The 57,671-nt window shown below is 40.2% G+C and carries 46 protein-coding genes and 1 riboswitch (2 of these 47 cut by a window edge); of the genes, 1 reads left to right on the top strand and 45 read right to left on the bottom strand.

Going from position 1 to position 57,671, the window contains the following annotated elements; all coding sequences use genetic code 11:
• The 13 genes from fliD to AB432_RS27660 all read right to left on the bottom strand — a co-directional run.
• A protein-coding gene (fliD, locus tag AB432_RS27600; RefSeq protein WP_048035017.1) for a flagellar filament capping protein FliD crosses the window boundary here: on the bottom strand, nt 1–1,457 show its 5' portion. 40 nt of this gene lie to the left of the window's left edge; the window shows 1,457 of its 1,497 coding nt (coding positions 1–1,457); the start codon lies at nt 1,455–1,457; its stop codon lies off the left edge, out of view.
• Between the two features lie 11 nt (nt 1,458–1,468).
• On the bottom strand, nt 1,469–1,816 hold the full coding sequence (flaG, locus tag AB432_RS27605; RefSeq protein ID WP_048035018.1) for a flagellar protein FlaG: 348 nt from the start codon (nt 1,814–1,816) through the stop codon (nt 1,469–1,471).
• Between the two features lie 97 nt (nt 1,817–1,913).
• On the bottom strand, nt 1,914–2,990 hold the full coding sequence (locus tag AB432_RS27610; protein WP_048035019.1) for a glycosyltransferase: 1,077 nt from the start codon (nt 2,988–2,990) through the stop codon (nt 1,914–1,916).
• A gap of 10 nt (nt 2,991–3,000) precedes the next feature.
• Complete coding sequence (locus AB432_RS27615; RefSeq protein WP_048035020.1) at nt 3,001–4,092, bottom strand: DegT/DnrJ/EryC1/StrS family aminotransferase; 1,092 nt, start codon at nt 4,090–4,092, stop codon at nt 3,001–3,003.
• Nucleotides 4,070–4,741, bottom strand: a complete 672-nt coding sequence (locus tag AB432_RS27620) for an HAD family hydrolase (RefSeq protein ID WP_048035021.1) — start codon at nt 4,739–4,741, stop codon at nt 4,070–4,072. The genes AB432_RS27615 and AB432_RS27620 overlap by 23 nt, the downstream gene beginning before the upstream one ends.
• A 16-nt stretch (nt 4,742–4,757) precedes the next feature.
• On the bottom strand, nt 4,758–5,699 hold the full coding sequence (locus AB432_RS27625) for an ATP-grasp domain-containing protein (protein WP_048035022.1): 942 nt from the start codon (nt 5,697–5,699) through the stop codon (nt 4,758–4,760).
• A gap of 13 nt (nt 5,700–5,712) precedes the next feature.
• Nucleotides 5,713–6,423, bottom strand: a complete 711-nt coding sequence (locus AB432_RS27630) for a class I SAM-dependent methyltransferase (protein ID WP_235617567.1) — start codon at nt 6,421–6,423, stop codon at nt 5,713–5,715.
• Nucleotides 6,413–6,838, bottom strand: coding sequence for a sugar 3,4-ketoisomerase (locus tag AB432_RS27635; RefSeq protein ID WP_048035023.1), 426 nt, complete (start codon nt 6,836–6,838; stop codon nt 6,413–6,415). Before AB432_RS27635 ends, AB432_RS27630 begins: the two co-directional genes overlap by 11 nt.
• A gap of 50 nt (nt 6,839–6,888) precedes the next feature.
• Entirely contained in the window at nt 6,889–8,361 is a 1,473-nt protein-coding gene (locus AB432_RS27640; protein WP_048035024.1) for a glycosyltransferase family protein, read from the bottom strand.
• A gap of 13 nt (nt 8,362–8,374) precedes the next feature.
• Nucleotides 8,375–10,813, bottom strand: coding sequence for a glycosyltransferase (locus tag AB432_RS27645; RefSeq protein ID WP_053079643.1), 2,439 nt, complete (start codon nt 10,811–10,813; stop codon nt 8,375–8,377).
• A 3-nt stretch (nt 10,814–10,816) separates the two neighbouring features.
• Nucleotides 10,817–12,931 carry a glycosyltransferase gene (locus tag AB432_RS27650; RefSeq protein WP_082196013.1) on the bottom strand — a complete coding sequence of 705 codons (2,115 nt, stop codon included), beginning with the start codon at nt 12,929–12,931 and terminating at the stop codon, nt 10,817–10,819.
• 67 nt (nt 12,932–12,998) lie between these two features.
• The gene (locus AB432_RS27655) at nt 12,999–14,951 is read right to left on the bottom strand and encodes a glycosyltransferase family 2 protein (protein WP_048035025.1); all 1,953 of its coding nucleotides are present in this window, start codon (nt 14,949–14,951) and stop codon (nt 12,999–13,001) included.
• Nucleotides 14,952–15,029: 78 nt separating this feature from the next.
• A complete protein-coding gene (locus AB432_RS27660) occupies nt 15,030–15,854 on the bottom strand; it encodes a flagellin N-terminal helical domain-containing protein (protein WP_048035026.1) in 825 nt (274 codons plus the stop codon).
• A 240-nt stretch (nt 15,855–16,094) separates the two neighbouring features.
• Here AB432_RS27660 and fliB point away from each other — a divergent pair, with 240 nt between their 5' ends.
• The gene (gene fliB / locus AB432_RS27665) at nt 16,095–17,333 is read left to right on the top strand and encodes a flagellin lysine-N-methylase (protein WP_048035027.1); all 1,239 of its coding nucleotides are present in this window, start codon (nt 16,095–16,097) and stop codon (nt 17,331–17,333) included.
• Between the two features lie 76 nt (nt 17,334–17,409).
• On the opposite strand, the gene csrA is transcribed toward fliB, so the two are convergent.
• The 32 genes from csrA to AB432_RS27855 all read right to left on the bottom strand — a co-directional run.
• The gene (gene csrA, locus AB432_RS27670; RefSeq protein ID WP_048035028.1) at nt 17,410–17,658 is read right to left on the bottom strand and encodes a carbon storage regulator CsrA; all 249 of its coding nucleotides are present in this window, start codon (nt 17,656–17,658) and stop codon (nt 17,410–17,412) included.
• Nucleotides 17,659–17,671: 13 nt separating this feature from the next.
• The gene (locus AB432_RS27675) at nt 17,672–18,088 is read right to left on the bottom strand and encodes a flagellar assembly protein FliW (RefSeq protein WP_048035029.1); all 417 of its coding nucleotides are present in this window, start codon (nt 18,086–18,088) and stop codon (nt 17,672–17,674) included.
• Between the two features lie 13 nt (nt 18,089–18,101).
• Nucleotides 18,102–18,680 (bottom strand): DUF6470 family protein, encoded by a 579-nt coding sequence (locus AB432_RS27680; protein ID WP_048035030.1) that lies wholly within the window; start codon nt 18,678–18,680, stop codon nt 18,102–18,104.
• 20 nt (nt 18,681–18,700) lie between these two features.
• Nucleotides 18,701–19,603 carry a flagellar hook-associated protein FlgL gene (gene flgL / locus AB432_RS27685; RefSeq protein WP_048035031.1) on the bottom strand — a complete coding sequence of 301 codons (903 nt, stop codon included), beginning with the start codon at nt 19,601–19,603 and terminating at the stop codon, nt 18,701–18,703.
• A gap of 17 nt (nt 19,604–19,620) precedes the next feature.
• Entirely contained in the window at nt 19,621–21,108 is a 1,488-nt protein-coding gene (flgK, locus tag AB432_RS27690) for a flagellar hook-associated protein FlgK (RefSeq protein WP_048035032.1), read from the bottom strand.
• A 12-nt stretch (nt 21,109–21,120) separates the two neighbouring features.
• Nucleotides 21,121–21,612: a flagellar protein FlgN gene (locus AB432_RS27695; RefSeq protein WP_026134183.1), complete on the bottom strand. Its 492-nt coding sequence runs from the start codon at nt 21,610–21,612 to the stop codon at nt 21,121–21,123.
• Nucleotides 21,613–21,684: 72 nt separating this feature from the next.
• Nucleotides 21,685–21,960 (bottom strand): flagellar biosynthesis anti-sigma factor FlgM, encoded by a 276-nt coding sequence (flgM, locus tag AB432_RS27700; RefSeq protein WP_016742371.1) that lies wholly within the window; start codon nt 21,958–21,960, stop codon nt 21,685–21,687.
• Between the two features lie 110 nt (nt 21,961–22,070).
• On the bottom strand, nt 22,071–22,499 hold the full coding sequence (locus tag AB432_RS27705) for a TIGR03826 family flagellar region protein (RefSeq protein ID WP_048035033.1): 429 nt from the start codon (nt 22,497–22,499) through the stop codon (nt 22,071–22,073).
• 87 nt (nt 22,500–22,586) lie between these two features.
• Nucleotides 22,587–23,366: a ComF family protein gene (locus AB432_RS27710; RefSeq protein WP_048035034.1), complete on the bottom strand. Its 780-nt coding sequence runs from the start codon at nt 23,364–23,366 to the stop codon at nt 22,587–22,589.
• Nucleotides 23,363–25,351 carry an ATP-dependent helicase ComFA gene (locus tag AB432_RS27715; RefSeq protein ID WP_048035035.1) on the bottom strand — a complete coding sequence of 663 codons (1,989 nt, stop codon included), beginning with the start codon at nt 25,349–25,351 and terminating at the stop codon, nt 23,363–23,365. Before AB432_RS27715 ends, AB432_RS27710 begins: the two co-directional genes overlap by 4 nt.
• A 149-nt stretch (nt 25,352–25,500) precedes the next feature.
• Nucleotides 25,501–25,866 (bottom strand): glycosyltransferase family A protein, encoded by a 366-nt coding sequence (locus tag AB432_RS27720; RefSeq protein ID WP_048035036.1) that lies wholly within the window; start codon nt 25,864–25,866, stop codon nt 25,501–25,503.
• A gap of 70 nt (nt 25,867–25,936) precedes the next feature.
• Nucleotides 25,937–26,644, bottom strand: coding sequence for a response regulator (locus tag AB432_RS27725; protein ID WP_017252297.1), 708 nt, complete (start codon nt 26,642–26,644; stop codon nt 25,937–25,939).
• A gap of 33 nt (nt 26,645–26,677) precedes the next feature.
• On the bottom strand, nt 26,678–27,820 hold the full coding sequence (locus AB432_RS27730) for a sensor histidine kinase (RefSeq protein ID WP_048035037.1): 1,143 nt from the start codon (nt 27,818–27,820) through the stop codon (nt 26,678–26,680).
• Complete coding sequence (locus AB432_RS27735; protein ID WP_048035038.1) at nt 27,817–28,833, bottom strand: polysaccharide deacetylase family protein; 1,017 nt, start codon at nt 28,831–28,833, stop codon at nt 27,817–27,819. The genes AB432_RS27730 and AB432_RS27735 overlap by 4 nt, the downstream gene beginning before the upstream one ends.
• Nucleotides 28,834–28,984: 151 nt before the next feature.
• Nucleotides 28,985–30,190 carry a methionine adenosyltransferase gene (gene metK, locus AB432_RS27740; RefSeq protein ID WP_048035039.1) on the bottom strand — a complete coding sequence of 402 codons (1,206 nt, stop codon included), beginning with the start codon at nt 30,188–30,190 and terminating at the stop codon, nt 28,985–28,987.
• 132 nt (nt 30,191–30,322) lie between these two features.
• Nucleotides 30,323–30,424: riboswitch (SAM riboswitch) on the bottom strand.
• Between the two features lie 61 nt (nt 30,425–30,485).
• Nucleotides 30,486–33,062, bottom strand: a complete 2,577-nt coding sequence (locus AB432_RS27745; protein WP_048035040.1) for a S8 family peptidase — start codon at nt 33,060–33,062, stop codon at nt 30,486–30,488.
• Between the two features lie 181 nt (nt 33,063–33,243).
• Entirely contained in the window at nt 33,244–34,239 is a 996-nt protein-coding gene (locus AB432_RS27750; protein WP_048035041.1) for an SLAP domain-containing protein, read from the bottom strand.
• Nucleotides 34,240–34,279: 40 nt separating this feature from the next.
• Nucleotides 34,280–35,242: an SLAP domain-containing protein gene (locus tag AB432_RS27755; RefSeq protein ID WP_048035042.1), complete on the bottom strand. Its 963-nt coding sequence runs from the start codon at nt 35,240–35,242 to the stop codon at nt 34,280–34,282.
• A 93-nt stretch (nt 35,243–35,335) separates the two neighbouring features.
• A complete protein-coding gene (locus tag AB432_RS27760) occupies nt 35,336–36,283 on the bottom strand; it encodes an accessory Sec system S-layer assembly protein (RefSeq protein ID WP_048035043.1) in 948 nt (315 codons plus the stop codon).
• Between the two features lie 405 nt (nt 36,284–36,688).
• Nucleotides 36,689–37,975, bottom strand: coding sequence for a glucose-6-phosphate isomerase (locus AB432_RS27765; protein ID WP_048035044.1), 1,287 nt, complete (start codon nt 37,973–37,975; stop codon nt 36,689–36,691).
• A 168-nt stretch (nt 37,976–38,143) separates the two neighbouring features.
• The gene (locus AB432_RS27770; protein WP_048035045.1) at nt 38,144–39,886 is read right to left on the bottom strand and encodes a phospho-sugar mutase; all 1,743 of its coding nucleotides are present in this window, start codon (nt 39,884–39,886) and stop codon (nt 38,144–38,146) included.
• Complete coding sequence (galE, locus tag AB432_RS27775; RefSeq protein WP_048035046.1) at nt 39,883–40,881, bottom strand: UDP-glucose 4-epimerase GalE; 999 nt, start codon at nt 40,879–40,881, stop codon at nt 39,883–39,885. The genes AB432_RS27770 and galE overlap by 4 nt, the downstream gene beginning before the upstream one ends.
• Nucleotides 40,878–41,777, bottom strand: a complete 900-nt coding sequence (gene galU, locus AB432_RS27780; RefSeq protein WP_048035047.1) for a UTP--glucose-1-phosphate uridylyltransferase GalU — start codon at nt 41,775–41,777, stop codon at nt 40,878–40,880. The genes galE and galU overlap by 4 nt, the downstream gene beginning before the upstream one ends.
• A gap of 18 nt (nt 41,778–41,795) precedes the next feature.
• Nucleotides 41,796–43,199 (bottom strand): undecaprenyl-phosphate glucose phosphotransferase, encoded by a 1,404-nt coding sequence (locus tag AB432_RS27785; protein WP_048035990.1) that lies wholly within the window; start codon nt 43,197–43,199, stop codon nt 41,796–41,798.
• Nucleotides 43,200–43,204: 5 nt separating this feature from the next.
• Nucleotides 43,205–44,071 carry a glycosyltransferase family 2 protein gene (locus AB432_RS27790; RefSeq protein WP_048035048.1) on the bottom strand — a complete coding sequence of 289 codons (867 nt, stop codon included), beginning with the start codon at nt 44,069–44,071 and terminating at the stop codon, nt 43,205–43,207.
• A gap of 638 nt (nt 44,072–44,709) precedes the next feature.
• Entirely contained in the window at nt 44,710–45,756 is a 1,047-nt protein-coding gene (locus AB432_RS27795; RefSeq protein ID WP_048035049.1) for a polysaccharide pyruvyl transferase family protein, read from the bottom strand.
• A gap of 51 nt (nt 45,757–45,807) precedes the next feature.
• Nucleotides 45,808–47,820 (bottom strand): HAD-IA family hydrolase, encoded by a 2,013-nt coding sequence (locus AB432_RS27800; RefSeq protein WP_113732291.1) that lies wholly within the window; start codon nt 47,818–47,820, stop codon nt 45,808–45,810.
• Between the two features lie 2,691 nt (nt 47,821–50,511).
• Nucleotides 50,512–50,664 (bottom strand): HAD-IA family hydrolase, encoded by a 153-nt coding sequence (locus AB432_RS31580; RefSeq protein WP_113732308.1) that lies wholly within the window; start codon nt 50,662–50,664, stop codon nt 50,512–50,514.
• Between the two features lie 2,699 nt (nt 50,665–53,363).
• On the bottom strand, nt 53,364–53,783 hold the full coding sequence (locus AB432_RS27840; RefSeq protein WP_162630274.1) for a glycosyltransferase family 2 protein: 420 nt from the start codon (nt 53,781–53,783) through the stop codon (nt 53,364–53,366).
• A gap of 243 nt (nt 53,784–54,026) precedes the next feature.
• Complete coding sequence (locus AB432_RS27845) at nt 54,027–56,321, bottom strand: O-antigen ligase family protein (RefSeq protein ID WP_048035055.1); 2,295 nt, start codon at nt 56,319–56,321, stop codon at nt 54,027–54,029.
• Between the two features lie 32 nt (nt 56,322–56,353).
• Nucleotides 56,354–57,079, bottom strand: a complete 726-nt coding sequence (locus tag AB432_RS27850) for a tetratricopeptide repeat protein (RefSeq protein WP_048035056.1) — start codon at nt 57,077–57,079, stop codon at nt 56,354–56,356.
• Between the two features lie 177 nt (nt 57,080–57,256).
• Nucleotides 57,257–57,671, bottom strand: partial view of a hypothetical protein gene (locus AB432_RS27855; RefSeq protein ID WP_048035057.1) — the 3' end only. It continues 1,880 nt past the right edge of the window; only the last 415 of its 2,295 coding nucleotides appear in the window; its start codon lies beyond the right edge, outside the window; its stop codon occupies nt 57,257–57,259.

A 57,671-nucleotide genomic window follows, 5' to 3' on the forward strand; every position in this document is an offset into this window, starting at 1 on the left:
TGTGACTGTGCTTTGGACATCATCTTCTCCATTGCAGTAAATTGCTTGTAATAGCGATTTTCAATCATTGTCAAGCGATCTTTCCATTGTCTGATCTCGTCTTCTTCGCCTTTCATTTTCCTGCCAAGAAAACTGTCATCAGTAACAGAGGTAGAACTGCCCGCTTCTTTCGTTACTCTATCGATCACTCTCGTTAAATCTTTGTATAATCGTTCTGCAACCCCGCTCTTTTGATACTTCGTACCTTCATTATCAGCCGGATCGTTGCTGAAGCTGGTAAACAGCTTAGTTACCTCTTCCCCATTGTTACGGATCGCCGCACGGAGTTTGTTCTCATCGATGTAAAGCTTTCCGTTTTCTTGATACGCATACTTTCCATTAGGAGGTCCACCAATCCCAATCTCAGAAAGTGTATCGAACGCAGTATTTACTCCTGTTCCACCGAGTGGTATGCTGAGCGCTCTGCGCATACTATCCAGACCGTTTTGTAAAATGGAATCACGCAGGAGCATCCCGCTCTTGGCCATCGCTTCCATCTTTTCCGCTGTTTTTTCTGGAAGTGATTCCCTTTCCTCATCTAACAAAGGTTGATAACCCTTGTTCTTTTTCTCCGAAACTTTTTCATTAATTTTTGCAATTGTTTCGTTGTACTTGGTGACGAAACCCTTGATGGTGTTGAATAAACTGTCCTCGTCAATCTGATTGTTAACACTAATTGCGGCGCCAGGCTGTTTCAGGGTAAATTCTACTCCGTCAACCGTGATTTTGTTAGTTTTTGATGTATAAGTAACACCATTGATAACCACTTCTGCTTCTTTTCCGGTTCTATCTGAAGAAATTGCAGAGGCTGGCGCCTTCAGCTTGCTAGTATCTCCACTTGCCGTAAAAGAAAAGGCCTTGTCACCATTGCTATTCAATGCCATCCCCGGAGTAGAGGTAATCCATAACTTACCCCCAGAGAAGGTAGCTTCCATTCCTGTTTCTTTTTTGATATTTGCAATGACTTGGTCAAGCGTTTCTGACCCATTGACAGTTACTGCCTTGCCATTAATAGTAAGATTTAAAGTACCTCCGCCAATTGCTGTCGTTGTATCTTTAATACTCGCATCAAGTTCGATAGCCATCGAAGCAGGCATTTCAGCCTCTGCCAATCCCACAACTTTCACAGAATAAGATGCTTGTGTCGGGTTACCTACTACATTGGCTGCCACAGCCCCATCATTTTCAGACACAGCTTTCTTTTTATTAAAGCTGGCTGAAAAACGAAGTGAATCTACCGATGTACGCAGATCCATGAGCAAGCTGTTCATTTCGCGGTACGCATCGCGTTTCCACTCTGTAACCTGCTTTTCGCGAATCAATCGATTCATTGGTTCCTTCCGGGCATTCATTAATTCTTTTACCATTTTCTCAGTGTCTAAACCTGAAGCCATCCCACTAAAACGTATCGCTGGCATAATCTCAACCCCTATCTTTTTTCATCCACTAGTAAACCGACCATTTCATGGATTTTGGCGACCATATCCATCATTTTTTTGGAAGGGATTTCGCGGATAACTTCTTGTGTTTGATCGTTGATGACCTGTACATAATACTCATTCAATTTTTCATGCAATGTAAACTTAACATGGGTGTTTGTCGTCTGGAGCCATTTGTTTATACCGTCAATCTCTTTGCTTAGCTCTTCCTTGGAAACAGCTTTTTCCCCTACGACTTCTGTCTGTCGCATCGGCTTTACTGTAGCCTCTGCCTGAGCTTGACCTCCGTCCGTTTTAGCAGATGTTCTGCCCAGTGAAGAGGTTACTCCGATATCCATTTTTCCTACCTCCAATAAGAAAGTATTCTTACTACAGATATCGGAAAAAAAGATAGATTCATTTACGATCTTGCGAAAAAAATTCCATTATAAGGCTTTACCCGTTTATCAGTGAGCTCAAACGCTCTTTTGCCTTTTGGTAATCATGTTCCGCCGAAAAATGATAGTATTCAACTGCTTTCTTGTGATCTCCAATTACCTCATAGAAAACCCCAAGATTGTATGCTGCTAGAAAGGACCCGGCGCCAATAATTCCGCCGAACTCTTTTCTGTCTCCCAGTTCCAAGCATTTGTGGAACGAGGCTTCAATCCTGGGTAACTTATCAATGTGAGCAGCAGTATTGCTTAGAACGTAATCCATATAAAACATCCCTAGCGCAAAGTGAAAATCCGGGAAATTAGACAATTGATCCTGATTCTGTTCCGCTTGAATTACTGTATAACCAGTATCTAGCTTGCCGATTTTCATCAAGTTATAGAGATATTCCACAACCAGTTTGGGATAATAACCTTCCAGCTTGGTTGCATATAAATAAGCTTGAGAGAAGAAATAGTCTGCTTGTACATAATCCTGTTTGTTTTTATGTTCTCTTGCCAATTGCATGAGCAGGTAGGGGTTATTCCCGTCTTTCTGAAGTTCTTTTTCCAGCAACGGGATATTCCTACCTGTCTTATCTGTTTCGAAGTAACCATCGTGATAAACGGTTACCGAAGTCATTCGATGAGGCAAATCGGAGACAACTTGCTCGTGGATACTCCCCGTGTAATAGACACCCTTTGGAAATAATCTAGATATTGGTACGCTCTCATAGCGAATTTCTCCGTTATCCAAATAATTGCTTAGTTGGCTGATACGTCCGATAGCTGGAGGTCCTGAAATGAATTCTTTAATTGCATCTGCAGAACCCGGCGCCAGGTACTCATCTGCATCCAATACCAGAATCCAATCTCCTGTTGCTTGCTCAAGGGAGTAATTGCGTGCGTCAGCAAAGCTACCTGTCCAAGGGAAATCGTAGACTTTTGCACCACATTCAATGGCGATTTGCTTAGTGTTGTCGGTGGAACCCGTGTCTACGAGGATGATTTCGTCTACGATTACATTGGCGCTATCGAGGCATCTTTTAATTTTTGCTTCTTCATTTTTGGTTATAATTGACAAAGTAATTCGAAGCATACGTACCTCCCTAAACGAAATGATTGACGAGATATATTACCTTCTCTATATCCTCTTTATTCATTATTGGACTGATAGGTAGACTTAGTATTTCTTTATGAATTTCTTCAGTTATTGTCAATTCCATATGATTAAGATCGGAATAGGCTAATTGTTTATGTGGTGGAATCGGATAATGAATTAACGTTTCAACCCCATTCTCCATTAAATACGATCTAAGTTGGTCTCTCCGTTTTGAACGAACAACAAAAAGATGCCAAACATGAGAACGATCATCTCGGACTATATTTGGAAGAATAACCTGAGGGTTATGAATGTTATCTAGGTAACATTTTGCAACATTCTTTCTTAATTCATTGTCACTATCTAAATTTCGTAATTTAATCCGAAGAATAGCAGCTTGTATTTCGTCTAGTCTGCTATTTACGCCTTTTTCTATATTTTCATATTTCTTAATAGAACCGTAGTTCCTAAGAATTCTAATTTTCTCAGCTAATGAATCATCACTTGTAGTTATGGCTCCGCCATCACCAAGCGCGCCTAAATTTTTACCCGGATAAAAACTAAACGCACCTGCATCTCCAAAAGAACCTGCCCTAATTTCCTTTATTTTCGCTCCATGAGCCTGTGCTGCATCCTCAATTACTTTTAAACCATATGTTTTCGCAATCTGTAAAATCTGTTCCATCTCTGCTAATTGGCCATAAAGATGTACAGGAATAATAGCCTTGGTTTGAGGTGTAATGTTATTTACTATTTGATCTGGATCTATGTTATAACTCTTAGGATCTGGCTCTACTAATATTGGTTTTGCTCCTACTGCCGAAACTGCTAGAACTGTAGCAATAAATGTATTTGCGGGAACAATAACTTCATCTCCGTAACCAATTCCATATGCCCTTAGAATTAAAGTCAGTGCATCAAGCCCGTTTGCTACTCCAATACAATACTTTGAACCGCAAAAATCAGCGAATTCTCTTTCAAAAAGACGTACCTCCTCACCTAACACATACCATCCAGAGGATATTACTTTTTTAATTTCTCTTTCTATTTCCATCTCGTATTGAGCGTTAATTGCCTTAAGATCCAGAAATGGAATCATACTCTTCCCCTTCTTGCGTACATAGTTTTATTATTTTTTCCAATTCAACATCAAACAATTCTTCGGCATAGTAATCAGCTATCAAATACTTTTTATCTCTAATCCCATTCGTTACTGCTATAGTTTTAAGTCCAAGCATTTTTGCAGGAACCATATCTTCCTCACTATCGCCAATAAAAATACCAGTAGAAAAGGAATACTCACTTAGAATATTGTATTTTCCGTGTTTGATAAAAGGAGAGCAACTTCGTATCTCATCAAAGGACTCGTACAAACTTTCTTTTTTAGTCTGCCATACTAGATTTTCAAGTGAACTTCTCATACTAACTAAAATAATCTTGTGACATAACTTTCGCCACTCGATAAGAGTTTCTTTAACTTTTGGCTTTAGTTGCGCATATTTCAAGTACTTCTTTGTTTCAATACGCTTTACCCATTCTTGATAAAAAATAGTTTCTTCTTCGGTGAAATTTGATTTTTTCAAAATATCTCTCAGACTTCGCTTATTTCTCTTTAAATTCCAATACACATCTAAATCTAATGGTTTGCAACGGAAATTTTCCATTATTTGAGAATAACATTCGTAATGCCTAAATTTATCCTCCATTACCGTGCCATCAAAATCCAAAAAAAGGACATCAAGTTTCATAAATATCTCCTTCCCCTTAAATAAGTAAATCTTCGTACACACGAAGGACATATTTAGGTGAATCTTGATATTTTAAAAAGCCTAACGGATCATAGGGTAAGTTTCCATGAATACTTAAAAAAGCTGAGGCAAGAGACCATCCATAGGTGGTACTCATAGATGTACCCGCTCCAAGTCGTGGATTTATGTCAATAACTACCCACTGATTGTTCTCATTTTTCATAACCTGATAACAAAACGCTTTTGGTAAGGAGATTACTCCACATATCTTTTTTGTTAACTCATGAAGCTCCCTATCAAACCAAATTTTCGCTTTTGTACATACCCCTGATTTAATTTCCACTCTCTCTCTACATAAACTTCTTATAATCCCATCATTTTGAAAAACCTCTACTGTTATTTCTGGTCCATTACAAATTTCCTGTACTAAATATCTTTCATCGTTCTTATAAAAATCCACTTCATCTTTTGCCACTTTTCTTACATCGCGGCTTCCAAACCCTAATACGGGTTTAACTATGTACAATGAATTCTGCTCGACAATGTTTTTTGTATATGTTTTCGGTACAGATATTCCTTGTTCTTTCAAAAATGCTGTCCATACTGCTTTATTCTTTAATAGTGTACTGGTACCTTTTGTTATACCTGTAGAAAGCACTTTTATCTTTAAAAGATCTTGATCGTCAGTATTAAAGATGTGAATATCGTGGTCAATTAAAGGGACAATAATATCAATATTATTATCATTTAAGAAATCTATCATATATTCTCTATAACCTGTTGACATAACAGAAGGAACCTGCTTAAAATAATCGGCTAATTGAGCCGAAGGAACTAAATGTCTAGGGTTAGTATCGCATATATATAGTTTAAAATTCTCTTTAAACCTTGATTTGATTAATGTAGAGAGGTGCCAAGCTGTTGCTGTCCCTCCAGCAGTTATTAATATTTTTTTCATTGTTCCATCCCCACTACTTCACAGTTGCAATAATATATATTTCTGCGGCAATATCTGGGTACAACTCACCCAGTTGAAAAAATGCTTCTAACATTTCTTGTGTCCAAGTTTGTTCAATTTGTTTATCAGACACTGGTTTTAACCAGTACCCACCAAATTGTTCTATTTGATAGCCTGCTGTTAAAAAATGCTCCCTAAACATTGCTGGATTATATACTCTTCTATGACCGTGGTGAATATCTGTAGGATTCAAAGAACTTTCTTTCTCCAGTAATCCCATAAGAACAGCTGCTTGTCTGTGTACACTGTGGGAGTTTGGGACAACTGCGATAATTTTTCCATCTGGTTTTAAAAACTTTTTAATATGCATAAGTATAGCTATTGGATTCTCAACATGTTCTAATACATGACCTAGCAGAACATAGTCATATTTTTCTTCCAACTCCAGTTCCTCGAAAAGAGAACATATAACTTTAGCATGTGGGTACTTTCGGCGAAGAACATCACAAAAAACAGAAGATCCATCAACAAGCGTTAATGAATATGCATACTTATCAATGTAACTTGTCATTAAGCCCTCTGCTGGTCCTAACTCTAGAATATCCCCTTTTCTCAAAAACCTTGATATAATTTTCGCTGAATACTTTATTGTCTCAGCATTAGCGCCTTTTGCGTACCAACTATCTTCGGCAATTTGATCCAGCTTTTGTTTTTCATTTATCACAACTACCACTCCCGTTAATCAAGTTCGATAAATTGATAAACGCTGAGTAATCTCGAATATATTCTTCTTCATCATAGAAATCATCAGCTAAAACTACTACAATGCAATCCTCGCTAAAATTATAAAGTTCACGCCAAATTAAGCCACTGAGATACAATCCTTTTGAAGGATCATCCAAAACTAAATGTTGTGTTTTTATTCCATCATCCAAACTAATATTGCACGAACCCGACATGCATATTAAAACTTGCTGTAATTTTCGGTGAGCATGACAACCACGTCGCATCTCTATTTTTGTTCCAAACATATAATAAATACGCTTTATATCAAAAGGTATATTTCTATTATTTTCAATTGCGATTAATGAGCCGCGGTAATCGCCTAATTTTTGGAAATCCAGCAATTCTATTCTCATATTTTTCTCCTCTTATACCATCTTCAATTTCATTTAATCAGACTAATTTATTAAAATAATATTTGAGGAAAATAATGTTTTATATATGCATCTTGTAACAACCTTTGTTTGTGTTGATTTAATATTGATAGTACTGCATCATGGTCGCCAACGAAATTATCACTTTCTTTCAAATTGTTACCGAAGCCGACAATATGAGATTTTGGAACATTACTCATTACTTTCTCAAGTTTATTGTTCCAACTAGCTCCTACATGGTTCTTTTCTACATCCTGCTTTTGTGTTATCCCGCATGAAACCCTGTATTCTGAATTATTGATATATTCTTCAATTTGAAGAAAATAGTCTTCAAAGTTACTGGCATGTTCTTTCATACCGTCATAGTTGCTCATTGAAAATAGTGGTGAAAGTGGACTAGGCGATTTAACAACTGGAATCCCATATAGGCAAGCATCAAGTGCTGCGGTAGCCGATCCAACAGGAAAACTTTCAAGGTAGATATCAGCCACTGAGTAAAACGGAACTAAGTCATTTTGAGTACCTGTGGCAATAATTTTTCCTTCTGATTCGTTGTAAGCATTTTGCCATAAAGGGTGTTGAGCGCTCGGCCCAACTACAAGAAGAATTATATCTGGATTCCTTTTTAGTAACTCGATACTACTTTTTATAAAATTATACTCTCCAATGGGTTCATATTTATATGATGACGCAATAGAGAGGAGTACAGTCTGATCTTTATGAATACCTAGCCTTTCACGAAAGTATTTTTTATCTTTTATTTTTACTTCGTCTAATGGAAGTGGTAATACTGTGGCATTTCGAGCAAATCTCTTTGAATGTGTTAAAAGATTCCCCGACTCCCTAATATCTAAAACAACATCAGCGACACCACTCCCAAGCCAAAAAACATGGTCCGCATGATTGAGAAATAATACTGGTGGACCTCCTGGTACTCCAAACGCTATTAAAGGAATCGGATCATTAGGGTGAATATGTAATACAATTAGATCTGCCCACTCATATGCAATTGATCTAAGAGCCGCTGCTCGATCTACCATAGAATAACTATCTTCAATTTCAATACATACACCTCCAGCCTCTTCTGTAGCTTGAATTAGCCAAGCAGGTACTGGGTATGAATTACCTAATTCTTTTTGATTTGTAATAACAATCGCGTGACGTTCATTCCTTAGTTTGTTTTTCATCCATCTCTCCGCGACCTTTGTGTGTCCCCCTACCGCGTATGTTGTACTGAAAACATGGAGAATTCTACGACTGTCTTCTATAGATGAAGGAATGTAGTATTTAAAATCCTTTGTATGGTACTGTATCTTTCGTGCAATTTGGTACAGTATTTCTTCCATTTCAGGGTGGCAATAAAAACCCGGGAATGACTGCCATGCACTGGTTGAAGCAATAATTGAAGAGAGAATAATTTTGTTATCATTATCCCTTTCAAGAGGAGCAAATACGTGCGTCGCTAGTTTTTCAAACATAATTCTATTTTCTTTGATGATGGACATACATATCGCCCCTTTAGATTACACTAACCACTCGTCTAATTAACTCTCTCAAATGTTTCTCATAAGGTATTAAACTTGCTATAAATTCTTCACGGAAATTATTTGCATACATGATATTCATTATTTTATTATGGCATTCAATAACTACCTCAATGAATTCTTGATTTTCTAGTTTTATCCCCCACGCTTCTCCAAAAATTATCATTTTCGCCTGCTCGATGACTTGTCCGATCTCATCTTTCTGGGGATTACTATTATCAATTCCTGAGAACCCGTTATTTTGTGTGACAATAATATTTTCGAGACTGCATAGCTTCAATAAAGCTAAAACATAACTTTTGTTGATAAAACAATCTTCTAGTAAACCTTGAGTAGCAAAAAGCTTCTTATCAAATAATCCGTCGAACAAACTTTCGTCCTTTTTCACATCATGTAAAATGATTCTTCCTGCTATTGTATAATTTTCCCCATATTGATTTACATTCACTTCTTTTCTTATTGACAACACACCATTTATGTTTTCTTTTTTACTATTTAATAGCGTAGTTACTTTATGCTTTATGTTTTCACTACATAATTCTATGCCCTCTTGAAAAATATACACGTACTGACCAGAAGCAGCTTCAATAAGTTCATTTACTCTAGACACCATATCTATACTATTTGTTTGAATATATTTAATTGGGATTGAAGTATCGATCTGTATATGATCGTTACTGTCATAATAGCCATCCGCGATGATCTCTATATGTTTATATGATTGTCTTAATAAACTTCGGATTCCTAACTCCAGATCATGAGACAAATGGTAACTAGGAATAATAACACTTACTAATGGGGGGTCAATAAGCGTTTTCTCTTCTAAATGTTCAAGTGAGTCAATTGATTCGATTAGAATCCTATAAAATCTTCTAAATTCATCGTTGCTTTTAGCTTCTTCTTTGTTGCCCTCTTGACTTATTACTTTATCTGCGTACTTTTTAGCACTCTTTAATGCTGATAGATACTTACTAGAATTATTAAAAAAGCCATATTGAGGAGCATGCAATATTTCATGCATGTAGTCTGCAGTTCCCGCAAGCACCATATTACTTGATTGCTGTTGTTGTTCGCCATGAATTCGAAAATAACTTAATGTCTCTGAAATATACACGATCTTCCCTTTAGCTAGTAAGTTAAGCCAGGTAGCCATATCTATATTGCAGCCATACTCTCTACCAGAAAATGTTCCAAAGGGAACCGTAAGATCAGATTTCCGAAACAAAGCTGTTGTAGGTTCACCAATAAAGTTTCCGTTTACACTTAGAATAAAATCCCCAAACTCTATTCCATCTACAGTGGAATCTACCTCGAACAGTCGTTTAGTTATTCCCTCTTCTGGATAAGGATTATTTTGATCATCAATAATCAAACGATGTGAGGTTACAATCGTAATCTCCTTATTTGTATCCTCAAGGAAATACTTCATCATCTTTTCAATCTTTTCATGATGAAACAGATCAGAGTCGGTCAGATAATTCACATATTCACCATTTGCCAAATCAAAAAGCATAAGATGTTTTTGGAACTTCCTTACATTTCCCTCGTTTTTTACATAGCGAATATTTTTAAACTGACTAACGTACTTTTTAATCAACCGTTCAGTCTCGTCATTTGTACTGTCATCACCAATAATCACTTCAATATTCGGATAGGTTTGCCCTAATGCGCTTCTTAATGCCAGCTCAAATAATTGAGGTCGATTATAAGTTGGTATTAAAATACTCACGAGCGGCAGGTTCTTGTTCTCAGCTTTTTTCCATTCATAGTGGTGAATAAACAAGCTTTTGTAGTAATGATAATTGTCTGTACTCATGATGCCGCAATCATGTAAAGCCCAAGGAGACTCTTGTCTAGGAATTACTACTTTTAATCCGTTCAGACAGAACTCGATACTTTGAGATAGATCATAAAAATCCCAGTCATCAAAGATTTCTTCTTTCCACGGAATATCATACTGTGTAGCCATCAACAGCCCATCGATGACTTCTACACTTTGATATGCTTCCTCAACTTCCCGAAAAGCCAATAGTTGCATTTTTCCGGTATGACTGTCATATACCTTCCCGAATAGCTCTTTGCTTTCCCACCAGATCGCGCTAGCAGTTAACTCCTTCGCTCCCATCAAACCTAGCATTCCTACTTCAGGGTCATTGCAAAACACTTTCAGGATGTCTTCCACAAAATTTTTATTAATGATAGATACATCTTCCTGTAGATACACCTTGTACTTGGCATCGCTAGCTTTCATCGCGTAATTGTATCCTGCAGCCATGCTGGGAGCATCCAGAACAGGTAAAATATCAATCTCATAACCTTCTGGAATCTCTAAAGCGTGTAAAAACTTAACTGACTCCTCAAACATTCGCTGATCTTTTACACAATAGATAAAGCAGATTTTCTTGTCATTCATCTGTTATGCTCCTTTGATTGCAGCCATTAGCTCAAGCACTGTCTCATCTGGCTGCTCAATCTGCTGTACGAAGGATAGTGCTAGTTGTTTTTCACCGTATGCATTCATGACATAGGCCAAATTATACAGTGTGTGATGATCCAATCGATTGATATCATACGCAGATTGAAGTAGAGGGATAACCTCCTCATGCAAGTCGTTCTCATAACAATGAACTCCAATTAGATTAAGTACTTCTACTTTATTTACCACGTCATCTGTTACTACATTTATAATCTCTTCTACAGAAACAACCGCTTGCTTGAGTCCGTTCAGTAATTCTAAAACTGCTTCCTCTGTTTGAACACCGAACTCAATCCGGCGCACTAAAAATTTAAGTTGCTGCCTATCGAATGGTTCAGGTAACGTCTCCATATCTTCACTGGAAACCTTGCTAATCTGCTCTGCGTACCATGCTGCCAGCTCTGTTTCTCCGCTGATTTCCATAACAGCAGATAAATTGTATAGGGTATCCAGATTGTGTTCATCCAATTCATAAGCCTTTTGTAAATAGGGAATGACATCTTCGAGATAACCATGTTCAAAATTTTTCACGGCTAGCAGATTTAACGTCGCAATTCTGTCATTGGCTTCCGTCATGACCTTCTCAATTACTCGATCACAACCTACATCGCGCAAGGCTTGCAATTGAAAATCTACATTCTCTCCGCGTTGCAATTCTTCTATAGAAATAGAAATAGACGGAAATGCTGAATTAGCCGTGGCTTTCAATACAAATTCATAAGCACGATAATAATTTTTCATTTGCTCGTTCGCATGAGGGATGATGCTTTCCATAAACTCAACTGTAGACTTATACAACCATATTGGATGTGAACTGTACTCTACTTGTGAAAAGCCCGCAATCCCGAGCATTTCGGTGAGCTCGTTCAATGTGAAGTACCGCTTCTCATCGTACGCAAATGGAGAAACGCCTTTTGCCAATCCTTCTATGACATGAATATGGTTCAAATTTTTGTTGATCATGATCAAAGAGCCTCTTGGGTGCAGCAATGATTTTGCTTTTTCTATAAACGCAATAGGATCCGCTACTTTTTCAAGCACATTGTTGATAACGATGTACTCAAACAACTCTCCTGTATACTGAGAATGAAAACTTTCCCAATCACCCGTCCTGACATCAGCAAAAGAAGAAGCTTGTCTCGCAGCCGCTTCATGAGAATCAAATCCATAAACTTTTGATTTAGGAAAACTATTTTTTGCTTGCAACAGCGTGCCACCGCATCCAGATCCAATCTCCAGCAAAGAAAACGAGTCTTCTTTGTCATGAGTAATAAGTGGAAGGATTTCATAGCGAATTAGCATCGTTTTTTGGGAATCAAATCCCCATTTCTCAACAAACTTCTCTTCATTTCTTTTTAGCAAAGACTGATACTCCTTCGGCTTCTCATTAAAAGAAACCGAACCAAAATGATGAATAAACGTGTCTTTGCACAAAATCAGTTTATATCCAGCTTGCCTGATTCGAATCGAATAATCGTCATCTTCAAAATTGCCTGGGCTGAAAATCTCGTCCAGCTCGCCAACCTTTTCATAGACAACTCTTTTAAAGAGAAAAGCATACCCGATTAATTTTAAACGTTCTTCCCAAAGGTCCGAATTGCTTGCATTATGTTTTGCAGCAAAAGGCTGCATCTCTTCAAGGGTTTGATAGCTTACTGGAATGGTTTGATAGTAAGCACATCTATTTGTAATTGGCCCAACAGCACCGATATTATCCTGACTGTACAAGCATGTCAGCAAGTTCTCTAGCCATCCCTTTGTTACTACGACATCATTATTTAAGAGCATAATGTTGTCACCGATTGCTATTTTCATTCCCTGATTACACCCTGCTGGGAACCCCATATTTTGGGTATTAAAAATACTACGGATATCCTGCTGCTCTGATAACCACTGAGTCGTTCCATCTGTTGAGGCATTATCAACTACAATCAGTTCATAACTTTGCGGATTCGTATACTGGCGTATGCTTTCTATGCAAAGTTTGGTCACCTCTAAATGATTGTGTGTGAGAATAACGATGCTGGTTTTCATTCGATCACCTAATCCGTCCATACGTTATTTAGAAAAAAAGAGAGACCACGGTCTCTATCTTCCCTGGAGAAAAGTCTTGGATGACAATTTAAGCTAGTATCGATTGTTCTTTGAGGTTTCTTAAATAGTTAGAATCTGGATATTTTCTTATCGCAGTTTCCAAGACACTCTTCACTTCATGCACACGCTTGCTATGTTTAGCTAACTCAAATAAGGATTCATACACACGAAAATCTTCTGGTACAAGAGAATGTGCTTTCTGTAGAAAAGCCCATGCATGTTCATGTAATCCACATTGTAATAAGCAATCTCCCACTTTAAATGTAATCTCTGCAAGCCTGTTACTCGGTAGCTGTTCTCCTTGCTCGAGAAACACATTGTAAAACTGATAAGCATCTACATATTTTTCTTGAATGTACAGATATTCAGCCATCTCCAAATACAAGTTTGATTTTTTTACTACATCAAAGAGTAATTGGAAATCGGATATTTTTAACGTTCCACTTACATAAATCAAAAACATAAGCATGCTTTTTTTATCTATATTAAATTGGGATGTTTCCCCTAAAATATTCAATGTTAGTTGGTGCAACTCGCTATCGTTAGAAAACAAATTTTGAAGATCGGTATAGTAATTTGGATTGTTCTTTTTCCATGCTGCAGCCAATGCCCCATATGCATACTCTATTGTTGATGTCTCTCGATACAAATCACAAAATACGCTATAAGCATGCTCATAATTGCCAGTGAGAAAATCAAATATTGCTTTAAACTCTTTTAATGCCGGGTCTTTCTCAGGTAGATTTTTCAGCAGAATAGTAGCTACTCCAATATTATTTGACTCCAAAGAAGCCCTGAACAGATATAGGCACTCTCGAATATTACTCCGTTCGTATATTTTGTCGAGGAATGAAACTACAGTATCAGGTTTTTCAAAGCGTCCAAGTACACTTATCAAATTAACTAATGAAGTATATAGGAACTTATCTATTTGAAGAGCCTGAACATGATACGTGACGGACTGATTCCATTCCCTTAGTTTGCTGTATAAAAAGCCTACACTGTCTAAAACCCTTGCTGCAGTAGCATAACCATTTGACTGTGCAATAGATGACTGGTTCAGTAAATTTACTCCTATTTGATAAACATGAATGGCATCTCTATAACGATAAGATCTTTTATGAGCATCCCCCAATAAGAGATATAAATCAGGGTAATTCGGATATTCTTCAATGGCCTCCAGTATTGTTTGTAAAATAACTTTTTCTTGCTCTCCAAGTTGATTTAGGCATTTAATGATATTTACATAATTTTTTTCATAAACGCCCTTTAGCCCAGAGTTTCTATATTTTTGTGCACGCTTCGCATATTCAAGTGCCTCTTCGTATTTTTTATCTACTAAATAAGACTCTGCGATATAAAATAACAAATCGAAACTGTCTGGTTTTTTTTGTAATTCGCTAAACAAAATTTCGAGATTACGCTTTCCCTTTTCCTTTGTATGCAAATCTTCATCACAGTATCCTGTATGAATGATCGTAATATCTTGTTGGACATCCAAAGCCTGAGCTGGTTTATCCATCCGTACAATTCGCTCGTGAATAGCACCCACATAACGAATTTGCGGGTGATTTCTGAATATCCGAATGTGAATATTAGAGAAGGTCAATTTACCTGTTTTCGGCTCGATATGGGACATCATACATAAAATCATATCTAACTCTTTCTGAGTTGCTTCCAAAATTGCTCCAGGAAGATATTGCACGCAATCAGGGGAAAAATACTCATCTGCATCCAAAAAAATGATCCAATCTGATGACGCCTGTTCGATCGCATAATTTCTAGCTGCTGCAAAATCATGTATCCATTCAAAAGAAAACACTCTCGCTCCAAATTCTTTTGCAATTTGAACCGTTCGATCTGTTGATCCTGTATCCACTACAATGATTTCCGAGACAATGGATTGTATACTTTTTAGGCAAACAGGCAGATTCTTCTCTTCATTTTTTGTAATGACACAGGCCGAAACAGATATTTTCATGGAACGGTAAGTCCTCTCTTTTGAAAATAGATTCTAAAAAAGAGAGCAAGGAAACCTTGCTCTCTTTTAAACTTACATTTAGCGGAGAAGTTGCAATACACCTTGTGGCAGTTGGTTAGCTTGAGCAAGCATAGCTTGAGCAGCTTGAGTAAGAATGTTGTTCTTAGTGAATTGCATTTGCTCTTTCGCCATATCAACATCGCGGATACGGGATTCAGCAGCAGTGAGGTTCTCGGAAGTTGTGTTCAGGTTATTGATTGTGTTTTCCAAACGGTTTTGGTTCGCACCCAAGTAAGAACGTGCAGAGCTTACTGCGTTGATTTGAGCATCAATAGTGCTCAATACTTTGCTTGCTTCTGCTTGGTCGTTCAGCTTCCAAGTTGTATTCATTGCTACGTTTACACCAGACAAGCTAAAGCTTGCAGAATTCAGACCGAGAACTTGAGTGTGCTCTTGACCAATTTGCAGAGAAATTGTACCAGCAGATTCATCCAGCAATTTGATGCCATTGAATTTTGTGTTGTCTTTAATGTTTGTTACTTCTTTACCCAGTTCAACCAACTCTTCTTGAATACGAGCAAGGTCGTCTGTTTTGCTGTAAGTACCGTTAGCAGCTTGAGTAGCCAATTCTTTTACACGAACCAGCATGTTGTTAACTGTTTGCAGAGCACCCTCAGCTGTTTGAATCAGAGAGATACCGTCTTGGGAGTTGCGGGAAGCTTGCTCCATACCACGGATTTGTGCACGCATACGCTCGGAGATGGAGAGACCAGCAGCATCGTCAGCCGCACGGTTGATGCGGTAGCCAGAAGACAGTTTCTCTACGTTTTTGGACAGGTTGCCAGCGTTAACGCCGAGTTGACGATGAGTGTTGATCGCCGACATATTGTGTTGGATAATCATGTGTAATTCCTCCTTGAGTTTTCGACAGTCACGTCCCTGTGACTGTTCCTATATTTTGAGATTCAATCGCAATCGCGCGCTTGCAACTTCCTCTCTACATTTCTATTATCGGATTCTCTTCATATCTGCATTAGCATTTTTCGAGTTTTTTCTTCATTTTTTATTTTTCTACGGATTGTTCTTATTAAAGAAGCTGGAATCTCCGAATAGTATTAGTAGGGGAAAAAGGAGGATTATTCGATGACCAAACAGATTATGCTAGTTCCTAAATATCTGGAACAATTCCAATGCATTGGCTCTTCCTGTGAGGATACCTGTTGCAAAGGCTGGAGTGTACCAATAGACAAATCAACCTACAAAAAGTATAAAAAAGTAAAGGACACCCAGCTTGCCAAGAAACTAGATGCAGAAATTACAAGAAATCGTTCCACTCCTTCCGATTCTCACTATGCAAGCATCCTGTTGTCGGGATGCCAAAGCTGCTCCATGCTCTCTCCGGAGGGCCTTTGTGAAATTCAATTAAAGCTGGGTGAAGACTATCTGTCCACTACTTGCTCTGCTTATCCACGCGTCACAAACATTATTAATGGGAGTTTTGAACAATCAGCCAGCATGTCCTGTCCCGAAGCGGCGCGTTTGGCGTTATTAAATCCAGAGCCAATGGAATTTTTTCAGGTCCCTTCAAAATCTCGTGAGAAGTATTCTTTCCAATCTCAACTAAACCCTGACTCGCTCACACCTGACCACATACAGTTTTACTTTTGGGATTTACGTATCTTTTCAATAGAGTTAATACAGAATCGGCAATACACCATCACTGATCGTATCCTTATGCTAGGATTGTTCTATCAAAACGTACAAGAAACGATTGATAATGGCATTATTTCAACTATTCCGCAGTTAATTGAGGATTACCGTACGTTAGTTAGAACGAATACTCTTCGCGATGCATTGGCTAATATTCCAATTGAAAGTACAGCACAAGTTCAACTGCTTACTGAATTAATTAGCCTTCGAATTCATATTGGGACAGAAAACCAACGTTACTTAGACATCTTCAATACCTTTTTAAAGGGGCTTTCTTACGAAGATGGATATACCCTTGAACAGACAAATCATAATTACCAGGTTGCTTATAATTCCTACTACCGACCATTTATTGCTAACCATTCATACATTCTTGAGAACTATCTGGTCAATTATATTTACAAGTATACTTTTCCTTTTTACGGACAATATAATGTTTTTGAAAATTACGTCTCCCTTGCATTACAATATAGTCTAATTAAAATGCACCTTATTGGGATCTCGGGTTTCTACAAAGAAAATCTAACAGTAGATCATGTCATTACCTTAATTCAATCCTTTTCTAAAACAGTTGAGCACAATTCGAGATATTTACAAATTGCTTATGACTATCTGCAAAGACGTGGGTTCGTGTCAATAGCAGGAATGGCTATTTTCCTAAAAAATGAGTAAGGACTCTCGTTTCAACCATGGCTGCCGAGCACACTCGATGCAGCCTCTTTTATTCTATAAAAAAGAAAAAGATGATCTATTGACCATCTTCCCGTTTCTGATTCATTTGCATAAGCTGTTTCAAAGCCGACCAATCCGTCTCTTGAGTCGTTGCCTGCCTATTTTCCTCCTGAATGGCATCGTAGATTTCCTTTCGATACACATCCAGTTTCCGTGGAGCTTCAATCCCAATCCGAACTTGATCCCCATCAATTGAAATAATCTTGATTTCGATGGTGTCACCAATCATTATGGATTCATTTTTCTTTCGAGAAAGGACCAGCATGTTTGGACACCACCTATTCAGTATCCGCAGCTTGTTGCGAGAACAACGGCTGGCGGATAGGATACGAATCTTCCTGCAAAATGACCTGTTTGCCCATTCGATTGGCTAAATTGAGCACGATAGGAGCCTTCAAATTAACTGAAGCTTGATTTTTGCCCCGAATGGTAACGATAGAAAACACAACGACAGGAGAATCCGCTTCCATACGCAACGCCTCTTTCGATACCTCAGGGAGAGTAAATCGATAATCAGGGAAGAAAGAAAAAGGATTTACCACCCAAAAACCAATATCCTTTTCTTCTGTTGACTGAATGAGAAAAAAGGGACTCTCTTCTTCCTGTATCAATTGAAAAAACTGCAAATGAGAAAATCCAGGAATGCCGTCTTCAAAAAATAGCTTGCCCAATTCTACCTGCTGACTTGCGTTCATGTTTTCCCCTCACTTACATCATTCGGTCCAACTGGCTACCAACGACCTCTATTTTCAAGCTATTTTGCTGTAAGATGTATGGCTCCACTTTGCCTGGTATATACGTAAATTCAGGCGGTCGGATCACCGGGTCCATACTCATTCCATTTCGTCTTACGTTGATAACTACTGGCTTGAGCTGAATACTTATGTCGACACCCTCGTCCCCCGAAGATGCTGGAGGAGAATAACCACTGTCCAACACCCGCATACCTCGCTCTCTTCCGATGGCTGCGATTGCATTCTCCTTGGTATGAATTCTCATCAGCCGATCGCCTTCTTGACTCTTCTCTGCAATAGCTTGCATCGCTTTCTGATATCCGTAAGAGGCATTGCTGTCACTAAACTGCATGGGAGTCATGATTCCAATATTGGCCCTTGCCTGACTAGAATCAATCTGTAATTCGGTCCGGGCTTGCTCAATCGTGAGCTCAGCTGGCTGTTGACGAAGATTCATTTCGGCTTGCGGTTGCTTTATTTCATGTGTTGCCTTTGTCACATTTAGTCCTAATCGAGCAAAAGAGCTTTCCATTTTAAGTTGAGGAATCTGCATAGACCCACCTCATTTTATCATTAACGGAGGAAGTCTAGAAGTGTAGGCTGTATAATTCGCGCCCCGGACCCTAGTGCAGCTTGATGAACACTCTCTTGCGTCTTCAGGTCCGTCATTACTTCCGCCATATTTGCATCTTCATTTTTGGACATGAGTCCAGTAATGCTTACTTCTTGGGACTTTAATCGCTCTGCAATCAGCTCAACGCGATTGACATTTGCACCTAGCGAAGCCCTCTCTGCCAAGAGCTTATCGAATTGCTGCCCAATTGCTTCCTGAAATTGCGTTGCACTTTTTCCACTGTCTAGCTCTGTAATAATATTATCCAAGACTTTGAACATATTGCTACCGTTATTCGGGAAGTTAAATATATTTTGAGCGTTAATATTGGATGTAACGAATACATTTTGACTTACCTCTAAATTAATAGGAGAACTATTTGTGTTTACAAAATCACCCTTGCCACCATTTGCTGTCATGTCGTATGGAGGCTTGTTGGTATCCGTACCTGCAAAGATGTACTTCCCATTTATTTGTTGGTTAGCCAAGGTCCCCAAGTGATTTTTCAATTCTTTAACCTCTGATGACATCGCCTTTAAATCGTCGGGCGAAACTGCCCCATCCCCGGAATATACCAGAAGCTCTTTTATTCGTTTTAATACGTTTCCTACTTCATCCATCGTAGCATCAGTCATATCCATCCAAGACTGTGCTTCATCCACATTTCGGCTGTATTGATCATTCTCCATCAATGAAGACCGATAAAACATCCCCCGTGCAGCAACTACTGGATCATCGGATGGTCTTTCAATTTTGCTCCCAGACGAAAGCTGTTGTTGCAGCTTGTCCATGTTACGCATGGAATTATGCAAATTCCGCAGCATATTACTATTCAGCATGTTCTGCGTTACGCGTACCGCCATAATCTATCCCCTCCTAATTAGAGGCCAACCCGGCCCATGCCATTGATGACTTTATCCAAAATTTCGTCCATGCTTGTCATGACACGTGCAGATGCACTGTACGCATGCTGATATTTCACCATTTCCGCCATCTCGTCATCGATTGATACACCAGATACCGATTGACGTTGACTGTCAACGGTTCCAACGAGCATTTCAGAGTTCAACTGGTTACGTTTGGCTTCCTGGGCGTCGACACCTAATTGGCTGATCGTATAGCGATAGTAGTTATCCAACGTAGAGCTTTCTGCCAAATCATTAGGACCCGCACCTGCAGTCAAAACTTTAAATTTGATCGATGCGATAGCAAGCGCACTCTTATTATTCCCTACAGGAGTGCCTCCTGCTTCTTCTTGTGCTGCCGCGATGGCATCCAAGCTCTTCATGATCTCCGGGTTAACAACCAGGCTGGATGCGCTTGTCGGATAATTTTTGGAAGCTGGGTTCGTTGCAAGAGAGTTCGCATCCACAAAGAATGGGAGATCTTGTACAGTGCCATTATTAATGTCACTCAAGCTTCGTCCTGCACGATGCAGGTCGTTAATTTCCCTCGTAAGATTCACGGCCAAAACATCCAGGCGTTTCAGCATGTTCGGCACGATCTGATCACGAGATTGGAATGTTCCTGCCATATAGCCGGTTGTCGGCACAAATGCAGCTCCACCCAGCGTCATGTCACTCAAGCCTGTAGCTGGATTTTGTACAGTAGCTACAGGCTGCGATGTAATTCCTGTAACAAAATCACGACCTTCAATCGTTACATTGACCATTCCTGCTGTTGTTTGCGTTGCGCGGATCTCAACCAGTTTAGAGAGCTTGTCTAAAAGGACATCACGCTGATCATACAAGTCGTTTGGCTCATATCCATGTGGAACAACGTTTGAAATTTGATTGTTCAAATTAGCAATTTGTTGACCCAAGGAGTTAATCTCCATCGCTTTTACATTGATCACGTTGTTGAGATCGGTTTGTACTTCCTTGATATGATTGGTTAACGTATTGAATGTATCCGCTACTGCCTTGCTGCGTTCCCGAACAACTGCGCGAGCCGATGTATCTGTCGGGTCCTTTGCAAGGTCCTGCCAAGCTTGCCACATTTGATCCATAACTTTTTGCAAGCCAGTATCGGAAGGTTCATTCATGATGCCTTCCAATTTCTCCAGGGTTTCCAGACGAGCATCCCAGAGACCTTGACGCTTATGCTCATTCCGAAACTGAATATCCAAAAACTCTTCCCGCAAACGCTGAATACTAGTCGCTTGCACACCAGTCCCGAGCAAACCCGGCTCAATACTCGCTTGCATCCCCACATAAGGCAACCCAGTCGTAGCCTGCATATTCACGCGCTGGCGACTGTAGCCTTCCGTATTCGCATTGGAGATATTGTGTCCCGTTGTATTTAGCGCGGACTGTTGAGCGAACAAGCCGCGTTTGCTGACTTCAATTCCATGAAAAGTAGAGCGCATTTCGACACCTCTTTACGCTTTTTTATTGAAAAAAGTTCGATTAGCCTGACGATACGTATCCGAGGTCGGTCTTCCGTAGATGAAGTCGTCCTCGGGCGTATCCGTGATCAGGTCGAGCGTCATGTTTACAAAAGAAAGGGATTGCTCCAGTAACTGCTGATTCAGGTCGTTAGCATCGCGCAGTTCGGTCACAATCCGGCTTAGCTCATTACGACAGGAAGTGAGTCGCATCTTCTCTTCCGCACTGGTCGTCAACTTGATCAATTCAGCCAGTGTGCCTTCTTGCAGCGCAAAGCCCTTCTGTGCTGTCAGTTCTTTTACAACTTGCTGGCGGGCTGCTTCAGCTTCTGTGACGCCCTTGATCAGTTTTTGCTCCTGGCGTGTAATGGCTATCAATTCATCCACATTCCCTTTTACCAGCACCTCTTTTTTGTGCATGGCTAAGGTGTACAAGGCTTTGTGCAACTGGATCAAGTTGTCGAGCAGATCGTAGAGTCTGTTCATTCCTTGCTTCTCCTCATCTTCCATCGAAAACTATTTAAAGAGGCTGTTCAAAAAGCCCTCTTTAGATCTGTGTTACAGCTTTTTCCAAAAGGACAGGAGCTTATCAGCGATTCGCTCACTTGAGACGTGATATTTTCCTTCCTCCACTTGCTTCTTCAACTGCTCCACTTTTTCCCGACGTTGTGGAGAGTTGACATCCTCTACTTGCTTTTGCATTTCCAGCGCTTCTGTGGAAATGTTCACTTCATCCTTGCCCATCGGGATTTTGCCGCTTTTGCCTACCTGGTTGTTACCTGTCTTGTTGTAAGCATTGATCATCCCGACACGGTTAGGTTCATTAATCCGCATCTGATTACCATCCTCTCATACCAACGGTCTTTTCATAGAAAAAACCGATGACACCTCTTAGTAGTATCATCGGCAATTTCATCATGTACGATTAGTTTTTTTGCATAAAACTATTCGTCACTATTCTGCTTTCTTCGATAAGCTGCCTGAGCCAGATCGGCGCGTTGGAGATCCTCCAATCGTTGCTCTACCTCGAGTTGTTGCGTGATTTCGTGCTTCAAGCCTTTTAGACAAGATTCGCAAATGTTGCCTGCTCGAATCAAAAAACCGCAGCGCTCACATGGATAGCCAAGGTTGGGATTTCCAGCAACTGAAATGCGCCCTTCTTTGATAAATTTCGTGATTTGCTTCACGCTCACGCCTGTAGCTTCGCTTACTTGGTGAATATTCGATCCGCGATTTTCGCGCTTACGCAAAAACTGGGCGCATGCTTCATATTCTTGTTCCACTTCTTTATGACATTTGGGGCAAATGTCACGGACTGCTTGTACAAATACAGCATCACACCGCGAGCAGTTTGCCAACTTGCCCATAGACATATCGGACAACCCCTTTTCCGTTCAGAAAGTTCATACGGTTCCATATCCGTTGTATGCCTACATAATAGCTTAATTTTTCCAAACTGGCTATCGGTATATTGTCAAGGAATATATTTCACAGCTTGGCCCCAAATGTTCTCTGATTGTCCTCGCGCACGAACGCAACGTCGAACCAGTCGTATAAATATCGTCCATGAGCAGGATTTTAGCAGCAGAGGGCCTATCCTCGCTATCCCATACAAAAGCTTCGCGCATGCTTTCGTGACGTGCTGCGCGCCCTCTCTGTTTGCTTAGCTTCGGGGTGTCCTTCGCTCGACGTAGCAATGGTCTCACGGGAATCTTGATCGCTGCTCCTAAATGGCGGGCCAGCAAATCCACCTGATTAAAGCCGCGTTCCCGCAAACGTTGCGGATGTAAAGGAACCGTCGTGATACAGGTAAAACTCATGGACCTGTAATAACGCTGAACCGTAATGGCGAGAAGCGTACCGTAGTATAAAGCTAGCCGCTCGTCACCGCGGTATTTAAACATTCCGAGCAAATCCTTCTCTCCTTTTTCATAGCGAAGCAAGCTTCGATTTGCCACCAATATCTGCTCATCTTCTCCATAAACACAATCCCTGCATAGCCCTTCGTTGCCGATACTAGCCTGAATCTCCTTATCCCGCCCGCACCGCTGGCAAATATCACGCCCAACCACAGGCAAAGCATTAAGACAAGCTCCACACAACATAAGCCCTTTTAACATCCGGTAGATGACTGGATAGTTCGCCTGATTGGATAGCTGTCGGGCCTTTTCACGAACGACCGTTTCCTTTTGGAGAGCTGTGATATGTCCACCACAACGTACACACATCCCACTGGTCATGAAAGGCCTCTTTGTTCCGTGAGCTTTTGAGCCAATCTGTTCATCTGTGAAATCTGTCTGACGGCCCGCTTTGGAGAAGTAGCGCGTTCTGCTTGCAAAAATAAAACACTACCCGTCGTATTATCAATGGATCGTCCTACTCGACCTGCTATCTGCACCAATGACGCCTCGTCAAATACTGGCGCCTCAGCACCTACCACTACTACGTCACTCTTCGGTATGGTCACACCCCGCTCCAGAATCGTAGTCGTCACCATGACGGTATAACGCTTTTCCCGAAATGCAAGTACCTTCTCCTCCCGCATAGGATCTGCCGCATGAACACCGGCCATCTCCCCCGCGTGAGCAGGAAGCCACTTTTGAAGGTACGATAGCACCTTGTCAATTTCATCAACTCGTGGGACAAACACAAAAACTTGTCGGCATTCATTCAGGGAAGTACTCACCGCTTCTATAAACGGTGCCACGAATCGATTCGTCTGAATACGCTTATGTAAGCCTTGTACCGTGAGAATCTTGGGGACAGGAAGCGCAGCACCATGATAGCGCCCAGGCAACAGAACATGCGTATCAGAAAATAGCGGTATCGCGCCAGACGAGCCTAGGAATGAGCGCCCTTTTCTAACGAGCCGCTTTTGCAAATATCCCGGAGGTGTCGCGCTTAAATAGAGGAGCTTCCCATTCTTTTTCACCGCTCTGGATAGAGCGCGATACAAAATAGGATCATTATGATAGGGGAACGCGTCAGCCTCGTCGAGAACGACCAGCAAAAAACGCTGATGGAAGCGCATGACCTGATGCGTGGTCGCAATCGTGATGTCACTCTCTTCCCACTTCTCTGAGCTCGAACCGTGGACGGCTATCACTTTAGCCCCGGGAAAGACTCGCTGAATCCTCGGAGCCAGCTCCAACACGACGTCTTTTCGAGGTGTCGCAATCAAAACGCGACCGCCAGCAGCAAGTGCCTCTGTAACAGAAGGGAATAACAACTCTGTTTTGCCCGCTCCACAAACTGCCCAGATCAAAAACTCCGACAGCCCCGGCCTCGGATTGGCTACAAAGCAACGCGCTCGCTCAGCCGCCCGCGATTGATCTGCCGAATACTTCCCCGCCCACTCCAATCTCGCCACGTTCTGTATGTGATCTGCGCTACGGATAAGGGATGCCCCTGCATCCATTAAAAAATACGGTGTACAACACTTACTCCTGCCCATCCCTAAACAAGCTGTGCAATAAGCGCAGCCTTGCTCACACGTATGACAATAAGTAAACTCCACCTTCGCCCCTGCACTTCCGCAGCGTTCACAGACCAACTCCAGCCGATTGCGCCACCATCCTTTTGTAACCGCAAACCGAATGCCCGGTCGCCACTGCACTTTATTTGCGAGCACGAAAGAATGCAAAACGGCTGACAAATCATGCACGTCCACCCCTCGCTTTTTCAGCAAGGACTCCACTTCATCCCAAAGGAGTGCACGCCCGTCTAAAATCTCGCTCAAAACAGCTTCTTGTGGTTTCTCGCGCGATGAGCTCCACCGAAAAAGTTCGCGACCACCCAAAAAGCCCAACTGAGTACCCGGCAATTTCCCCGATACTTTGCTACCTCGATACGAGACTTCCACACTCTCCTCAACCGACTCCCAAGAAAACCACCCCTGCTCCCGGCGGTCCTGTATACTCACTGCTTCCCGTCCATATAAGTTGCTCGCTTCGCACACGCTACTTACCGCCAGCGCTCTCAACTCTTTTACATATCCATCAGTCAGCATCCGTCCTTTACCGACTTGTTCCATCACATACCCGTTCACCTTCGCACGCAAGGAAAAAGCCAGAGCAAGCGAAGATGTCTTTCCGATGACATGCAGGACACACCCTTCTCTCTCCTGCCAAAAAGAACGATCTACAGAAAAGCTCGGCGTAACATAAGTCTGCACCTGTGGTGTTGATCCGCCGCAAGCCTTGATATACAGCAAATACTCACGCATACGCTCACTCCCCCGCCCTCTTGCCCTTAGTGTGCAAAAAGACAGGCAGGTCCTGCAAATAAATTTCGGAGCCAAAATCAGGTCGTAGAAAAATAAAAAAGCCGCCGATCTATTGTCGACAGCTCGTAATATTTACACTCACCAAACTTTTATGCTCCCTCTTTTGTCTCCCGCAGATCAATGACGATGGTTCCAGCCGTCATCTCCTCCTGTCCGTCTCCCAAACAATGTCCGTACGGATAACGATTCAAGACGGCTGTCATCTTTTTCGTATCATCGTCTGATCCATCATCTATCAAGGTAATTCGGATAGGTCTGCCACTCCAATACGAGCGAAACAGCAGACTCCGTACTACACGTTCCAGCACCTGTTCCGAATTGCGCACCAGCAATCGATAATGCTCATGCGGGAGCTCGCTCGCGCTATCCGTCCGATTAGTCCAGCGCTCCGCGATCATTACCAACAAAGAGGAGCAGCCAAATGCTGCCAAAAGCCATACAATCAGCTCTTCCATCACGGTCATACCTCCTCCTATACCAAGGTATGCCGCACGGCTTGAACAGAGTGCAAATAGGAAGCGCTTCCTACAGTTTCACCCAGCCGTTTTTAATGGAAATGACAACAGCTTGTGTTCGGTCTTGAACATTGAGCTTTTGCAAAATGCTGCTAACGTGATTTTTAACCGTCTTTTCACTAATAAACAAGAATTCCCCAATGGCACGATTGCTTTTCCCTTCTGCCATCAGTTGCAATACTTCTCGCTCGCGACGGGTAAGCGATTCGATCACTTTTGGATCGATGGCTTGCGATTCATCTACGGAGAAGCTACGCTCTGCCGTCCCTTCCTGCTCGCTCAGACGACGGAATTCTTCAATCAGCTTGCCCGTCACCTTTGGATGTATGTACGCACCACCACTCGCTACTACACGCACAGCGTCAACGAGGTCTGTCGTTCCCATTTCCTTTAGCAAGTAGCCCGACGCTCCAGCGCGGAGTGTACGATACACATACCCCTCATCATCATGAATCGAAAGCATAATCACGCGAGTAGAAGGGCTTACAGAAATCACATTTTCTGCAGCAGAAACGCCATTTATGTTTGGCATATTAATATCCATCAACAAGACATCCGGCTTGTGCTCTTCCGCCAATACTGTGGCTTCTCCTCCGTCTGCACCTTCCCCGACGACCTTGAAATCTTCTTCCATTTCCAATATTCGCTTTACGCCTTCACGAAATAATTGATGGTCATCCACAATCACAATGCGGAGTTCTTGCTGTCTCTTATCCATGGTTCATCCCCCAGTACTTATTTACGTATCATGTCACAATTTTATCGGTATTTGGAATATAACCTTGGTTCCCTCTCCCGGAGTGGATTGCAGCTCGACACTGCCTTCTAAGAGCTGTACACGCTCACGCATTCCCAAGAGTCCAAAAGAGTTGCCATTCGCCATGCGTTTTTCCAGATCGAATCCGACCCCATCGTCTTTGACGACAAGGCTTAACGAATCTTGTACAAATTCCAGCTTCACTTGAACGGTCGTAGCGCCTGCGTGCTTCTCCACATTGTTCAGACATTCCTGAACCAAACGGAAGATCGCAGCCTTTACTGAACTTCGCAAAGGAGGCTCCACACCAAATACTACCAGATCGATGGAAGACTGAATACGCTCTTCGCACGTTTGAATATATTTTTGCAAGGTAGGTACTAGCCCTAAGTCATCTAATGCCATTGGACGCAAATCAAAAATAATACGTCGAACATCCGCCAAGCTCAAGCGTACCATTTCCTTCAGCTCGTGAAGTTCCATTTGCGCTTCTAAAATGCGCTCGTTTTTCAACATGCGCTCTACAATTTCCGAGCGCAACACGACATTCGCCATCGATTGAGCTGGACCGTCGTGAATTTCGCGCGCGACACGCTTGCGTTCTTCTTCCTGAGCCTGGATTACCTTTAGGCCCATCAACTGATGCTGCTTAGCCGATTCCAGCGCCTCGCCTATCTTGCTTAAGTCACCCGTCAAGTAACCAAGCACGACGCCCATTTGAGAAACCAGCTTTTCTGCACGGACGATGGTTTCTTCCAAAGTACGCAGTTGACGCTCCAAATCATTTCTTCTGCGCTTCAAATTGTTTTCCCGCTCGCGGTAAATGGACAGCTCTACCTGAATACGGCTCGCCTCTTCATACGCAACCCGGATATCTTCCTCCGTGTACATATGAAAATTACGACTGACCAACACGAGCTTGTTGCGCGATTTGCGATACGCGAGTTCAAGCGCATCTACTTTTTGAATCACTTTCGAAATCTCTTGTCGAAGTTCATGTAAATCGAACTTCAATGAGTTGCCATGCTGTCTGGCGTTTTCTGCTATATCAAATATTTGGGTTTTACTCGTTTCTACGGTTTCAATCGTTCGTTTGATCACCCCGTCCAGCACGCTGATGTCTATCGCTTTGTTCATGATTGCTCTCCTTCAAACTCATTTTTAGCCTTCGTGAACAACTGTTGGAGGTGCTCTTCTTCTACATCTCGCAGTCCCATGTCATTGCGTGGAATGGCAAACGGATCTGTTCCCTGTTTTACGAATCCACGATTGGATGTAAACACATAGCGGTAGCCAGCTTGACGTGCTGTCTCCAGTACGATTGGACTTGTGAATCCAAACGGCAACGAGATGACTTTGATCTCTTGCTTCATCCATTCGCTTAAGCTAACGCGAGATATACTGAAATCCACATAGAGGCGGTCCCTGTACTCTTTCTCGTCCTCTAAACGCTGCAAGTCTTTCAGATAGACCGGAGCTGTTTCTGGGCCAAGATCGCCCCACTCATTTCGTTCTTCCTCTTCATGCAGACTGTACGTGTGGGACCCGATCGTAACCAGTCCCGTATGAATCATTTCGTTAACCTGTTGACGCGTAAGTGGTGGCGTCATATTCTCCCGTTTTCGGTCAGCTACATCTCTTAAGCGCCCCGCAATTGCGAAGTTCACTGAAGGGTAGCCGTATGTACATAAGATCGGAAATGCTTCTTTGTAATAACTCTCATACCCATCGTCAAACGTAATCAAAACAGCATTCTCAGTCGGTAAGGTACCCGTCTCCATAAATCGCAGGAACTCATCCAACGAAATCGGATTCAGGTCGTTATCATGCAAAAATTTCATGTGTCGGGCAAATTGGTCAGGAGCTATGACATACCGCTGATTCGATTGATCCGTAACATGATGGTACGTCAAAACCACAACCTGATTGTTATACCACTTTTTCGTTTGAACCGCTGCTTCTTCAATTGGTGTGACGTTTGGCTCAGCATTTTTTGTCTCACTTATGCTTATAGACGTATCCACTTGGGGAAAAGGTTGCACTTCTTGTTTATTCTTTTTTTCCAGAAAAGATTCGCCTAACAACCCAATAGCCACTGCAAAAAACAAAAAAGTAAGAAACACGATCAGGAAGAGCCTTCTGTTCGGCAAAAAAACCCCTCCTCTACTTCCTCACTAGGAGATTCGACACAGTCCTACAAATTCCTGTGCAACAATCGACCCAATAATTGGATGACTTTGCTCCTAAAACGAAAAAGAGCCCAGTAGCAATACCAGGCTCTTTTTATGTCATTCAGCAATATTACAGTTGAGCAGCCTCTTGCTTCAGAACTTCTGCTTTGTCTGTTTGCTCCCAAGGAACATTCAGGTCATTGCGTCCGAAGTGGCCATATGCAGCTGTTTGTTTGTAGATAGGACGACGCAGGTCGAGCTGCTTGATGATACCAGCAGGACGCAGGTCGAAGTGTTTGCGAACCAATTTCACCAGAGCTTCTTCGGAAATGGTACCTGTACCGAATGTATCTACTGCGATGGAAACTGGTTGTGCTACACCAATCGCGTAAGCAACTTGTACTTCGCATTTGTCTGCGAGGCCAGCAGCCACGATGTTTTTCGCTACATAACGAGCAGCGTAAGCACCGGAACGGTCAACTTTTGTCGGATCTTTACCGGAGAACGCACCGCCGCCATGACGAGCATAACCGCCGTAAGTATCTACGATGATTTTGCGGCCAGTCAAGCCAGCATCCCCTTGTGGTCCGCCAATTACGAAACGGCCAGTTGGGTTGATGAAGTATTTGGTTTCAGCGTCCAACAGTTCAGCTGGAACAACTGGTTTGATTACGTGTTCAACCAGATCTTGCTTGATTTGCTCCAGAGTTGTTTCAGGAGCATGTTGGGTAGAAATAACGATTGTATCGATACGAACTGGTTTGTCGCCATCGTACTCAACAGTAACTTGTGTTTTTCCGTCAGGACGGAGGTAAGCAAGTGTTCCGTTTTTACGTACTTCCGTCAGACGACGAGCCAATTGGTGGGACATGCTGATCGGAAGTGGCATCAGTTCAGGTGTTTCATTGCAAGCAAAACCAAACATCAAACCTTGGTCACCAGCACCAATTGCTTCAATCTCAGCGTCAGTCATTTGGCCTTCGCGTGCTTCTAATGCTTGGTCTACACCAAGTGCAATGTCAGCGGACTGCTCGCCAATTGCAGTAATAACACCGCAAGTATCAGCGTCAAAACCGAATTTCGCACGGTCATAACCGATTTCACGAATGGTTTCACGAACGAGCTTTTGGATATCCACATAAGTGTTTGTAGTGATTTCACCTGCTACGAGAACCAAACCAGTAGTTACGGAAGTTTCGCAAGCTACGCGAGCGTTTGGATCTTTGGACAGGATCGCATCCAAGATGGAGTCGGAAATTTGGTCACAAATTTTATCCGGATGTCCTTCAGTTACAGATTCGGATGTAAACAGACGACGACCTTTTTGCAAAGCCATGAGAAAATACCTCCTTTGACCTCATACAAATAGTGTGGTAGCCGAGTCAGGATTTTATCTACGTAAACGCAAATAAAAAACCTTTTCCATTTTTAGGAGGAAAAGGTTTGAGCGTTTTTTGCTTCCTTCATCCTCTTATCGGCCAGAACAGATGTCCGTTCTGCTGGTTAGCACCGCTCTAGATCGGTTGCCGGGCTTCATAGGGCCAGTCCCTCCGCCTGCTCTGGATAAGAGTATCCATTACGGATAATAGAATAATTGTTTTTTTCAGAGATGTCAATAGGAATAATTTTACTTATAATTGATAGGCTTTGGAAAGTACCACCACTACCTCGGCGCGCGTTGCCCTTCCGTTCGGTTTAAAGGAAGATCCGTACCCACTGAGCCAGTTTCTAGATGTCAAAGCTTCAATGGCAGGAGAAGCCCAATGACTCGCTGGCACATCCTGATATTTCGAGGTACCGCGGTTATACATCAAAACATCACGTGCCCGCGCGATCATTACTGCCATCTCTGCACGCGATATCGGCTGATCCGGCTTCATTTCACTCTTCGGGTACCCTTTCAAAATTCCTAACTGGTAGGCTACACCTAAGTTGTGATACGCCCAGTGCCGCTTTGGCATATCTCGGAAGGTCGTTTTTCCTGTGTAGGTAGTCGCTACCTTGGAACCGGTCGCACGCATCGACTTAAGCAGCATCGTCGCAAACTCTGCACGGGTCACTGCCTGATTCGGCTTGAACGACGCATCATTAAATCCATTTACAATATCGCGAGAGCTGAGTCTGACGATCTCTGAGCGCGCCCAGTGGTCGGAAATATCGCGATAGCCCGCTATCAATTTCTGCTGCGTCACCGTGAGTCGGTACGATTCATATTTGAACGCAGTACCGCTATTGAGGCGTACATAGTATTTTCCTGGCTGTAAGCGCAACCCGATAATGTCATTCCCACTATTGGAAAGCTCGGCTACCTCATTCGTCGAAGCAAGCGCATAGTTCATGTTTCGATCGCTGTAAAGTGCGTAACGAAAGCCACTCTCCACAGGAATATACGGCGCCCGGAATGTCACGTATGATTCGCTATTCACAGTAAATTGGAACCAGTCGGAATCAGTTGCTGTCGGAATTGTTCCTGACATCACTGTCCCACCGCTTAACGGAGACGCCTTTTGATAGGTATCATTCGGCTCATTGAGATCCTTTTTAACTGGCGTGTACCCCAAATCTAGCTGGTATTCGCCATTGACTGCATTCCGCGAATACTCGCTCACACGGATGTAATATTTACCCGGGGACACCTCTTTACTGACCCGCTCTGTCGGATTGTCCTTTGTCCCATTATCGTACAGAGGATCCCAGACTACTGATTTTTGACCGGGCGCTTGTTTACCAAGACCCAGCAACAGATCCACTCGCTTGTTGTCAGGGCTAACAGAAACATCTAAATGCCCGTACTCACGAACGTAGTAGGAGAACCAATCCTGATCGCCTTCATCATGAAAATTGCCTGTCACACTAATTTGGTTCCCTACGAGCGGTCTTGCCGTTTCTTGTGTATCGTTCGGTTCATTTCGGTCAGGATTGATCGAAAATTTACTCGTCAACACGTATGTAAAAGCGTTGTTAACGCCTCCACTGCGCATTAAGCGGATGTTCATTCTTCCTGCCTTGGCCGGGACTGTTATCGTATCGCCATTCCCGAAGTACTGTGTAATCGGTTGACGATTCTCAGGGTAAAAGGTAGCAGCCATCGCTGAAGAAATACCCGATGTCACTGTAGCCGTAAAGCTGACCTTTCCATCGTAAGGAATGTCCATCTTCAGCCAATCTACGGTATCTTTTGGACCCAAATTGCCGCGTATTTGTGACTCAATCGGAAACGCCTTCGCTTTGGAAGAAGAATCATTCGGCTCTAAAAAGTCGTAAGAAAGTGCCGTTTTTACTGCTTTGTTGACATCTAACAAGCCGTATCCAGTCTTCCGATCCCATCCTTTCTCCCCCAAGTCAGTAGCCGTTTGATAAAGCAATTGCCTCACATCAAATGGACTAAGATTAGGGTGCCGAGCGAGAATGAGCGCAGCTGCACCAGCTACTTGCGGTGCCGCTGCTGAAGTACCACTAAACGAGCCGTATTTTCCCCCAAGCTTCGTTGTGTATACATTCAACCCAGGAGCAACCATATTCAATTCGGGCCCCGTATTTGCCTGAGACAAGACTTCATTGTTACTTCTCACAGCCCCTACCGCTACGACTGTTGGATACGCAGCCGGATACGCCACACGGCTACTTTCATTACCACTTGCTGCAACCAAAACGGCTCCACTTCTCTCCGCGCGTTGTACAGCAGCTGCCAACGATTTGGAGTAAGCCATACTGCTAAAGGACATCACAATGACTTTAGCACCACGATCCAAAGCTACATTGATGCCTTTCGCAATCAGCTCTACATCCGATGACGCCTTGCTATTCAAGACTTTAATCGGTAAAATCCTGGCATTCCAAAGAACACCTGAAACACCGATATTATTATTTCCACTAGCAGCAAGAACACCGGCTACTTCTGTGCCGTGCCCGTTGTCGTCCTGTGCTGACTTCCCAGGATTGACGAGATTCACACCCGGCAAAAGATTGCCCTTTAAATCAGGGTGTTTATAATCTGCCCCAGAATCCAATACAGCAATAATAATCTGCTCATTGCTATTTACCGCTGGCCAAGCTTTATCTGCTTTAATTTGACTGAGATGCAGCTGGTTGGTCAAATAGTAGTCATTGGATGCGGGAGGTGCTGCTGCGAAGACTGATTGGTTGTTTGCCATAATGAGCGTGACCATTAATGTAACAGTCACTGACATGTTCACTGATCTTTTCATGTAAAACAGTCCTTCCTTCTCTCCCCTGCAAAAGTAGCAGTCTAAAAGGAATTCAGGTATTTGTCATCTGGTCTTTAGCATAGCGGATGAAAAGGGGGACACGCAACCCTCATTCTCCAATATTTGGAACGCTTTCACAGAAGAAAACCCTTTTCACCATCGGCAAAAAGGGTTTTTCTCCTTACTGTAACAAACCTTTATTGTCTTCTACTTCAGGTGCTACCTGAGCTTTTTCTTTTTTTCGTTGTTGCGCTTTCGGAATAAAGGCAGTCAGTTCAGCAATATTTACCGTTTCTTTTTTAAAGGAAGAGGAAGGAATATCGAACGCCCACACGCGATGGCTGTTCGCTTCCACCTTCATGTTTTCCAACGTGAAGTGTACACGTGCTACCGTATCGCCCGCTTTATCATGAACAATAATTGGTACTTCGGTAAACTCCAGACGTTTTCCTAAGCCGTTACGGAAAGCAACGATAACTTTCAAGCCATTATCTTCACCAGGCTTGATATCGAGGACTTGCAAATCTACTTCGCCCTCTACAATCGGATTCTTCTCTTCAGCCTGTTGCAAATACTGCTCCGACTCATTTGCACTCAGACCCCAATTATAATTTTGGTTATCCTCTACTTCGTGCTTTTTAGGCTTGATAAAAGTCAGCATCAGAGGTATCTCTTTTTCAGGGATACGGTCGAACTCATCCCAACGGAACATAAATTCCATCGGGCGACTGGACATCTCTCCTACTGGTCCCGAAGCAACCAGGTCAAACGTTTTTCTCGCGACCTCTTCTCCGTCCTCCGTAACCAAAGACAACGGGAGCTTTTGAAGCAAAACGCTGCGCTCTGTCGCATTGCGAATGTAGGTAAGAACCAGATAACCATCATTGGTAACCTGCGTGAAGAACGGAATGATACCCACTTCGTTACGAACCACCGGAGGCATTTCATCATGCGCGTATTGCAATAGCTCCTGCTCAGCGTCATCCAATTGATTTTCCCAAGGACCGTTCATCACCAAAAACAGTTCCTTCGAGTCCACACGGTTCGCAGATTGTTGCGGATTATCCAGTCCGGATACACCCAAATAAAACTCTCTATGAAGATTCTCATGAATATCTTCGCGTACTTGCTCCAAGCTCTCTTTGGAACCAAACCAATTTTCCAATAACCAACTCATATAGCAACCTCCTCTTTCCCATCCTGAAAAAATGTGCGTTCTACTCTACAGTAAGCGCCCATCTTTTCAGGTCGGCATCAGGCTTTTTCACAAATTTAGGTGGGAATACAATCAGCCATGGACGGCTGTTTCCAGGCTTCACCCGAATGGTGCTTGCATCCAGAGAACCTGTCGCAACTACATCTCCATCTGAATCCGAAATCGTCAATTTGAGTTTTTCCGGACGGTAATCATGGCTGAGTCCATTTCGGAAAAGCATGGCTACCACCAGGTTTCCTTCCTCGGTTTTCCGGATGTCAAAACCCGTTACTTCCACCGTATTAATAGGAACCAACGGCAAAGACTGTGTCAAAGCTTCCAGACGATCCTTTTGACGATCAGTCATGCGCTTCTCCATTTCAGGATCAAGCTCCAGTGTACGAGGCCAAACATGTGTACTTCTGCTGGCCTTCATTACCACTTTCCAACGGCTAAAGGTGAAGTTGTCATGCAAATAGCTTTCTTCCGGGAACAAAACCTCCCATGGACGGCTGGAATGCGGTGGAATAGCCTCCATATCTGACAAATCCACTCTGATCCGCGCAAAAGGCTTGTCGTCCAGATAAATCGCTAATCCTACGTTTTTAATACGCACAGGTTTATTTGTGGCGTTGCGGAAAAACATAGCGACAGTCATTCCGTTTGGCTGCGGAATCATACTGAAGCCTGTTACGCTAATCATGCCTGGTACCATCTCAGGCAACTCTGCTTGCAAAAAGCGGAGAGTGTACTTTTTCTCCGAATCCAGCTCACTTTCCCATATCGGGCTCAAGGATAGCTCCGTTCGAATTTTCTCAGCCTTCGCAGCAGACTTTTCCAGTTCACCATTGCTATCCAATTCGACTTCGTTGCTAGTCATGGAAGCTAAATCAATTGTCGACTCTTCCTGAATCTCTTTTTTCAGATCCTCGAGGGAGCGCTTCTGTTGATCTTTACCTAACAAATTCTTCATAAAGGAAAACATATGATACCTCCTCACACGTCCGGGCACGAACGAAGCTTCTCTTATCATCATAAACGTTTTAGACTAGCCCATGCAAATTCGCCTCTCGAAAAATCAAGCTCCTTGGGGTACACTCACTTTCCAACGAGACAAATCTGGCGCTTCCTTTTGGAAGCTTGCCGGCGGAAAAATAAACACCCACGGCTTACTGGTATTTGCATGGACAGTCAGACCATCCAGTTCAAATAAGCCTTCCGCCACTTTATCTCCACTTGCATCAAACAGCGCCAACGGCAATTTTTCCAGGGACAGGGACTGCCCAGAGCCGTTGCGTATCAGAAGCATGACATGAAGATCGCCTTCTGACGAACGACCAAGCTGTACACTCTGGATATTGACCTCTCCCTCTTTTAATGCAGGAAGATTCTTGGCTAACTGAATCAAGTAAGTTTTCTGTTCTTCAGATAGCGCCTTAATCCAGGATTCCTCTAGCTCCAACTGATGTGGCAGAACCATTTTCTTTTCCGCCAATTCAAAAGCAATTTTCCAATTTGCCAAAAGAACATCCACTTTCAGGAAGTGTTCTCTATCAAATACAAACGACCACGGTCTAGCGGAACGTGGTGGAATTTCCCCGATCTCGCTCATATCGAACGTCTGGCGGGTAAACAACTCCTGATCACCGAACAGTACCACCAGTGTCGTCTCATTCAGCTGCACAGGTTCATCAGAACTGTTCCGGATGAACGCTGTCACTTCAATCCCTTCATCATGCGGAACAAGTGCAGTCCCTGCCAGAGAGATATTCCCCGCCTGCAATGGTGTCAGTTCTTGAGCCATAAAGGAGAGCGAATACTTCTCCTGTGGACTAAGCTTATCTTCCCATGATTTATGCAGGGAGAGCGTTGTGATGACGCCAGAAGATGCATCCTGTACCTGGTTTTCTTCTTGATGTGACTGTGCGGTATCAGAAGCGGACAAGATTGATTCCTCCTGAACCTGCTCTTGAACCTCTTTCGCCGTTGGTTTATTCCCCATTAAATTCTTCAAGAAGGATAACATATCGTCGCTCCCAACTTTTCTCTACATCTATATACAGTTTGCATTCGTCATCCACTATAGCATAGTGACATCCTTTTGCAACATAGAAAACTTGGCATTACAAACAGCAAATAAACGGTTATTGCAACCATAGAACAGAGCCATTCGTAATAGTAGTTATGTTAGGATACCCGTATGGAGCAGATGATGTCAAGGAATGGAAGAATCGCCTTATGTATTTCATTTCCATAACGAGATAAAGTTTACATTGTTGTTTGTAATTGATAAAATATAGGAGTCTAAACAAATAACTTGGGGAATTACTTTTTGCCAGCTGAATCATTCAGTTGGCTCTTTTTTTGTATGCCTAAAAAAATAGAAAACCAGGGCTTTTGCCCTGATTTTTCCACTTCATTCATTATTTCATTATACCAGTAAGGCTCTGATATTTTTTTTGTACTCTTCTACGCCTGGTTGATCAAATGGGTTTACGCCCAACAAATAGCCACTCACAGCACATGCCTTTTCAAAAAAGATAATTAATTCACCGAAAGTATACTCGTTCATTTCATCCAGCTCGATACTCAGGTTTGGTACTCCTCCCTCGACATGGGCGAGGACCACTCCTTGAAAGGATATTCGATTCAAATCATGAAATGTTTTTCCCGCCAAGTAGTTTAACCCATCTATATTTGCAGGGTCAGATTCAATGAATAGATGCTCTTGCTGATTACTTACAAAGAGTACGGTTTCAATTAAATCCCGTCTCCCATCTTGTATATATTGCCCAATAGAATGTAAGTCAGTAGAAAATTGAACGGAGGCAGGAAATAGAGCTTTATGCTCTTTCCCTTCGCTTTCACCAAACAGTTGTTTCCACCACTCTGATAAATATTGTAGGGACGGTTCATAACTGACCAGCAATTCAATGGTCTTACCCTTTCGATACAATACATTCCGGACGGCTGCATACTGGTAGCTCTCATTACTCCATAAATCCGGATTGTCATAGTGATGAGAGGCTGCTCTTGCCCCTTCCATCATTCGTTCTATATTAAGCCCAGCAACGGCCATTGGCAAAAGCCCTACTGCCGTCAAAACAGAATACCTGCCACCTACATCATCAGGGATCACAAAGGTTTCATAGCCTTCTTCTTCTGCAAGCTTTTTGAGCGCTCCTCTGGATTTGTCTGTCGTCACGTAAATGCGCTCTCTCGCACCTTCTTTTCCGTATTTCTTCTCTATGAAATCCTTAAAGACTCGAAATGCTAGGGCCGTTTCTAGCGTGGTTCCCGATTTTGAGATGACATTGATAGAGATATCTTTCCCGTCTAGTATTTCAAAAAGATGACTAAGGTATCTGGTACTCATATTATGGCCTGCAAAATATACCTCTGTAGAACCAGATAGCTGGTTGTAAAAGGAATGAGTTAATGCCTCAATGGCTGCACGTGCTCCTAGATACGATCCCCCGATTCCAATGACGATAAACGCCTGGGAATCTTTTCTGATGCGTTCTGCCGCTCGTTGGATTCGTTCGAACTCAGCTTGATCATAGTTGTTTGGCAAGTCAACCCAGCCGAGGTAATCAGAACCCGGTCCCATCTTTTCATGAAGGAAATCATGCGCTTCTTTTACGAGTTCACTCAGGTTGTCTACTTCTTTTTTATCGATAAAGGGTAGCGCATTTGAAAAATTGAAAGATAGTCCCATTTATAAAACCTCCAAGCTATCGTCTCTGATCTCTAAATTCTTATCTCTTGTTTATGTATCGGTTATTTGTTCGATATCTGGAAGGACTGTGCCCAAAATTCAATAAGCAAATGGAACAAAAAGACTTTTCACCTCAAAGACGACAAAGTGAAAAGCCTTTAAGTATATCTACCCTAGTGAAATTTCATCGACACGTCTCAAAACTTGTTCCTTTATTTGATCCATTCGTTGAATTGATTCTGCTTGACTTTGCCCTTTTATAGAAAAATAAATCTTAAGCTTGGGTTCCGTTCCCGATGGTCGTAAGCAGAACCAAGACCCATCCTCAAGCCAATACTGCAAAACATTCTCTTTCGGCAAAGATAAGGTGGTTTCTATACCGCTTTTTGTATCGAGAGCAATCTGTTTTGCATAATCACGGCTTTCCACGATTGAACTTCCAGCAATGGTAACAGGGGAATTTGTCCGCCAATCGTTCATGATAGCCTGAATACGCTCCAAACCATCGATTCCTTTCAACGTGCGGGATTCTAACCCTTCCTGATAGAAACCATGTTCGGCATAGAGATCATTCAATACATCGATCAAGCTCTTCCCTTGCTTCTTATAGAAGGCGCCCATTTCGCATATCAGCATGGTAGACATGACAGCGTCTTTATCTCGGACAAACGAATCCGCTAAATAACCATAGCTTTCCTCGTAGCCGAAAACAAACTGGCGCCCTCCCTGCTCCTCAAACAGACGAATTTGTTCAGCTATATATTTGAATCCCGTTAACGTGAGAATCGTATCTATACCATATTTGCGAGCTACAGCACTCCCCAACTCACTGGTGACAATTGTAGTGAGTACTGTATCGCCAGATGAAAGGGTTCCCTTTTGGGCTTTGACAGACAACAAATACTCTACCAAAAGTGCCCCAGTTTGATTCCCTGTCAGGAAAACATATTCTCCAGTTTTGTCGCGGGCAGCTATTCCCACCCGGTCACAGTCAGGATCAGTGGCAACAACGATATCTGCTTTCTTTTCCTGAGCGAGCGACAACGCCATCTGAAACGCTTCTTTTTCCTCGGGATTTGGTGATTTTACCGTACTGAAGTTTGGATCTGGAACATCTTGTTCCTGCACGATATGAACTTGAGTAAAGCCGATTCTTTTTAGAGTTTCCGGTACTAGCATTCGTCCAGCCCCATGGAGCGGAGTATATACTATAGAAAAAGAAGTACTCATGTCGCGAACTACATCGGAATTAAGCGATACCTTTTCCAATCGTTCCATGTATATCTGGTCCAGCTCATTGCCAATCATCTGCAAAAATCCAGATTTCTCTGCATCCTCGCGAGATATATAGTGAATTCCTTCAAATGTAGAAAGCTTATTCACTTCAGCGATGATTTGGGCAGCGATGTCTGACGCGATCTGCCCGCCGTCTTCCCAGTACACTTTGTATCCGTTATATTCGGGTGGATTATGACTAGCTGTAATTACAATTCCCGCTTGTGCTTTCAGGTAACGAACAGCAAATGAAAGCTCAGGTGTCGGACGAAGCTGGTCAAATAAATAAACACGAATGCCATTTGCAACCAACGTGCACGCCGTCTCTTCCGCCAAGAACGCTGACTGGTGACGGGAGTCGTACGCGATAACAACACCTTTTTTCTTTGCATCTGCACCAACTTTTGCGATATAGTCGGCTAATCCCTGAGTCGCACGCCTGACGGTATAGCGATTGATACGGTTCGTGCCAGCTCCTAAGACTCCTCGCATTCCCCCAGTACCAAACTCCAAATATTTAAAAAAACGGTCTTCTATATCTTTGGGAGAATCTGTAATGGAGAGAAGCTCCGTTTTCGTTTGTTCGTCTATCCCTTGATGTTCTAACCATTCCTGGTACATCTCTAATTCGTTCATTTCGCTCCCCCGTTGTAACCGTCCGGATTATTTTGATGCCACTCCCAGGCGGATTGAATCATGGTTTTCAAATCGCTGTATTTTGGCATCCAGCCCAATTTGCCCATGATCTCATCTACTCTGGCAACAAGCATTGCTGGATCTCCCATTCGCCGCTCTGTTTCCAAAACACGGATGTCACGCTCTGTGACACTGCGTGCTGTTTCGATAACTTGGCGAACTGAATATCCCTGACCGGTACCGACATTAATCGCTCTCGAAGGTTGTCCTTCAGCCATGGCTTTCAGTGCCAACACATGAGCTTCAGCTAAATCGAGAACATGGATATAGTCACGGATACAGGTTCCGTCTGGTGTGTCGTAGTCAGTACCGAATATTTGAATGGCAGGACGTTTTCCCAAAGCGGTCTGCAAGACCAAGGGAATCAGGTGTGTCTCTGGAAGATGATCTTCACCGATGCTCCCATCCAAAGCAGCCCCTGCGGCATTGAAATAGCGTAACGCCATCCATTGCAAACCATACGCTTGTTCCAACCAATGCATGGACTGCTCAATCATCAGCTTGGACAAACCATATGGATTGATAGGTTGAGTCGTCGCCTGCTCAGGGATTGGAACATCGTTAGGTATGCCATAAACAGCCGCAGTAGACGAAAATACGACCCGCTTCACGTCATTTTGAATGAGCGTAGAAAGAAGCTGGGTCGTTTTGGCTGTATTCTCCTGAAAATACAGATCCGGTTTCGCGATGGATTCGCCGACCAGGCTGCGTGCAGCGAAGTGGATGACTGCGTTTATTGCGTGCCGTTTTACAATACGGGTGACCAATAGGGAATCAGCAATGTCCCCCTCATAAAACGGTACAGTGGAAGGAACAGCCTCCCTATGCCCTGTAACCAAGCTGTCCAGCACAACGACCTGTATTCCTTTTTCAAGCAAAACCTTTACTGTATGGCTTCCAATGTACCCTGCCCCGCCTGTTACCAGTACGTTCATTGTTTACCCCCAGATCCGACGGAAACCGGTTGTTGGAGATGTTTCACTATGTCCAAGAGATACTCCTGAAATTCATTCCGCAAATCATCCCGCATTAGTGCAAACTCGACAGTAGCTTGCAAAAAGCCCAACTTGTCCCCCACATCGTATCGTTTTCCTTCAAACTCTAAAGCTACCAAACCTTGTGCCCTGGCTAACTCTTTTAAAGCATCAGTTAATTGAATCTCTCCACCTGCTCCAGGTTCTGTACGAGCTAGGTAGTCGAAAACTTCAGGTTGTAATATGTAGCGGCCCATTACTGCAAGGTTTGAAGGAGGATTGATTTTTGGCTTTTCGACCAAGTCTAGAACTTCCGTCTCATTCGCTAGTTGAATGCCCGGCGTTACAATACCATATTTACTAGTTTCTTTCCAGTCTACTCTTTGAACACCGATCACTGATTTTTTCTCTCTTTGAAAAACATCGATCATTTGTCTCAAGCATGGTTCTTTACTGTGTATAATGTCATCGCCAAGAAGTACGGCGAAAGGTTCATTGCCAATAAATTTACGAGCGCAGTATACTGCATGCCCTAAGCCAAGGGGTTCCTTTTGGCGTATATAATGAATGTCTACCATGTTTGAAATACTCTCTACTATTTCTAGTAGTCCATCTTTACTTTTCTCTTGTAGATTCAGCTCCAATTCAACGGATCTATCAAAATGATCTTCAATGGCCCTTTTGTTTCTTCCGGTGACAATGATAATGTCTTCGATACCGGAGGCGATTGCTTCTTCTACGATAAATTGAATTGTAGGCTTATCAACGATTGGGAGCATTTCTTTTGGTTGAGCTTTTGTAGCTGGAAGAAAACGTGTACCTAGCCCAGCCGCTGGGATTATGGCTTTTTTAATCATCTCGCACCTCTAAAAATATTAGTAAGCATTCTTATTCACAAAACCTCTTAATATTGTTTTGTATATGATCTTGATGTCAAATAATAATGTCCAATTTTCTATATAAAAAATATCGTGAAGAATCCGATCTTCAATTGAGGTATCGCCACGTAGACCATTAGCTTGAGCCCAGCCAGTTATCCCTGGGCGAACATGATGTTTCACCATATATTTCGGAACTTCTTCTTTAAACTGTTCTACAAAATAAGGTCTCTCAGGTCTTGGTCCGACAACACTCATGTCTCCCTTAAGAACATTAAAGAATTGAGGAAGTTCATCCAAACTGGTTTTACGTAAAAAAGTACCAAATCTTGTTTTCCTTGGATCATTTTCTACTGTCCATTGTTTATCAGAGGTGTCCTGCGACATCACTTTCATTGAACGAAATTTGTACATTTCAAAAGAACGCCTGTTCATACCTACACGTTCTTGTTTAAAAATAACAGGCCCCTTTGAAGTCATTTTTATTCCAATCGCAATTATAAACAGTAAGGGTAGTGTTAGTAGAATCGCAACTAATGAAAAACAAATGTCAAAAAGACGCTTTAGCATACGATTACTGAGTTCATCGAGTGGTATGTCTCTAACATTAATCAATGGTATATCTGCAAAAGTATCAATATATGGTCGAGCAGGTAAAATATCGAAGAAGTCCGGAATAATCAGAGTTCGAACTCCTGCTTTTTCACAGACAGAAATTATATTTCCGTATTTTGTGTGCGCGCGTAATGGCAAAGCAATTATCACTTCATCCACAAGATGTTCATCAAGAACTATATCGAGTTCATTAATACCACCTAATATAGGACTTAAATGCCTATTCTCACCATCGTGCTCAATGCGATAATCATCCAAAAAACCAACTACTGTAAATCCAAGGTCTGGATTTTGTATTACTGTTTGATGAAAACGTCTACCTATCTCGCCAGCACCCAAGATCAATATAAATTGTTTATTGTATCCATTTTTTCGAAAAAGTTTTAACCCAATCTTGACGATAAAACGATATAAGCCGACAAATACAATATTGCAAGATAGAAAAATAAGCAAATAGGACCGAGAGAAATCAATTTCCTTCATGACAAACAATAAACTTATCAAACCAAAAAAACTTATAATATGAACTTGAATCACTTTATATGCTTCATAAGAAAATCGTTTCTTTCTTTTCGGAGAGTAAAACCCTATAATATACCCCACTATATTTGCAATAATTCCATATACGAAAGCCCATAAAAAATATGTACCAAATGTAAGATGCGCCTCCCCAGTTGCAAATATATGAAATTTTAACCACCAAGAAATCAAGAAGGCTATTTGAACAAATATCAAATCAAAAACAGCGTATATCTGCGACAGAAACTTTTGATTATCGCGTATCAAAGCATTCACCTCAAACGCTTTCTTGCATTTTGCATCATCGCCAACAAGAGCTTAAGGACAATTCCACCATAAACAAGCAAGTTCACAACAAGCGGATATCTTTCTTGGTAATGTTTCTTATGAAAAAGATACATCGCTCGATGAAACTCATACACAATTTTATACGGCTTTCTTTTGCTACTTGCACCTTTGTAGTGAATAATGGAAGTATAAGGATAATAGATGATTTCCCACCCACTTTGCTTAATCCGATAGCACCAGTCAACGTCTTCACCGTACATAAAGAATTCCTCATCAAGCAATCCTACTTGCTTTATCGTTTCACGTCTTACCACCATAAAGGCTCCTACTAGACAGTCTACCTGATAGGATTGATCTGGATCGAGATGTGTGAGCTGATACATATTAAATCGTGCTTTATTGGGAAAAACTTTCGATAATCCAGTCAAGTAGTAAAAAGAAGCGGAAGGTGTTGGAAAACCACGTTTGCAAGCTTTATCCAAACTGCCGTCTGGCAACATAACCTTACAACCGCTTGCTCCTACTTTTGGGTGTTCATTCATATAAGAAACCATTACTTGTAGGGTATCCGGCTTTATTATTGTATCTGAATTCAGTAGTAATATATATTTTCCACTTGATACTGCAATTGCCTGATTATTAGCCTTAGCGAAACCTACATTCTCTTCATTTTTGATAAGGCATACTTCTGGGAACAATTTAGTAATGGTTTCTACCGAACTGTCTGTTGAATGGTTATCGACGATAATCACTTCGTAGGCAAAAGCAGTAACTGACAGAAGAACTGACTGAATTGCATCACACGTTAGCCTACAAGTATTGTAATTGACAATAATAATACTTAGTTCCATTTTACCTAGCACCAATGTTTTGACGTTTTTCCACATTATATCATGGTTTTACAACGTTTCTTACGTTTATGGACAAAAACAGTTGGGTACATTAGGCCAAGTTTTATATTTTTCGTATCCTAATATATTCCTCACCTAGTTACTTTATTTTTCAATAACAGACCATCAATAATGTACCCAACATCCTTTTTGAGTTAGTAAACTTAAATATACCCATCGGAACAGCAGTATCCAGCTTTAACTTAAGAATTACCTTACCTATTCTCTAGCAGTAATCATTATGATTGTTTTAACTAGCTAAACAATTTGTTTCCATGTTCAAACTTGTGATACTCGCCCTTTTTGGATTTTACCCGATTATTCCGCAATATCATAAGTACATTAAAGATAAAAGAACCGTGGTCGGTACTGGAGCACCCATTGGCTCTCATCTCACCGAACACGATTCCCTTATAAAATTACCTTATATAGAACTCTTATCTTGTACTATCTAAAAAAATCGAAACTCATTTCTTTGGAATTTTTAGGGTCTTGAGATAATCGTACCCTATCTCATTTTTCGAAATGCGATATATAGCATCTTCACTCCGGCAGCTATCAAATTACCAAAACGCCCCTATTCGCATTATCCGTTGAAATTACTTTACAATCTTGAGATTATTTTTTTCAACATAATTCTCAAATTTTATAAACGCACCACTATAAGATTTGTTAAACTCTGTGTAATCAGCCATTTCATATAATTCCTCTAGCGTTTTATCAAAACAAAATTCTTGAATATCTATAGTGGGGAACTTAAAATACTCACACATCTCTTTTGTTCTTGCATCGATTGAAATAAATAATGATGGAACCCCTTCTAAAAGTGGGATAACATTTCCATGGAATCGACCACTAAATGAAAAGTCAAGCTCTCTGGAATACACTCGCCATTCTTCTATATCAAAGAACATTTTGCCGAACTGTTTAAAATAAGTATGGAATAATCCTTTGAAACTTTTGTCAGTCTCTGATAAGAACTCAATCCAACTATTGTCTGCCTGCTCAATAAAATCTATTTTATTTCTTATTGCATATCCCAAGTATTCTTTCACTAAGCTTGTTGACATTTTTTCGTTTGGCCATGGTGTTATCCCAGTAGCAATCCTGGGATTTTTACGTAAGTAATTACGCTTAGACAGTTTAAAATTTGGATCTTTGGTATGAAATAATGAGGGACAGCCGATCACTTCAACATTTTTTACACCATTTTTACTAAGCAACTCAGCCGTATACTCGCCCCTACAAGCAATTACAGCTTGCTCCGAAATCTCTTTAAGAAAAGACAGAGTTGTTGGATCATATTTAAAATCAGCCTTATAATCAAACACTTGAGTTCCAACACTAATTGGAACAAATTTCTTTCCTTTATTCGTGATTTTACGAAAAGCATCATAGTAAAAATCAGGTAAAGGAGTATCCTCAACTATCCAAGAAAGGTTCCCGACTATATAAACATCATATTCATCATCTTCTAGTGTTTTATCCAATAGTTCGTAATCCACACGTGCAGCTGAAAAAATATCCATCAAGGCAGTAATATATGCATTATTCCCTGTATTTCCTCCTACTGAATTTAATTGTTCAGTAAATGTCCTGTTTGGATTGTACGGTTTACACTCTGTTAATATAGCAACTCTATTCACAGTATCCTCCTATTGACAATCCGAAGATTAAAACTTTCTTTTTACCAATTTCTACTTAAAAATCATCCGTTTGAATCCCCGTAGCATACGATAAGACGTAGATAATACCTTATAGCTTAATGGCTTTCCTAGATATCTACTTTTCACCTTATTCTTTAAAGTATCGCGATCGAATAACGTAAAAAATATAATTCTTAATATCCGACTATGATATTGAAGAAAGTAAAAAGGTGGGGCTTGATGATCCTCACTCATCTCTGGTATTAAATGTTGTATTCTTAACTTATTTGTCTCTGCATTCCACCAATTTAATACACTATTTTTATCTTTCCCACTGTGTACAGTATCATCAGAATATGAGTGCATGAACAGTAAACGGTCACTCTGCTTTGAACTATGAATATACATTTCGAGAGGCAAAGATACTTCATGATTTTTAATATTAATTAATGACAAGTGGTCTTTAAAACAACCCATAAAATCAGTTGCAAAATCTATTGCAGCATTTTGCAACGTTTTAATCATTAGTTGATTGATGTGATTCGTATAATAGTCTTCAAATACTGGCTCTATTAAATTGTTACTTTTTTCTTCATAACCAATACACGAGGGTCCTAATTCTGCAAACAAATGCTCTCTTAAAATTCCACTAACAGACGGCTTTAATTCAAAAAATGATTTCACTTCAAAATCATTTCTTCTAGAATATATCTTCGACAATTCCTTACTCGTATGTACAAAATAGGTATTACAAGGGTACCCAAGGATATTTACCATCATGGTTTGTAATCTAGCTGAATATCCTAAATCAAATGTTGCATCATTAGATTTAATTACACTGCTCAGGTATTCTTTAATATTTGAATTGTACTTTTTTGTCTTTTCCCAATCAATTCCGTCCTTTATGAGTACATCTAAGTATTTTTTGAATTCAAATTCAGAGGAGAAATTCTTTGATAATATTACTCCCTTTTCCTCAAAATTTTCCAACTTTAAATCATTTTTTAGAACACCACTAAATAATCCCAAAATACTGCGAGGTGTATGCGAATAAATAGAAACAAACGAAGACAAGCCATATTTATTATGCGAAGAAAGCAAATATGGTAACATAGACCTTCTCGAAACGTATAAATAATTTGATTCTGGTGCATTTGAATAATATTTAGAAATCACATCGTAAACTTTATGAGGCAAGTATCCGTCTCTAGCTAAAAAATGAATTGTATTATAATTCTTGCGCACTGCATCTTCAACAATCCATTTACAGAGTCCAACTGTATGCATTCCTAATGCGTAATATCCCACAAAATACGGATCCACATTAAAATCTGAGTCTGGGTTAAAGGAAATATATGGATTATCAAATAATTTATTTGCTACTGTTGCAAGCATGCACCTAGTACCCAAATATTCATTATGCTCATAACTTGTCCATTGTTCTTGTCTAAATTCATTAAAATACTTAACACTATTTCCGGACTCTTTATCAGCTAAATTATTCAGTAATAGATCTAGTGTTTTAGCGATAAAAAATGCATTCCAACCAGCTTTTTCGGCCATCACCTTATCCGATTCCCAGTTGTCACCTATATGCAAAATACTATTTGGATTTATCTCTAGATCAATTGTAACGTATTTAAACATATCCCCAGTATATTTCAGTAATCGTGCTTCAGAGGAGACATATATTTTTTCATAATCACAATATCCTGCTTTTTCAACGATATCTTTAATAACAGTCCCTGGAAGATACATATCTGAAACAAATATTATCTTTTTATTACGTTCTTTAGCCATTTGATACAATTCATATACACTTTCTCTTCTCATTGTATATTGTATTTCCAACTCAATCTCTTTAGCTTTGAGCTTATCAACAATATCTAATGGAAAATTATACTCTGATCTAATATATTCATATATTTCATTCAGATTTACATCTTGCCATGAAGGATTATTTAATCTAATTAACTGTCTTGTCCTGTCTTCAGCTTGTAATCTTAACGTTGAGAATTCTACTAAATTGTTATGAGGGTAAATTTGGTGAAAATAATTATCCAACGAATTAACAACAAATTCTTGGTCAAAAAAACGGACGAACAACTAACGTGTCAAAGATATCGAAACTTACATATTCTATTTTTAAGGCATCTTACAATTAACTTCTTTATTGCTTCATATCTATGTTCCCATGGAGTATGTTAACAGTCTGCATGCTAATTAGTTCTTGCTGGTAAATGGCAAGCTCATTTTCATGTAGTATTAAGGGCTTTTTTTAATTCCAATATAGCCTGTTCTTTAGGCGGATGGTTTCATTTCAGTAGACTCTAAGCGACTCATTCCAAAGCCTAAAGTATGCTCTTTTTCCAATTAAGAAAGATTTTCTCCGATTATTTCTCTAATTTGCTCTCGCGGGCCCTCCTAGGTAACGATTCTACAAAGTTGAAGAGCATGTTCCCATATCACTGAAGTTTATCAAGAAATTTTATTTAGATCTATATCGGTTCCAGTAGATGCTTCTGCCTCTTATACTAATAAAAATATCCATCATACTTAATTGAGCATATTTTTTAGCCTCACAAATAATAACGAAGAAAAATTAGATCTTTCTGTCATAATTAAATTTTAACTTGGTTCTTAAAATATGGTAGACGATACATTTCCAATAAATCCATATCTAATATATTTAAATTCCAGATCATCACATGCCAAAGTGATAAAAATAAGGCCCTCCCTGAGAAAAGAAACTGATCCTTAATATACGTCTCCAGTAAGTTTATCAAGAAGTATATTGTTGAAATTTTGGATAAATCTATATCCATTTTCGTCTTCCCTAATAATTCTCCCTTCTACAATATCAGCATCTTCCTTAATACCTTTATCAATCAGTAGTCTGTAATAATCAATTGAAAATATAATCATCGCTTATCAACAAAAGCTATATATTCGCCAGTTGCAATTTCAGAACCTGTAACCTTGCATGGAAAAGACCTTGTTTTTATCATGTTCAATATATTTAACCCCTGGAATCTCTTAGCAAATATTCATCACTATTTTTTTCCGTATCACCAGGTGAACAGTCGTTTACAATAATTAATTTCTAATTGAGTGTATGTCTGATTAATAATACTATCGAGACATTTGGGGAGGAATTTTTCAGTATTAATAAACAGGAATTACACACCAGATAATTAATGGCTTAGTTTTCGTCAGGTTTGATTCTTTATTCATCGTCAGCACCCTCTTATGTGAAGGAAATAATGATCAATTACGAAAGCATCGATGCCTTAATTCTATTTCATAAGATACTTAATTCTTCTCTCAATGAATTTTGACAGCCTTTCTAGGATTTTTAATAGCTTTACTAATCTTTTCTTTAGTAATCCAGCTAACCCCCTAACATTATTGTAGCCTTTTTGGAGCGATCCTTTCTTTTTAGTTTCTGATAAGCTTTCCTTGAATGATAAGCGTATTCTTCCATAAATTTCTTGTTAATATCTTGTTCAATTTTTCTTTTGTTTTTATAGTATTCTTGAATGGAAGTACAAGTAACATATTTCTGAAGATCCTTGAGAGTTTCCAAGATGCTACTACACTCGACAATTTGGTAAATTCAATAAGATCCTCATATCTTTTTGCTTTCAATAAATTCAAAATACCCCATCTAAACAATCTTTAATATTGATATCCTTAAGATACTTATAATAGGGTAATATACTTGTCTTACGCTTCGCTATTACACTTGAATGAACATCTGAAAGGCCATTCGTAAAGGAAAGCTGTTGTTTTTCAACTTCTTTTAACACCGGGTATATTATTTCATTTTCCTTCTCTAAAAACCAATTAATGACCCATGAGGTGCGGAAAATACCAATTCCATACATCATTAATTATTCCATAATCTTTTCTGCGTTTATATGTGATTCCCTAAATTAAATGCATAACCGTGTACATGATCTAAAATGTCATCATATACATTTGGGGTTGTACCCAAATAGTACCCGTCAGTTACGATACCTGTGATGTCTTTAATAGCTTTTTGTGTAGAACTCTCCACCCTACCATCGACGACATGGAGTTCATTGACACCTCATATACGCCCATTTTGGCTAAGAATACTTTTCTACGTAACGATTTCCTCTCCCCGTTGTAAAACAATTGTGACATCCTGTATAAATCCGATTTCCAAAACTTCTTTAGCTCTGCTCTATCATTTTCAGTTTTAATTTCCATCATTAAAGTCATAAAATCCCAAAATTTCTAATCACTTGATCATATTTTTTCCCCATATTTAAACAAATATTATCAAAGATTTCTCCATAGTAATCTTTTGGCCAAGACTAGGATTATACGCAGTTAATAGTTCTAAAGCATCACTTTGTTCCCATATAAGTATGTTCGGTATTTGATATGCCCTTCTGGAAGCGTATAGATAATTAGCTTTTGGAGCCCTTCAATAATAGTCCGACATTTTTAGAAAAATAATTTATATGGCAAGTAACCATCTCTTGATAAAAAGTGAACATTGTCCCTTCCCCTTTACGCTGATTTATTAACCCATAGTGTTAAAACCAAAAAAAAAGAGAAAGAAACTGTATTAACACCGAAATCGTTGCCAATAGGGTTAAATTCACTCCATGATTCACAATAGTTAATTTGAATAGCTTTCATGTATTGATAATTCTACATTAGAATTAAACTTTTTAATTCCAGCTCTTGTTCTTATATCCCTTATAATAATATGCACTCAAATTACATGTTGAGAGCATTTTCATAATCGGATGTCATGTTATCACCGATATGTAACCATGAGCTGTTTATATTCATCTCTTTTCTAACATGATAGTATAAATTTGTAGAAGCTTTTGAACTCCCGATGGATCCCGATATGAAAATATCTTCAATTGATCAAACCCATTTCTAATCAAAAGATTGGATATAAACTCTTTAGGGGAGATACATATCTGATATAAATATGATCTCTTTATTGTTTGCTTTAGCATAATTATAAAACTTCTTTTATAAATGGATTACTTACTGTAAATTCTCGTTCTATAGATAGTTCTATATTTTTTATAGTTTGGCGTTAGCTGCTCTCCTAAATTACCTGATATCATTGATATATATCCCTCTAGCGTTACATGTTACATTGAGAAAACTTCCTTGCTTTTTCTTCTGCGGAAATTCTCAATTTTTTAAAAATCTTTTAGAAATATATCATTTTCTTCAAGCTCCGAGAGACAATTTCAAAAATATCAGTAGGGTAGAGCACCATTTCTAAGGAGAGCTTGTTAATCATCAAATATCCAAGGAAATCAACCTTATGTTTTATTAACTAAATGTGCACATTCAAGAAATTCTTTATTAGTATCACTCTTCACAATTATCTCCTTTCATACTGATTTTAGCTCACTCCCACTACTGATTGTTTAGGCTTTAAAGTTTTTTTAATTATCTCTTTCAGTAGCCCCCTACCTGTTTTACCCTTCCCTGTTCCAACCAAAGAACTTTATTGCAAATAGTCTCTACTTGTCCCAATGAATGAGAAAGAACAACACTGTTGTTCCATCTTGCATCATTGACCGAATCTTCTTCTCAAGACTTCTCCTTAAATTTGAAGTCACCGACGGCCAGTACTTCATCGACTATTAAAATTTCCGGTTGAACGACTGTTGCTATGGCAAAACAAGCCTTGCTTTCATTCCTGAGGAATAGTTTTTCAAAGGAGTATGAAGAAACCTTTCCAATTCGAGAATTCAACAATTTCATCAAACTTTTCTTTTAATAAATTTCTTTGAATACCCAGCAACAATCCATTTTAAGTTTATATTTTCAGCACCAGTCAAATCGTCGTTAAGCCAGCTCTAGTTCGATTAAGGGAGCTTAATGCTTCCACTTCTCTTTATAGTACGGAAGTAGGTTTTAAAACCCCTGCTATGATCTTAAGAAGTGTACTCTTTCCCCGCACCGTTCATCCCAATAATCCCAGAACTTCTCCCTTTTGAACAGTAAAGCTAACTTCATTCAAAAGCAAAGAAATCTGCATATTGAATTTCCCTATTTAGCTTCTTGATTAAAAAGTGCTTTAGAGAATCAATCTTTTCTGTAGCAATTCTGTATTTCATTGTCACACTTGGAAAGTTGAATCACTATGTCGCTCATCAGTAATTGTACCTCGACTTTAACAAATAATAAATGAATCTGTCCTGCGTCTTATAAAACACTAGAAAGCCAATCACTCCATATATAATTACATACGAAATCGAGATCAAATGTGTCGTTATATCTGGAATAAATTCCTTCGATCACGGACATCACGAAAACATTTCGACGACCGGATACAATGGATTCAACATAATTATTGGCATAAACTCTTCTGGAATAATAGATGCTGGATAGAAAATTGGTGTCAAATACCATTAAAACCAACAATACAATTGAGTAAAATGATTCATATCCCTAAAAAACACATTAATTGAAGGGCCAAGAGCAAACCAATACCAGATGATATAATTAATAAATAAATCAAAGGAACTACAAACAACAAATTGATCCAACGAAATTCCATACCTGGACGAGCATGCATTATCACTACTGGTACAAAGGAGATCACTGTAGTGATGAAAGATGAACATACTCTAGAAAGTGGAAAAAAGTACTTTGGAACGTACACTTTCTAATTAATTGTCCGTTAGCAATGATCGAATCCATAGCATAGTTGGTTGCTTCAGAAAAAAATTGATAGAGAATCCTTCCAATCAGCACATAGACCGGGAAATTAGGAATATCATTTTCAAAACAATGCCATAAATACGACACTTAAGACAATCATCATTAGTAACGGGTTCAACATACTCCAAAGAACCCCAAAAATTGAATTTCTATATTTTAACTTTATGTCTTCTCACCAATTCAATAAATAAATCTTTATACTTTAATAAGTTCTGGAAATGTGACATCACCACAGTTACTCCTCCAAGAATCATACTTCATTTTTAGAAGCTGTTAACCTGAAAACTTGAAACAGTTCCGCTCATTCTTCAAAAATCTTAATAAGGTCTCTTTTAAAAAATATATCGTGGATTTCGTCATCATGTATTCAATCCTTATGTAATTCATCGTGTTTTCCTTTTTATATTTAAATTCTTTTAATAGATTTAATTGTTTTAAAAGCTTCGATTAAACCTTCGATGTAAATAGCTCACAACCCAAGTCTTCTAAATATAATGCCTTTATTAAGAAGCCAACAATGAGAAATGGAGCATTAAGAATTAACATGGCTATAGGAATATTTTTAAGCACTAAGTATGGCGTTATTTCTTGCTGACAATCTTACTTTAAAAAGAATTGGTGTCTATTATTTCCAGATGTAGCACTACCAAATATGGAGGAACTTTTGCTTTGGGACAATAAACATTTTTATATCCAAATAATGTTTGCTCTAAACCCTAAATCAACATCTTCTAAATTATGCAAAAAACATATCGTCAAAGTAACTTATCCTGTCCAATATTTCTCTTCTAATATATAGCCGCACCAGCGCAAGAACTAAAAATTATTCTATCTTTTTCATTATAAGTTACTTGAGTCCCCCATCGCCTGTTTTAAAATGCCCATCCCATCAGAGACAATTGATCACCGGCGTTATCAATGATGCTCGGATTTGAATATGATAACATTTGAGAGGCAACGGAAAAGATTCCTCTATCAGCATCAATGCAATTAAATAAGTGTCTCACAAAATTTTGTTGGGCAAATGCATCATTATTTAATAGTATAATGTACTCTGAGCATGAATACTTAATGCCTTGATTAACTGCGCTAGCAAAACCAAGATTCCTATCATTTATGATTAATGAAATATCCGGATATTTTTCTTTAATTAATACAACACTTTTATCTTGGGAATTGTTATCAATTACGATAATTTCTTTTTTATTCTCTATTTGATCATATATACTTGCAATACTATCTAATATGTAATTTGCTCCATTGTAGTTTGGAATTACAATCGAAATATCCATCGAAAACATCCCCACACTAGCTAATGATAGTGAACTTTATTCGCTTAGTTTTTCTTTACTACCGAATGCTGTCATTATATCACATAACTTTAGCTAAACTCATTTTGACCATTAATTAACATATGATAGAAAATTACAAGAACTATAGCACGTTTCAATCACTCACATATTTTCTGAGATTCATTTTAATAAACCACTAAATATAAAGGCCTCCAACCCACTTACGTTGAAGGCCCAAAATGTTCACTGCACAATAATTCCCCTATACTTTACAACCCTTTGTGCAAAGTCAGTATATTGCGTTATAAGCGACTTCGTAATTGATCCCGCCTGGTCTACCCATCCCATTTCTTCATAGGCTACAACAAGCAATGCTTTTGCATCAACAATAACTTTTGGATCATTTACTCTTTCAAGTAATTCAACCCCGTTTTCATATTGCCCGAGCATTATGTATGCTTGCCCTATAAAAAAGTAGCTGTTGTTCACCAATTCGAGGGGTCTCTTATCTGGAATATTTTTAGGTTTAAATGGCTCAATTCTTACATGATATTCTTCATAATGACTAATCGCCTTCGTTGCCAACATAATTGCGGTTTCTTTTTCCTTCAACACTGCAAATTGCGCTGCAAGTTGTGCTTCGACTCTCATAGTGCTCTCAATAAGCTGTACATTAAATGGATCATTTTCCATCGCAATGTCAAAGTACACTAGAGCCTTCTCCCAGTCATTCAATGCTAAATAACCATTCCCTATGTTGGACAGCACCTTTGAATTATTAGGCTCCAGCGCTTCTGCAGCTTGAAGTCTCTGAATTGCTTTTGTTTTCCACTCTTCTTTTTCTTCATTCTTATATTTAGCAGCATACACATTCGCCAAATTAACTTGATAATCAACTTGATAAGGGTTAAGTGAGACTGCTCTCTCTAGCATTTGTTGAGCCTCATCTATCGATATTTGTTCTTCTGCTTTAGGAAGAGCCTGCTCTGCTAAATAGAATCGGAAAGAATAAACACCGAAGACAAGCACAAAAACAGCAGATAAAGATAAAATGACTCTGACTCCTATTGCGCCTGGGACTAGCTTCACTATATTATCGACATTCACTGTAAAAGCTGGTACCCCCATCGCAAACAACCAAAAAGCAACAAACCATACAGTCCCATAAGAGAAGTCAAAATCTATGAAGCCATGCATGAAGATCATTGCTAAGGCCGGGAATACAGCTATTGTTCGTATTTGCTCTTCTTGCTCTTTTTCTTTATAAATCCGTAGAGCAATTTGATAAACCAAGAATGCAAAGACCAACAAAAAGAGGATTAATCCTAACCATCCGGTATTTAACAAGACTTCCAGATAACCATTGTGAATCTCATTATTGAAGTACGGCAGCTCTTGATGCTTAGAATAGAGGATCTTCCATCCCTCACCACCAACTCCTAATAGAGGTGCCTCGCTACTGAGCTTGAATGCATCTTGATATACATTCGTTCTCCCCAACAAGCTGGCAGTTTCCCTATTAATATCCGTTACCCGTTCCTGTAAACTGCTTGGCAATTGCTGATATACCAGGCCACCGCTCTTAATATCTAATACCAATAATACTCCTATAATAATGACGGCACCTGGCAAAAGGAACCTTGCAAACTTTTTATCTCCAAAGCTAGTGAAAAACGATTTTCTATCCAATACTGCTCTGATTAAAATAACCAACATTAGCACCACAAAAGTAGAAACAAAGAAAGAAAGCATGCCCGGATTTGCTGAGCCCTGCTCCGCCTGCGTAGTAATTTGTCGAAATACAATGAATGAAGCAGCACCTGAAAGGGCTGAGTATATTATGTATGTAATCTGTCCCTTGCCTTTCAGTAACAAAAGTCCGATAAACCATGCCAACGGAAAAACAAGTAGAGATCCACGAGAGTAAGAATGTAATAAGCCTACGCCGTATGCAACCAAAGGTAAGCTAAACAGTATGGTAGACCAGATAGGAAGATTCTTCTTCGTCAAAACTACCAGTGCATACAACCAGAAAGCACATATAACCGTGGCGAAAGTATTGGCATATTGGAAAGTGCCTGTTAAACGTTCAGCAAGCATAAGGTCCTTAAATTCAACAAATCCCCACATACCAAAAACAGCAAAGAAAGAAACCCAGATTCCCGTCAATTGAAACACAGTTGAATATACTTGTTCTAGCCTCGTTGATTCATCTGCTTGTTTTGCCCATACTAGCATGACAAACATAGATGTATAGGCCAACCAACGAAAGAGGTTGTCAAAAGCTCCACTTGTTGTGGCTGCATTGGTCAATGATAATAGATGCGTCAATGGTATAAAAAACACAATTAAATATGGCAGAATGGCCTGCCGTGGATTCTTACCTATTTGTCCAACTACATTGATAAGGAATAACACTGCCAATATTCCTTCGATCAAATAAAAATCACTATCAAAAAATAAACCCCGTAGATACGGAGTGTAGATAAAAAGTAAAGAAATAGCGATTACACTTATTAGGCTTATTACTCGTCCCATTGTAACCTCCGGACTCTGATAAAATCATTATGTTACTTACTTTTCTCCAATTCAGCTACCATTTGTTTTACTGTCTCTTTAAAAGGTATACCTTCAGGAGCTTGCTTTAGATAGATATTAAAATGCTCTAATGCCTTCGTTTTATCATTTAAGTTAATATAACTCAATCCCAAAAAACGACTTGCCTCAAAATAAGCAGGGTCTTCTGCTAATGGTGCTAATAGTGCTATTGACTCTTTAAATTGCTGCTTTACATAAAGAATTTGTGCTTTCTTAAATTGTAAATCAGCAAAATCTGGTTTTTGAATTAGTCCCTTGTTAACAGTTTCTAGTGCTTCGTCAAAACTTTGAGTGGCCATTTGAATAGCAGCACTATTATTGTATGCTTCTATTAAGTCAGGAGACTTCTCAATCGCATTTTTGTAGTTCACTAAAGCATTTTGAAAGTCGTTATTTTTACGTAGAATGTTCCCTATATAGTATTCATAGCTTCCATTTGTTGAGTCTTTCGCAAGACATTCCTTAAATATCGCTAATGCCTCATCGAGTTTGCCTTGATTATATAAATTTACTCCCTGCTCATATTTTGTTGTTAGTTCACTTTCTTTCTTTGCCTCTTGCACAACCTTTTCTGAAGATGGTTTTACATTTTGAGACGGAGTCTGTTCAGTTGAAGCTTGATTTTTATCATTACACCCAGAAATAACAATTAACGAAGTAATACAAACTATTGAATACACGATTTTTTTTGATATCACTCAAAATTCCTCCACTTGAAAGTGCATTATGTATAAAAAGTAAATGCACTATACATTTTATCACAAACTTTGTGCTAATAACATGATATTACTATTCGATGTAAAACTAATAGGCAATTACTATTAAGTATACAAAAAAAGAACCCCTAAAAGGGGTTCTTTTCACACAATACAATATTAGCGGTTGCTTACAGAACCGTCTTTAACTGCATTGTTTTTCTTATCTACAATGTTAGCACCTTGGAAAGTAACAGTGATTTGATCGTTCACAGTCAAGGAGTTTGCATTGTAAACTGCAACAGTTACAGACTTGTTGTCAGAGCCCAGTGTAAATGGTGTAGTATCTGCAAGTTTTGCAGTTGCTCCGTTAACTTTAACAGTTACACCTGTAACAGCTTGTGGCAATGTACCGATTTCTTCTGAGAAGTTGATTACGAAGTTGGAGGAATCAACCAACGCTACAGAAGAAGCTACTGGTTTCACGTTCTCATCCAAGTCTACTACGTCAGTATCTTCGCCAGCTTTCAAAGTGTTACCATCAACGTCTACAACGTTAGCAACTTTCAACAGGCGGTTACCGGAAGCACTAATG

This window comes from Brevibacillus brevis (assembly GCF_001039275.2).
Taxonomy (GTDB): Bacteria; Bacillota; Bacilli; order Brevibacillales; family Brevibacillaceae; genus Brevibacillus; species Brevibacillus brevis_C.

What these genes read in the sequence shown, in the direction of transcription:
- flaG (WP_048035018.1), bottom strand. Translation starts at nt 1,816, where the DNA reads ATGGATATCGGAGTAACCTCTTCACTGGGCAGAACATCTGCTAAAACG.
- AB432_RS27610 (WP_048035019.1), bottom strand. Translation starts at nt 2,990, where the DNA reads ATGCTTCGAATTACTTTGTCAATTATAACCAAAAATGAAGAAGCAAAA.
- AB432_RS27615 (WP_048035020.1), bottom strand. Translation starts at nt 4,092, where the DNA reads ATGATTCCATTTCTGGATCTTAAGGCAATTAACGCTCAATACGAGATG.
- AB432_RS27620 (WP_048035021.1), bottom strand. Translation starts at nt 4,741, where the DNA reads ATGAAACTTGATGTCCTTTTTTTGGATTTTGATGGCACGGTAATGGAG.
- AB432_RS27625 (WP_048035022.1), bottom strand. Translation starts at nt 5,699, where the DNA reads ATGAAAAAAATATTAATAACTGCTGGAGGGACAGCAACAGCTTGGCAC.
- AB432_RS27635 (WP_048035023.1), bottom strand. Translation starts at nt 6,838, where the DNA reads ATGAGAATAGAATTGCTGGATTTCCAAAAATTAGGCGATTACCGCGGC.
- AB432_RS27640 (WP_048035024.1), bottom strand. Translation starts at nt 8,361, where the DNA reads ATGTCCATCATCAAAGAAAATAGAATTATGTTTGAAAAACTAGCGACG.
- AB432_RS27645 (WP_053079643.1), bottom strand. Translation starts at nt 10,813, where the DNA reads ATGAATGACAAGAAAATCTGCTTTATCTATTGTGTAAAAGATCAGCGA.
- AB432_RS27650 (WP_082196013.1), bottom strand. Translation starts at nt 12,931, where the DNA reads ATGGACGGATTAGGTGATCGAATGAAAACCAGCATCGTTATTCTCACA.
- AB432_RS27655 (WP_048035025.1), bottom strand. Translation starts at nt 14,951, where the DNA reads ATGAAAATATCTGTTTCGGCCTGTGTCATTACAAAAAATGAAGAGAAG.
- AB432_RS27660 (WP_048035026.1), bottom strand. Translation starts at nt 15,854, where the DNA reads ATGATTATCCAACACAATATGTCGGCGATCAACACTCATCGTCAACTC.
- fliB (WP_048035027.1), top strand. Translation starts at nt 16,095, where the DNA reads ATGACCAAACAGATTATGCTAGTTCCTAAATATCTGGAACAATTCCAA.
- csrA (WP_048035028.1), bottom strand. Translation starts at nt 17,658, where the DNA reads ATGCTGGTCCTTTCTCGAAAGAAAAATGAATCCATAATGATTGGTGAC.
- AB432_RS27675 (WP_048035029.1), bottom strand. Translation starts at nt 18,088, where the DNA reads ATGAACGCAAGTCAGCAGGTAGAATTGGGCAAGCTATTTTTTGAAGAC.
- AB432_RS27680 (WP_048035030.1), bottom strand. Translation starts at nt 18,680, where the DNA reads ATGCAGATTCCTCAACTTAAAATGGAAAGCTCTTTTGCTCGATTAGGA.
- flgL (WP_048035031.1), bottom strand. Translation starts at nt 19,603, where the DNA reads ATGGCGGTACGCGTAACGCAGAACATGCTGAATAGTAATATGCTGCGG.
- flgK (WP_048035032.1), bottom strand. Translation starts at nt 21,108, where the DNA reads ATGCGCTCTACTTTTCATGGAATTGAAGTCAGCAAACGCGGCTTGTTC.
- AB432_RS27695 (WP_026134183.1), bottom strand. Translation starts at nt 21,612, where the DNA reads ATGAACAGACTCTACGATCTGCTCGACAACTTGATCCAGTTGCACAAA.
- flgM (WP_016742371.1), bottom strand. Translation starts at nt 21,960, where the DNA reads ATGCGGATTAATGAACCTAACCGTGTCGGGATGATCAATGCTTACAAC.
- AB432_RS27705 (WP_048035033.1), bottom strand. Translation starts at nt 22,499, where the DNA reads ATGTCTATGGGCAAGTTGGCAAACTGCTCGCGGTGTGATGCTGTATTT.
- AB432_RS27710 (WP_048035034.1), bottom strand. Translation starts at nt 23,366, where the DNA reads ATGACCAGTGGGATGTGTGTACGTTGTGGTGGACATATCACAGCTCTC.
- AB432_RS27715 (WP_048035035.1), bottom strand. Translation starts at nt 25,351, where the DNA reads ATGCGTGAGTATTTGCTGTATATCAAGGCTTGCGGCGGATCAACACCA.
- AB432_RS27720 (WP_048035036.1), bottom strand. Translation starts at nt 25,866, where the DNA reads ATGGAAGAGCTGATTGTATGGCTTTTGGCAGCATTTGGCTGCTCCTCT.
- AB432_RS27725 (WP_017252297.1), bottom strand. Translation starts at nt 26,644, where the DNA reads ATGGATAAGAGACAGCAAGAACTCCGCATTGTGATTGTGGATGACCAT.
- AB432_RS27730 (WP_048035037.1), bottom strand. Translation starts at nt 27,820, where the DNA reads ATGAACAAAGCGATAGACATCAGCGTGCTGGACGGGGTGATCAAACGA.
- metK (WP_048035039.1), bottom strand. Translation starts at nt 30,190, where the DNA reads ATGGCTTTGCAAAAAGGTCGTCGTCTGTTTACATCCGAATCTGTAACT.
- AB432_RS27745 (WP_048035040.1), bottom strand. Translation starts at nt 33,062, where the DNA reads ATGAAAAGATCAGTGAACATGTCAGTGACTGTTACATTAATGGTCACG.
- AB432_RS27750 (WP_048035041.1), bottom strand. Translation starts at nt 34,239, where the DNA reads ATGAGTTGGTTATTGGAAAATTGGTTTGGTTCCAAAGAGAGCTTGGAG.
- AB432_RS27755 (WP_048035042.1), bottom strand. Translation starts at nt 35,242, where the DNA reads ATGTTTTCCTTTATGAAGAATTTGTTAGGTAAAGATCAACAGAAGCGC.
- AB432_RS27760 (WP_048035043.1), bottom strand. Translation starts at nt 36,283, where the DNA reads ATGTTATCCTTCTTGAAGAATTTAATGGGGAATAAACCAACGGCGAAA.
- AB432_RS27765 (WP_048035044.1), bottom strand. Translation starts at nt 37,975, where the DNA reads ATGGGACTATCTTTCAATTTTTCAAATGCGCTACCCTTTATCGATAAA.
- AB432_RS27770 (WP_048035045.1), bottom strand. Translation starts at nt 39,886, where the DNA reads ATGAACGAATTAGAGATGTACCAGGAATGGTTAGAACATCAAGGGATA.
- galE (WP_048035046.1), bottom strand. Translation starts at nt 40,881, where the DNA reads ATGAACGTACTGGTAACAGGCGGGGCAGGGTACATTGGAAGCCATACA.
- galU (WP_048035047.1), bottom strand. Translation starts at nt 41,777, where the DNA reads ATGATTAAAAAAGCCATAATCCCAGCGGCTGGGCTAGGTACACGTTTT.
- AB432_RS27790 (WP_048035048.1), bottom strand. Translation starts at nt 44,071, where the DNA reads ATGGAACTAAGTATTATTATTGTCAATTACAATACTTGTAGGCTAACG.
- AB432_RS27840 (WP_162630274.1), bottom strand. Translation starts at nt 53,783, where the DNA reads ATGGATATTTCGATTGTAATTCCAAACTACAATGGAGCAAATTACATA.
- AB432_RS27845 (WP_048035055.1), bottom strand. Translation starts at nt 56,321, where the DNA reads ATGGGACGAGTAATAAGCCTAATAAGTGTAATCGCTATTTCTTTACTT.